This window comes from Nigerium sp. (genome assembly GCF_039811905.1).
Lineage (GTDB): Bacteria > Actinomycetota > Actinomycetes > Propionibacteriales > Propionibacteriaceae > Propioniciclava.
The window spans coordinates 1-56046 of record NZ_JBDHZL010000009.1 but is presented as its reverse complement, the minus strand read 5'-3'; the positions used below and the strand labels follow the sequence as shown (position 1 = coordinate 56046).

48 protein-coding genes and 2 riboswitches are annotated in these 56046 nt (G+C 71.7%); of the genes, 34 read left to right on the top strand and 14 right to left on the bottom strand.

From position 1 onward, the window contains the following. The first annotated feature begins 221 nt into the window (after window positions 1-221). Both WMJ97_RS03700 and WMJ97_RS03695 read left to right on the top strand, forming a co-directional pair. Window positions 222-1061, top strand: coding sequence for a VIT family protein (locus WMJ97_RS03700; RefSeq protein WP_347347612.1), 840 nt, complete (start codon window positions 222-224; stop codon window positions 1059-1061). 115 nt (window positions 1062-1176) lie between these two features. Beyond that, window positions 1177-2067, top strand: a complete 891-nt coding sequence (locus tag WMJ97_RS03695) for a VOC family protein (protein ID WP_347347611.1) — start codon at window positions 1177-1179, stop codon at window positions 2065-2067. 530 nt (window positions 2068-2597) lie between these two features. Here the strand turns inward: WMJ97_RS03695 and thiC are convergent. The 7 genes from thiC to WMJ97_RS03660 form a co-directional block, all read right to left on the bottom strand. Then, window positions 2598-4289 (bottom strand): phosphomethylpyrimidine synthase ThiC, encoded by a 1692-nt coding sequence (gene thiC / locus WMJ97_RS03690; RefSeq protein WP_347347610.1) that lies wholly within the window; start codon window positions 4287-4289, stop codon window positions 2598-2600. Then, a riboswitch (TPP riboswitch) is annotated at window positions 4286-4393 on the bottom strand. It overlaps the preceding gene by 4 nt. Window positions 4394-4551: 158 nt before the next feature. After that, window positions 4552-6540 carry a KUP/HAK/KT family potassium transporter gene (locus WMJ97_RS03685; RefSeq protein WP_347347609.1) on the bottom strand — a complete coding sequence of 663 codons (1989 nt, stop codon included), beginning with the start codon at window positions 6538-6540 and terminating at the stop codon, window positions 4552-4554. 125 nt (window positions 6541-6665) lie between these two features. Next, a complete protein-coding gene (locus WMJ97_RS03680; RefSeq protein WP_347347608.1) occupies window positions 6666-8069 on the bottom strand; it encodes a Y4yA family PLP-dependent enzyme in 1404 nt (467 codons plus the stop codon). Next, window positions 8062-9543, bottom strand: a complete 1482-nt coding sequence (locus WMJ97_RS03675; protein ID WP_347347607.1) for an FAD/NAD(P)-binding protein — start codon at window positions 9541-9543, stop codon at window positions 8062-8064. The genes WMJ97_RS03680 and WMJ97_RS03675 overlap by 8 nt, the downstream gene beginning before the upstream one ends. Continuing rightward, complete coding sequence (locus WMJ97_RS03670) at window positions 9540-10499, bottom strand: pyridoxal-phosphate dependent enzyme (RefSeq protein ID WP_347347606.1); 960 nt, start codon at window positions 10497-10499, stop codon at window positions 9540-9542. The genes WMJ97_RS03675 and WMJ97_RS03670 overlap by 4 nt, the downstream gene beginning before the upstream one ends. 148 nt (window positions 10500-10647) lie before the next feature. After that, window positions 10648-12057: a glycoside hydrolase family 1 protein gene (locus WMJ97_RS03665; protein WP_347347605.1), complete on the bottom strand. Its 1410-nt coding sequence runs from the start codon at window positions 12055-12057 to the stop codon at window positions 10648-10650. A gap of 110 nt (window positions 12058-12167) precedes the next feature. After that, the gene (locus WMJ97_RS03660; protein WP_347347604.1) at window positions 12168-13364 is read right to left on the bottom strand and encodes a nucleotide disphospho-sugar-binding domain-containing protein; all 1197 of its coding nucleotides are present in this window, start codon (window positions 13362-13364) and stop codon (window positions 12168-12170) included. A 166-nt stretch (window positions 13365-13530) separates the two neighbouring features. On the opposite strand from WMJ97_RS03660, the gene WMJ97_RS03655 reads away from it, so the two are divergent. The 6 genes from WMJ97_RS03655 to WMJ97_RS03630 all read left to right on the top strand — a co-directional run bounded on the left by WMJ97_RS03655 (window position 13531) and on the right by WMJ97_RS03630 (window position 19764). Continuing rightward, complete coding sequence (locus WMJ97_RS03655) at window positions 13531-14022, top strand: GNAT family N-acetyltransferase (protein ID WP_347347603.1); 492 nt, start codon at window positions 13531-13533, stop codon at window positions 14020-14022. A gap of 55 nt (window positions 14023-14077) precedes the next feature. After that, a riboswitch (FMN riboswitch) is annotated at window positions 14078-14203 on the top strand. Between the two features lie 91 nt (window positions 14204-14294). Then, window positions 14295-15089, top strand: coding sequence for an ABC transporter permease (locus WMJ97_RS03650; protein ID WP_347347602.1), 795 nt, complete (start codon window positions 14295-14297; stop codon window positions 15087-15089). A gap of 23 nt (window positions 15090-15112) precedes the next feature. Then, window positions 15113-16126, top strand: coding sequence for an ABC transporter substrate-binding protein (locus WMJ97_RS03645; RefSeq protein ID WP_347347601.1), 1014 nt, complete (start codon window positions 15113-15115; stop codon window positions 16124-16126). A 101-nt stretch (window positions 16127-16227) separates the two neighbouring features. After that, a complete protein-coding gene (locus WMJ97_RS03640) occupies window positions 16228-16680 on the top strand; it encodes a deaminase (RefSeq protein ID WP_347347600.1) in 453 nt (150 codons plus the stop codon). A 103-nt stretch (window positions 16681-16783) separates the two neighbouring features. After that, entirely contained in the window at window positions 16784-19102 is a 2319-nt protein-coding gene (locus tag WMJ97_RS03635) for an ATP-binding protein (RefSeq protein WP_347347599.1), read from the top strand. After that, entirely contained in the window at window positions 19099-19764 is a 666-nt protein-coding gene (locus WMJ97_RS03630) for a response regulator transcription factor (protein WP_347347598.1), read from the top strand. The genes WMJ97_RS03635 and WMJ97_RS03630 overlap by 4 nt, the downstream gene beginning before the upstream one ends. 54 nt (window positions 19765-19818) lie before the next feature. Here the strand turns inward: WMJ97_RS03630 and WMJ97_RS03625 are convergent, their stop codons facing one another. Further along, window positions 19819-20073, bottom strand: coding sequence for a PLDc N-terminal domain-containing protein (locus tag WMJ97_RS03625; RefSeq protein ID WP_347347597.1), 255 nt, complete (start codon window positions 20071-20073; stop codon window positions 19819-19821). A gap of 17 nt (window positions 20074-20090) precedes the next feature. Between WMJ97_RS03625 and WMJ97_RS03620 the strand changes: the two genes are divergently transcribed. The 8 genes from WMJ97_RS03620 (at window position 20091) to WMJ97_RS03585 (ending at window position 28121) form a co-directional block, all read left to right on the top strand. Continuing rightward, window positions 20091-21218, top strand: a complete 1128-nt coding sequence (locus tag WMJ97_RS03620) for an AMP-binding protein (RefSeq protein ID WP_347347596.1) — start codon at window positions 20091-20093, stop codon at window positions 21216-21218. Between the two features lie 82 nt (window positions 21219-21300). Beyond that, the gene (locus tag WMJ97_RS03615; protein WP_347347595.1) at window positions 21301-21873 is read left to right on the top strand and encodes a DinB family protein; all 573 of its coding nucleotides are present in this window, start codon (window positions 21301-21303) and stop codon (window positions 21871-21873) included. A 59-nt stretch (window positions 21874-21932) separates the two neighbouring features. Then, window positions 21933-22766: an aldo/keto reductase gene (locus tag WMJ97_RS03610; RefSeq protein WP_347347594.1), complete on the top strand. Its 834-nt coding sequence runs from the start codon at window positions 21933-21935 to the stop codon at window positions 22764-22766. Then, entirely contained in the window at window positions 22766-23134 is a 369-nt protein-coding gene (locus WMJ97_RS03605) for a DUF488 domain-containing protein (protein WP_347347593.1), read from the top strand. The genes WMJ97_RS03610 and WMJ97_RS03605 overlap by 1 nt, the downstream gene beginning before the upstream one ends. Window positions 23135-23205: 71 nt before the next feature. Beyond that, window positions 23206-24081 carry a 1,4-dihydroxy-2-naphthoate polyprenyltransferase gene (locus tag WMJ97_RS03600; RefSeq protein ID WP_347347592.1) on the top strand — a complete coding sequence of 292 codons (876 nt, stop codon included), beginning with the start codon at window positions 23206-23208 and terminating at the stop codon, window positions 24079-24081. A 1-nt stretch (window position 24082) separates the two neighbouring features. Beyond that, a complete protein-coding gene (locus tag WMJ97_RS03595) occupies window positions 24083-25042 on the top strand; it encodes an o-succinylbenzoate synthase (protein ID WP_347347591.1) in 960 nt (319 codons plus the stop codon). Then, complete coding sequence (gene menD / locus WMJ97_RS03590; protein WP_347347590.1) at window positions 25039-26685, top strand: 2-succinyl-5-enolpyruvyl-6-hydroxy-3-cyclohexene-1-carboxylic-acid synthase; 1647 nt, start codon at window positions 25039-25041, stop codon at window positions 26683-26685. The genes WMJ97_RS03595 and menD overlap by 4 nt, the downstream gene beginning before the upstream one ends. 95 nt (window positions 26686-26780) lie before the next feature. Next, entirely contained in the window at window positions 26781-28121 is a 1341-nt protein-coding gene (locus WMJ97_RS03585; protein ID WP_347347589.1) for an Nramp family divalent metal transporter, read from the top strand. 26 nt (window positions 28122-28147) lie between these two features. Here the strand turns inward: WMJ97_RS03585 and WMJ97_RS03580 are convergent, their stop codons facing one another. Both WMJ97_RS03580 and WMJ97_RS03575 read right to left on the bottom strand, forming a co-directional pair. Next, window positions 28148-29884, bottom strand: coding sequence for a TM0106 family RecB-like putative nuclease (locus WMJ97_RS03580; protein ID WP_347347588.1), 1737 nt, complete (start codon window positions 29882-29884; stop codon window positions 28148-28150). 4 nt (window positions 29885-29888) lie between these two features. Then, window positions 29889-30533, bottom strand: coding sequence for a class I SAM-dependent methyltransferase (locus tag WMJ97_RS03575; RefSeq protein ID WP_347347617.1), 645 nt, complete (start codon window positions 30531-30533; stop codon window positions 29889-29891). Between the two features lie 150 nt (window positions 30534-30683). Here WMJ97_RS03575 and WMJ97_RS03570 point away from each other — a divergent pair, with 150 nt between their 5' ends. Beyond that, window positions 30684-31376, top strand: a complete 693-nt coding sequence (locus WMJ97_RS03570; protein WP_347347587.1) for an ABC transporter ATP-binding protein — start codon at window positions 30684-30686, stop codon at window positions 31374-31376. Beyond that, window positions 31373-33115: a DUF6297 family protein gene (locus tag WMJ97_RS03565; protein ID WP_347347586.1), complete on the top strand. Its 1743-nt coding sequence runs from the start codon at window positions 31373-31375 to the stop codon at window positions 33113-33115. The genes WMJ97_RS03570 and WMJ97_RS03565 overlap by 4 nt, the downstream gene beginning before the upstream one ends. A gap of 112 nt (window positions 33116-33227) precedes the next feature. On the opposite strand, the gene WMJ97_RS03560 is transcribed toward WMJ97_RS03565, so the two are convergent. After that, entirely contained in the window at window positions 33228-34478 is a 1251-nt protein-coding gene (locus WMJ97_RS03560) for an isochorismate synthase (protein WP_347347585.1), read from the bottom strand. Window positions 34479-34616: 138 nt separating this feature from the next. On the opposite strand from WMJ97_RS03560, the gene WMJ97_RS03555 reads away from it, so the two are divergent. The 16 genes from WMJ97_RS03555 to WMJ97_RS03480 all read left to right on the top strand — a co-directional run bounded on the left by WMJ97_RS03555 (window position 34617) and on the right by WMJ97_RS03480 (window position 52817). Then, on the top strand, window positions 34617-35903 hold the full coding sequence (locus tag WMJ97_RS03555; RefSeq protein ID WP_347347584.1) for a geranylgeranyl reductase family protein: 1287 nt from the start codon (window positions 34617-34619) through the stop codon (window positions 35901-35903). A gap of 28 nt (window positions 35904-35931) precedes the next feature. Next, window positions 35932-36291, top strand: a complete 360-nt coding sequence (locus WMJ97_RS03550) for an NADH-quinone oxidoreductase subunit A (protein WP_347347583.1) — start codon at window positions 35932-35934, stop codon at window positions 36289-36291. A 13-nt stretch (window positions 36292-36304) separates the two neighbouring features. Next, entirely contained in the window at window positions 36305-36859 is a 555-nt protein-coding gene (locus tag WMJ97_RS03545) for an NADH-quinone oxidoreductase subunit B family protein (RefSeq protein WP_347347582.1), read from the top strand. Next, window positions 36856-37731: an NADH-quinone oxidoreductase subunit C gene (locus WMJ97_RS03540; protein WP_347347581.1), complete on the top strand. Its 876-nt coding sequence runs from the start codon at window positions 36856-36858 to the stop codon at window positions 37729-37731. Before WMJ97_RS03545 ends, WMJ97_RS03540 begins: the two co-directional genes overlap by 4 nt. Before the next feature lie 68 nt (window positions 37732-37799). After that, entirely contained in the window at window positions 37800-39092 is a 1293-nt protein-coding gene (locus tag WMJ97_RS03535; protein WP_347347616.1) for an NADH-quinone oxidoreductase subunit D, read from the top strand. 29 nt (window positions 39093-39121) lie between these two features. After that, entirely contained in the window at window positions 39122-39868 is a 747-nt protein-coding gene (nuoE, locus tag WMJ97_RS03530; protein WP_347347615.1) for an NADH-quinone oxidoreductase subunit NuoE, read from the top strand. Next, on the top strand, window positions 39865-41247 hold the full coding sequence (nuoF, locus tag WMJ97_RS03525; RefSeq protein WP_347347580.1) for an NADH-quinone oxidoreductase subunit NuoF: 1383 nt from the start codon (window positions 39865-39867) through the stop codon (window positions 41245-41247). Before nuoE ends, nuoF begins: the two co-directional genes overlap by 4 nt. Beyond that, a complete protein-coding gene (locus tag WMJ97_RS03520; protein WP_347347579.1) occupies window positions 41244-43688 on the top strand; it encodes an NADH-quinone oxidoreductase subunit G in 2445 nt (814 codons plus the stop codon). The genes nuoF and WMJ97_RS03520 overlap by 4 nt, the downstream gene beginning before the upstream one ends. Further along, the gene (gene nuoH / locus WMJ97_RS03515) at window positions 43685-45052 is read left to right on the top strand and encodes an NADH-quinone oxidoreductase subunit NuoH (protein ID WP_347347578.1); all 1368 of its coding nucleotides are present in this window, start codon (window positions 43685-43687) and stop codon (window positions 45050-45052) included. The genes WMJ97_RS03520 and nuoH overlap by 4 nt, the downstream gene beginning before the upstream one ends. Next, entirely contained in the window at window positions 45052-45609 is a 558-nt protein-coding gene (gene nuoI / locus WMJ97_RS03510; protein ID WP_347347577.1) for an NADH-quinone oxidoreductase subunit NuoI, read from the top strand. Before nuoH ends, nuoI begins: the two co-directional genes overlap by 1 nt. Further along, window positions 45606-46424: an NADH-quinone oxidoreductase subunit J gene (locus WMJ97_RS03505; RefSeq protein WP_347347576.1), complete on the top strand. Its 819-nt coding sequence runs from the start codon at window positions 45606-45608 to the stop codon at window positions 46422-46424. The genes nuoI and WMJ97_RS03505 overlap by 4 nt, the downstream gene beginning before the upstream one ends. 49 nt (window positions 46425-46473) lie before the next feature. Then, a complete protein-coding gene (nuoK, locus tag WMJ97_RS03500) occupies window positions 46474-46773 on the top strand; it encodes an NADH-quinone oxidoreductase subunit NuoK (RefSeq protein WP_347347575.1) in 300 nt (99 codons plus the stop codon). Window positions 46774-46825: 52 nt separating this feature from the next. Beyond that, on the top strand, window positions 46826-48691 hold the full coding sequence (gene nuoL / locus WMJ97_RS03495; RefSeq protein ID WP_347347614.1) for an NADH-quinone oxidoreductase subunit L: 1866 nt from the start codon (window positions 46826-46828) through the stop codon (window positions 48689-48691). A 17-nt stretch (window positions 48692-48708) separates the two neighbouring features. Next, window positions 48709-50220: an NADH-quinone oxidoreductase subunit M gene (locus WMJ97_RS03490; protein WP_347347574.1), complete on the top strand. Its 1512-nt coding sequence runs from the start codon at window positions 48709-48711 to the stop codon at window positions 50218-50220. Beyond that, the gene (nuoN, locus tag WMJ97_RS03485) at window positions 50220-51800 is read left to right on the top strand and encodes an NADH-quinone oxidoreductase subunit NuoN (protein ID WP_347347573.1); all 1581 of its coding nucleotides are present in this window, start codon (window positions 50220-50222) and stop codon (window positions 51798-51800) included. Before WMJ97_RS03490 ends, nuoN begins: the two co-directional genes overlap by 1 nt. A gap of 30 nt (window positions 51801-51830) precedes the next feature. Beyond that, window positions 51831-52817 (top strand): polyprenyl synthetase family protein, encoded by a 987-nt coding sequence (locus tag WMJ97_RS03480; RefSeq protein WP_347347572.1) that lies wholly within the window; start codon window positions 51831-51833, stop codon window positions 52815-52817. A 118-nt stretch (window positions 52818-52935) separates the two neighbouring features. Here WMJ97_RS03480 and WMJ97_RS03475 read toward each other — a convergent pair whose 3' ends face one another. The 3 genes from WMJ97_RS03475 to WMJ97_RS03465 are packed head-to-tail and all read right to left on the bottom strand — an operon-like array spanning window position 52936 to window position 55915. Further along, on the bottom strand, window positions 52936-53835 hold the full coding sequence (locus WMJ97_RS03475) for a chitosanase (RefSeq protein ID WP_347347571.1): 900 nt from the start codon (window positions 53833-53835) through the stop codon (window positions 52936-52938). 17 nt (window positions 53836-53852) lie between these two features. Then, window positions 53853-55043 (bottom strand): acyltransferase, encoded by a 1191-nt coding sequence (locus WMJ97_RS03470; RefSeq protein ID WP_347347570.1) that lies wholly within the window; start codon window positions 55041-55043, stop codon window positions 53853-53855. After that, window positions 55040-55915 (bottom strand): glycosyltransferase family 2 protein, encoded by an 876-nt coding sequence (locus WMJ97_RS03465; RefSeq protein WP_347347613.1) that lies wholly within the window; start codon window positions 55913-55915, stop codon window positions 55040-55042. Before WMJ97_RS03465 ends, WMJ97_RS03470 begins: the two co-directional genes overlap by 4 nt. Window positions 55916-56046 lie beyond the last annotated feature (131 nt).

The window sequence follows — 56046 nt, the reverse complement described above, 5'->3', positions numbered from 1 at the left end:
GCGTCCGTCATCGACTCCGCGCGGGCCGCCGAGCTCGCGCTCGACGACGACGAGCTCGAGCGCCTGAGCGGCGCTCTGCTCCAGCGGTGAGGACGCCGCGGCCGGCGTGTCGGCGAGGGCCGCGTGTGCTGAGGCTTGCCTAAGAAACCCCTTGTCGGGGCCGGGTTAGGCACGCCAAACCTTGCTTGCGGACATCGTTATGCGCGGCGCACAGTGGTGCCATGAGCACCGCCGATCTCACGAGCGCCGACTTCAGCAGCGCCGACGTTCACAGCGCCGACGTTCACAGCGCCGGCCTTCACAGCGCTGGCCTGCGCAGCCCCGACCTCAGCAGCGCCGGCCCGGCGCCGGTTCTCGCGGCGGTCCCCGAGCCGGCCGAGCGCACCGGCGGCCTGGGACGCAAGCTGAACTGGCTGCGCGCGGGCGTCCTGGGGGCGAACGACGGCATCGTCTCGACCGCCGGGCTCGTGATGGGCGTGGCGGGCGCGTCCAGCAACTCGCTCGCCCTGCTCATCGCCGGGCTCGCCGGTGTGGTCGCCGGGGCCCTGTCGATGGCGGGCGGCGAATACGTCTCCGTCAGCAGCCAGAAGGACACCGAGATCGCCGAACTCGACATGGAGCGCCGCGCGCTGGCCGAGCGTCCCGAGGAGGAGCTTCGCGAGCTCGCCGGCATCTACCGCGCCAAGGGCATCTCCGAGGGGCTGGCCCTGCAGGTGGCGCGCGAGCTGACCGCCCACGACGCGCTCGCCGCCCACGCCGAGGCCGAGCTGGGCATCAGCGCCCACGAGCGCACGAGCCCCTGGCAGGCGGCGTGGGCGTCCATGGCCGCCTTCGCGTTGGGCGCGCTGATCCCGCTGCTGACGATGGTGCTGTCGCCCGCGTCCGTGCGCGTGCCGGCGACGGTCGGCGCGGTGCTCGCGGCTCTGATGCTCACCGGGTTCACGAGCGCGCGGCTGGGCGGCGGGTCGCCGGTGCGCCCGATGCTGCGGAACGTCGTCGTCGGGTCGCTGGCCATGGGCCTCACCTACGCCGTCGGGCACCTCGTGGGCGTCTCGCTGTAGCCCTCCGCGACAGCCGCGGGGCTGGGGTGCCACGCGGGCGTCCGGTCTGCGACAGTGAGGCGTCGGCCCGCACGTTCGTCGTGCGCGGCGCCGGCCCGGCCGAGAGAGGATCGCCATGCAACGCATCGTCCCCACCATCTGGTTCGACCACGTCGCCGCCGAGGCGGCCGAGTTCTACGCGTCCGTGTTCCCCGGCGGACGCGTCACCGCCACGCAGCACTACCCGACCGAGGGGCTGCCCGACTTCCAGAAGGAGTACGCGGGGCTGCCCCTGACGGTCGAGTTCGAGATCGCCGGCTACCGGCTGATCGCGATCAACGCCGGACCGGAGTTCCCCGTGAACCAGTCCATCTCGTTCATGCTGAACTTCGACCCGGCCTTCGACCCGCAGGCCCGCGAGCACCTCGACGAGCTGTGGGCGGCGCTGAGCGAGGGCGGCCGCGTCCTGATGCCGTTGGACGCCTACCCCTTCAGCAGCCGGTACGGCTGGGTCGCCGACCGGTACGGGGTGACGTGGCAGTTGATGCTGACGGACCCGGCCGGTGAGCCGCGTCCGTTCGTGATCCCGTCGCTCCTGTTCAGCGGACCCGCCCAGAACCGGGCGCGCGAAGCGCTCGAGTTCTACGCGGGGGTCTTCGGCGGACGCGTCGGCCACCTCGCCCCCTATCCCCAGCAGACCGGGCCCGCGGCACCCGGCGCCCTGATGTTCGGCGAGGCCGAGTTGCTCGGGCAGTGGTTCGCCGCCATGGACTCCGGCGTCGAGGGCATCGACACGTTCACCTGCGGGGTGTCGCTGATGGTCGAGTGCGCGGGGCAGGACGAGCTGGACCGCTCCTGGGAGCAGCTCAGCGTCGACCCGGACGCCGAACAGTGCGGCTGGTGCGCCGACCGGTTCGGGGTGAGTTGGCAGGTCGTCCCGGACAACCTGGACGAGCTCATGACCAAGCCGGGCGCCTACGAGGCGCTGCTGGGCATGAAGAAGATCGAGATCGCGCGGTTCGGGTAGGGCGGCCGGGCGACGGGCGGACGACGGCCCGCTGGACGCCGCGCGGTTGGACGACGGGCGACCGGACGACGGCGCGGCACACCGCCCTCGCCGGGTGCAGCCGCGCACCCCGAGGGGTCGCGGTCTTCACGACCGTGTTGTTTGCCCACGACTGGTGAGCAAACAACAGCGGTCGTGCACCCGGGAGCTGGGGCCCTGGCCGCCGACCGCCGACCGCCGACCGTCGGCCGTCGGCCGTCGGCCGTCGACCCTGACTGGCTCGTTCTGGAAGGCGACCCCTGAGCGGGGCCCCGCTCGACCCGTCGTGGTGAGAACGGGCCGGTCAGGGTGCTGAGGGGAACGGGCCGGTGAAGAGGGGCGACGGGTGACGGGGGAGCAGGCCGGTCAGGGTGTGGGTGGCCGGTCCGGTCAGGGTGCCGGTAACCGATCAGGGTGTGGGTGGCCGGAACGGTCAGGGGTGCCGACCTTGACCGGACAAGCCGGGCGCGTTCGGGGCGAGGGGCGCCCCGGGACGCCCCTCGCGAACGCACTCAGCGGTCGGCGCCCACGGCGTCCTGATCGAGGTAGACGTGGCTGCCCAACTCGATGAACTCGCGCGACTTGGTGGCCATCTGGTCGCGGATGTCCTGGCTGATGCGCATCGAGCAGAACTTCGGGCCGCACATGGAGCAGAAGTGGGCGGTTTTGGCGGGCTCCGCGGGCAGGGTCTCGTCGTGGAAGGCCTCGGCGGTCTCCGGGTCGAGGGAGAGCGCGAACTGGTCGCGCCACCGGAACTCGAACCGGGCCTTGCTGAGGGCGTCGTCGCGCACCTGGGCGCCGGGGTGACCCTTGGCGAGGTCCGCGGCGTGGGCGGCGATCTTGTAGGTAATCACGCCCGTCTTCACGTCGTCGCGGTTCGGCAGGCCGAGGTGCTCCTTCGGCGTCACGTAGCACAGCATCGCCGTCCCGTGCTGAGCGATGACGGCCGCCCCGATCGCCGACGTGATGTGGTCGTAGCCGGGGGCGATGTCGGTGACGAGCGGCCCGAGCGTGTAGAAGGGGGCACCCTTGCACCAGTCCTGTTCGACCTCGACGTTGCCCGGCACGAGGTGCAGCGGGATGTGGCCCGGGCCCTCCACCATCACCTGCACGTCGTAGGCCCAGGCGCGCTCGGTGAGCTCGGCGAGGGTCCGGAGTTCGGCCATCTGCGCCTCGTCGTTGGCGTCCGCGATCGACCCCGGACGCAGGCCGTCCCCCAGCGAGAAGGCGATGTCGTACCGCGCGAAGATCTCGCACAGCTCGTCGAAGTGCTCGTACAGGAACGACTCAGTGTGGTGCGCGAGACACCAGCCCGCCATGATCGAGCCGCCGCGCGACACGATGCCGGTGACGCGCCGGGCCGTCAGGTGGATGTAGCGCAGCAGGACGCCCGCGTGGATCGTCATGTAGTCGACGCCCTGCTCGGCCTGCTCGATGACGGTGTCGCGGAACACCTCCCAGGTGAGGTCCTCGGCGACGCCGTCCACCTTCTCGAGGGCTTGGTACATCGGCACGGTGCCGATCGGGACCGGCGAGTTGCGCAGGATCCACTCCCGCGTGGTGTGGATGTCGTCGCCCGTCGAGAGGTCCATGACCGTGTCGGCGCCCCACCGGGTGGACCACCGCAGCTTCTCGACCTCCTTCTCGATCGAGCTCGTCACGGCCGAGTTGCCGATGTTCGCGTTCACCTTCGTCAGGAACGCGCGCCCGATGATCATCGGCTCGCTCTCGGGGTGGTTCACGTTCGCCGGGATGATCGCGCGACCCGCGGCGACCTCCGCCCGGACGAGCTCGACGTCCACGTTCTCGCGCAGCGCGACGAACCGCATCTCGGGGGTGATCTCGCCTCGCCGGGCGTAGTGCATCTGCGTGACCGTCCTGCCGTCGGCCGACCGCCGCACGGGGTTGCGGCGGCCGTGCCACCGCTGGGACGCCTCCCCGCGGCGGACCGCGCCGCGGCCGTCGTCGAGGAGATTCCGGGTGCGGCCGTCGTAGGTTTCGACGTCGCCGCGCGCCAGGATCCAGTCCTCCCGGAGCGGCGGCAGGCCGACGGTCGGGTCGGCGTCCGGGCCGCTGGTGCGGTAGACGCGGACGTCCTCGTTGGGGCCGTCGGGTGAATCCGCGAGCGAGATCGCGGTCACGGGGACGCGGACGTCGCCGTCGGTCACGTAGTCGAGACGGTGCTGAGGGTGAACGGAAGTCATGAAGGATCCTCTCTTCCTTCGCCGGCATGATCCGGACAGGTTCGGACGGTCCAGGCGGCCTCAGCCTGATCTCAGCCCCTGCCGGGACTCCCGCGAGATAACGGGCACCACAGTACCCACCGATGTCCCCCGGTGGGGACGTTTCCATCAGGACGCCCCCGGCGCCGGCCGGCGCCGGGGGCGTCCGCGCATGGGCGGGAGAGGCGTCCTCGAACGACGGACGCCGGGCCAGAGCCCGGACGCAGCGTCCGGGCGCCGGCCGCTACATCTCCAGGTTGCCGCCGATGACGATCGTGCGTTCGGCGGGCAGGTGGAAGTCCTGGGTGCGCTGGGCCGCGTTCCGGGAGAGCCACAGGAAGATCTGGCGTCGCCAGCGTGGCCGCAGCGTCGGCACGTCGCGCGGCTGCAGGCGCAGCGACGACAGGAAGTAGCGGGCTTCGCTCGGGTCGAGGTCCATCTCGGGGGTCTTGCCCTGCGCCCACGCCAGCGCCTTCGGCACGAACTGGCTGTCGTTGAAGCCCACCCGGTACGAGATGTGCACGATGCCGTCGTCGGCGTACCCGAGGTCGTTCACGAGGGCGCGGTCGACGTGACGGATGTGCGGCACGTTCTCGTTGATGATCGTGACGATCGCGACATGCTCGTGCAGGACGTGGTTGAACTCCAAATTCTGCCGCAGGGCGAGCGGGACCGTCTTGGCGTCCGGGTGCGGGAAGACCGCGAGGCCGGGCACGCGCCGGACGTGGCCCTCGCGCACCAGGTCGATGAACTCCGCCAGCGGGCCCTCGATGATGGCCCGCCGCTCGGCGACCTCGCTGCTGCCGCGGCGCCAGGTCATCATGATCGTCACGATCGTGCCGGCGATCAGCAGCGGCAGCCAGCCGCCGTGGAGGATCTTCGCCACGTTGGCCAGGAAGAACACGAGCTCGATGCCGACGATCAGCACGAGCGCGATGCCGATCTTCACCGGGTGCACGCGCCACACGAAGTGGGCCAGCATGAGGAAGATCGTGATCTCCAGCAGCAGCGTGCCGGTCACGGCCAGCCCGTACGCGCTCGCCAGCGCGTACGACGACTGGAAGACGCCGATCAAAAGCAGGACGCCCATGAACAGGATCCAGTTGATCGAGCCGATATAGATCTGCCCGCCCTCCTGCTTGGAGGTGTGCTTCACGTTCAGCCGGGGCAGCAGCCCGGCGCGGACGGCCTGCCGCGACACCGAGAACGCCCCCGAGATCACCGCCTGGGAGGCGATGACCGTCGCCAGCGTGGCGAGCACGACGAGCGGGATGCGGGCCCAGTCGGGCGCCAGATGGAAGAAGGGGTTGTCGATCGTCCGGGGGTCGCTCAGGATCATCGCCCCCATCCCCATGTACGCGATGACCAGCGACGGGAACACCAGGCAGAACCACGCGAGCCGGATGGGCTTCGGCCCGAAGTGACCCATGTCGGCGTACAGGGCCTCGACGCCGGTGACCGTCAGGACGACCGCGCCCATCGCGATGAACGCCACCCCCGGACGCGCGATCGCGAACGCCAGCGCGTGGTGCGGCGAGATCGCCCCCAGGATCTCGGGCCGCGACAGCAGGTGCGGCAGCCCCAGGGCGGCCAGCGTGACGAACCACAGACACATGACGGGGCCGAAGAGGCGTCCGACGGCGGCCGTCCCGAAGCGCTGGGCCGAGAACAGCACGGTCAGCACGATCAGCGACAGCGGCAGCACGAGGCTCTGGAAGCTCGGGTCGACGACCGCGAGGCCCTCGATCGCCGACATCACCGAGATGGCCGGCGTGATGACCGAGTCGCCGTAGAACAGGGACGCCCCGAGGATGCCCATCGTCAGCGCGATGCCGACCAGCTTCGGCCGGGACGCCAGCGTGCGCCGCAGCATCGCGACCAGCGACAGGATGCCGCCCTCGCCCTCGTTGTCGGCCTTCATCATCAGGTAGCAGTAGCAGTACGAGACGACGATCGTGATCGCCCAGAACACCATGGAGACGACGCCGAACACGTCCTCGCGGGTGGGGGCGACGGCGTTGTGTTCGGCGCTGAACACCGTCTGCAGTGAGTACAGCGGGCTCGTGCCGATGTCGCCGAACACGACGCCGAGGGCCGTAAGCGCCAGGCCGCCGACGGCCCCGTGGCCGTGGCCGACCGCGGGCAGGGAGATCGTCTGATCCCAATCGGCCAGCTCGGAGGGGCCGGCCGGGCGGCGTCCGCGGGGCGCCCGCGCCGGATCGGGTGAGCTCATCTCATTCTCCTTCGTCGCCTGCCCAGTCAGGACAGCACGGCAAAACAATCGCGCGCGCAGAACGCCGTTCGCAAGCGTTTCGAAAAACTGCGGGGACGGGGAGCGTCCTGGCCGCGGGGCGGTGCTCACCGATCGATCGGGTCGAGTTCCCCGGAGCCGTCGCGCCACACCACGTTGCGGGCGAGCGGCAGTTGGTGGGACGCGCTCTCCAGGATGTGCATGAAGTAGCCGCCCGTGTTCACGAACGCGACCAGGTCGCCGACCTCCACGGACGCCGCCGCGAGGCGCCGCAGCAGGATCAGCTCGTCCTCGATGCAGTAGGCCCCCACCAAAAAGTCGGACGCCGGGGCGTCCGGGTGGGCGGCGTGTGCGCGGTGGGGACGCCCGGGCGCGCGCACGAGCACTGGGTCGGCGAGGAAGTCGTCGGCGGTGGTCCGGCACTGCGTCCGGTTCATCTCGAGGCCGATCAGCCCCACCCCGTCGCTGCGCTGCTTGCGGAAGGCGACCCGCGCCAGCGTCGCCCCGCAACCGTCCACGAGGCTGCGGCCCGGTTCCAGCCGGAGCGCCAGCCCCCGGCTCGCCAGGGCCTCGGACGCCGTCGGCGCCCCCGGGACGCCGGGCTCGCCGGGCCGGGCGCCGAGCCGCTCGCCGAGCAGTCCGGCCAGCCACGCGCCGCGGACGGGGGACTGCCACGACGGGTACACCCGGCCCAGCCGGTGCCCCTTCCACGTCGGCAGGGACGCCTCGTCGCTCCCGGCGTCCATGACCGCCCAGAAGCGTTCCCACTGGGCGCGATCGTCGAGGTAGCTCATCGGGACTCCGCCGCCGATGTCCACGAACGCCGGCCGGTGTCCCCGCTCGGCGAGGGCGTCCACGAGCGCGAGGGCCGCGTCGAGGCCGACGAGCCGGTCGGCGGCCGCGTACCCGTGCAGGTGGAAGTGGACGCCGGCGACCTCGACGCCGCCGAGGTCCGTCGCGAGCCAGACCTCGGCCAGCTCGCCGAACCGCGTCGGCGGCAGGCCTGCGTCCGGGGGCAGCGCCAGGCGCAGGGCGACGCGCGGGCGGCGTCCGGCGGCGAGGGAACGCACGCGGTCGAGCTCGGCGAGATGGTCGAGCGAGACCGTCGCGCCGGCATCGAGCGCGAGCGCGAGCAGGGCGTCCGTCTTGACCGCGGCGGTGACCATCGTGCGCTCGCCCGGGACGCCGGCCTCGAGACACTGCCGCAGCTCGCGCTCGCTGGCCACGTCGACCCCGTGACCCCCGGACGCCGCCGTCGTCGCCAGCGAGACCGCCTTGTTCGCCTTGCGCGCGAAGTACACCTCCGCCCGGACGCCCGCCGCGCGGGCGGCGTCCACGAGCTCGGCGGCGTTGCGCAGCAGGGGCGCGGGGTGGAGGACGTTGACCGGCGAGCCGAACTCGGCGACGAGGGCGGCGCAGGCGTCCGGGTCGGCGAGCAGCCGGCGCAGCCACGGCTCGACGCGGGGCGTCAGCGGCGGATCCCCGGCGAGGAACTCCAGGTCGTCAGGCATCGCGCACCACCCGGCGGGCCCAGCGGGGGATCGCGTCGTGGAGCGTCCGCGAGAGGGTGTCGTTGCCGATCACGACGTCCTCGGTGACGCGTCCGACGGCCGCCAGGCCGCGGTGCGGACGCCCGCCGGGCCCCACCACGGCGGCGTCCCCGGTCACGCGCAGGCCGCGGCGTCCGGGAGAGCACGCGGCGATCCCGCGGTCGACGAGGGACGCCGCGAGCGACCCCGGGACGACGCCCGGGGGCGCGAGCACCGCGTCGACGTGGCGGGCGGCGGGCGGGCAGGCGGAGGCCGGAGCGGCCACGACGCCGGCGTCCACGAGGGCGAGCAGCTTGCCGGCGTTCACCGGCGGCGGCCCGAACGCGACGCGCTCGAGCCGACGGGCCAGGCGCGCGAAGGCGGGCCACCGGGCGGCGGGGCAGCGCTCGTAGCCGACGGCGTCCACGATGGCGGGGTAGAGGTCCTGCCAGGCCTGCCCCACCGCCCAGGCGGCGTGCGGACGTGCGTCGCCCGTCGCGACCGCGTACGAGCGGCGGAGGTCGGCCACCGGGTCGCCGGCGTCGCGCCCGGCCAGCACGGCGTCCACGTCGCCGCGGCCGTGCGCGGCCCGGAGGAACCCCTCGGCGGTGGCGGCGACCGCGCGGGCGACGGCGTCCGGGTCGCCGCGGCTCTCGGCCAGGGCGACGGCCCCCCGCATCCGGGCCGAGGTGAGGTCGAGGCCGGCGAGGGGGCCGCCGGGTTGCGGCTTGCATTCGAGGAACCGGCCGCCCCGGCCGAACGGGAGCAGCCGGGGCTCCCGCCCGGAGGGCTGGTAGCCGTCCGCGGCGAACGTGCCGCCGCGTCCCTCGGTCAGGGCGAGCGCGGCGTCGATGAACGTGAGCGCGGCGCCGCGGACCGCGACCCGCGCGCCCGCGGGTACGGCCGCGTCGGTCAGGCCGGACACGGGCAGCGCCGGGAGCGCGTCCGGCTGGGTGGCCCGCCAGGCGTCCGGCCAGGCCGTCTCGTGCCCGGTGGCGAGCAGCACGTGGTCGTAGCGGCCCTCGTGTTCCGCCGGTGCGCCCTCCGGCCCCGGGCGGTAGGCGACGAGCCACGCGGATCCGCTCGGCTCGACCCGGGTGACGCGGGCGGCGATCCGGCGCGGGGCGCAGCGGCCCGCCGTCCGCTCGGCGGCGTCCCAGCTCTCGCTGAGGAACCGGCCCACCAGCGACCGCGCGGGGAACGGATCGAGCGGACGCCGCTCGCCACGGTCGGCGCGCCAGCCGTCGAGGGAGCCCAGCCCCGTCCGGATGATGGCCGAGTTCACGTTGAGCCGCAAATAGTCCGGCTGGCCGGACGCGTAGGCGGAGCCGCGCCCGTCCGGGTGGGGGTCGAAGACGTCGATCGCGCAGGCGTGCCCGCCCTCGCGGACCGCCTGCAGCACGCTCTCGAGCGCCCACAGGGCGCGGGGGCCGCCCCCGACGACGGCGATCCTCATGGCAGGCCGCCCAGATGCTCGGCGACCCAGGCGTCGTCGTAGACGGTGTCCAGGTACGGGACGCCTCCGTCGTGGCAGATCAGCACGACGTCGGCCCCGGCGTCCGTCGCATCCAGGTCCGCCAGGAACGCGCTCACCACCGCTCCCGTGGACCCCCCCGCCAGCACGCCCTCCGTGGCGACGAGCCGCCGGCACCCGCGGACGGCGTCCAGGGCGCTCACCCGGACGACCGCGTCCGGCGTCAGCCCCTCGGCCAGCGGGGGCACCATGCCCGCCCCGTAGCCCGACAGCGGACGTTCGCCCCGCTCGCCGCCGAAGAGGACGCTGCCCTGGGCGTCGACGGCGACCACGCGGGTGGCCAGGCCGCGCTCGCGCACATACGCCAGGCAACCCCCGATCGTCCCGGTCGTGGAGGTCGCGGTGTACAGCGTCGTGGGCGGGCGGCCGAGCTGCTCGACGATCTCCGTCATCGTCCCGTCGGCGTGGGCGCGCGGGGCGGCCGGGTTGCTGTACTGGTCGAGGCAGACGGCGTCCGGAAGGGTGGCGAGCAGCTCGCGCACCTTCGCCCGCCGCGCGACCAGCCAGTCGCCCGTCTCGGGGTCCGGCTCGGTGAGGGCGTGGATGTGGGCGCCAAGCGCGCGCATCGTCGCGACGGTGACGCGGTTCGCGCGCGGATCCACCACGCAGTGGAAACCGACGCCGTGCAGCAGGCACAGGCGCGCGGCCGCGACGCCGAAGTTGCCGGAGCTGGACTCGACCAGCGTCGACCGCGGCGTGATCGCGCCGCGCTCGACCGCGTCGGTGAACAGGGCGAGGGCGGTGCGGTCCTTGGCGCTCCCGCCGGGGTTGGCGCTCTCGAGCTTCAGCCACGCCCGGACGTCCTCGCGCCCGTGCAGGCGCTGCAGCCGCACCAGCGGCGTGCCACCGATCGTGCTGAGGACGCCCGCCCTCGTCACCGCCCTGACCGCCTCGTCATGCGCTGAACCTAACGCTCAGGGGACGGCGACGCCCACACCCCGTCAGGTGGCCCGGGTACACCCGGGTGGGTGTCCGTCCACATCCCAGCACGGGTCTGGTCCTCTCAGGACGCGCCGTCCTCGAGATTCAGGCCAGGCTCGCGCCGTTGGACTCGATGACCGCCCGATAGAAGTCGAACGACTTCTTCTTGTGGCGCTCCAGCGTGCCGGAGCCGTCGTCGTTGCGGTCGACGTAGATGAACCCGTACCGCTTGCTCATCTGCGCGCTCGACGCGCTGACGACGTCGATGGGCCCCCACCACGTGTAGCCCAGCAACTCGACGCCGTCCTCGACGGCCTCGCGCGCCTGCACGAGGTGGTCGTTCAGGTACTCGATGCGGTAGTCGTCCTCGACCGTCGGGACGCCGTCGCGCTCGACCAGCACGTCTTTGGCCCCCAGGCCGTTCTCGACGATGAACAGCGGCTTCTGCCAGCGGTCCCAGAATTGGTTGAGGATCCACCGCAGGCCGATCGGGTCGATCTGCCAGCCCCACTCCGACGCCTGCAGGGTCGGGTTGGGGACGCCGCCCATGATGTTGCCCTGGCCCTTGATCTTCTTGGCCGGGTCGGCCGTCTCGCACACGCTCATGTAGTAGCTGAACGACACGAAGTCGACGGTGTGGGTCAGGGTCTCGCGGTCGGCGTCCGTGATGTCCAGCTCGATGCCCTTCTCGCGCAGGGTGCGCAGGAAGTAGCCGGGGTAGCGGCCGCGCACGTGGACGTCGCTGAAGGCGAGATTGCTGTGGTCGGTCTCGGTCGCCGCCCACACGTCCCGCGGGTCGGGCGTCAGCGGGTAGGTGGGCATGGCGATGACCATGCAGCCGACCTGGATGTCGGGGTTGATCTCGTGCGCGATCTTCGTCACGGACGCCGACGCGACGAGCTCGTGGTGGATCGCCTGGTACTTGTCCTGGTCGGACAGCTTGTCTTTCGGCGTCCAGATCCCGCCCGACAGCAGCGGCTCGTGCATGACGGCGTTGATCTCGTTGAACGTCAGCCAGTACTTGACCCGGTGCCCGTACCGCTCGAACAGCACGCGCGCGTACCGCTCGTAGAAGCCGATCAGGTCGCGGCTGACCCAGCCGTCGTACTTCTTCGCCAGGTGCAGCGGCGTCTCGTAGTGGCTGATCGTGATCATGGCCTGGATGCCGTGCTTGTCGAGCTCGTCGAGCACGCGGTCGTAGTAGGCGAGACCCTCCTCGTTCGGCTCGAGCTCGTCGCCGTTCGGGAAGATGCGGCTCCAGGCGACCGAGAAGCGGAAGATCTTGAAGCCCATCTCGGCGAAGAGCGCGATGTCGTCGGCGTACCGATGGTAGAAGTCGATGCCCTCGAGCTTGAGGTTGTCGGGCGTCGGCTCGTCGGTGGCCGGGCCGAGGATGCCCTGCGGCATCACGTCTTGGATCGAGGGCAGCTTGCCGTCGGTGAGGTACGCGCCCTCGTACTGGTTGGCGGCGACGGCGCCGCCCCACAGGAATCCGTCGGGGAAAGTGGTGTCCATTGCTCCATCCTTGTCTATCCGCGTGGGTGAGGGGGAGGGGCGGACGCCGCCGAGCCGGGGGCGGTGACTGCGTCGGCGTCCGTGGGGCGCACCGCGTCACCAAGCCGGGCTCAGGGCAGCGTGGGGCTCCGCCCGGCGATGACCTCCTCGATCGCGGTGACCGCCGCGGCCGGGCCGGGGGCGTCCAGGAACGAGCGCCGCAGACGCGGCAGCCCCGCGGGCGGCGTCTGGAGCACTTCGTCGGCCAGCCGGCGCGCGTTCGCGGGGGTGAAGTCGCGTTTCGGCAGGACGCGGCCGGCGTCCAACTCTTGGATGCGGTAGGCGTTGAAGAACTGGTCGGCGCCCATCGGCGTGAAGATCGCGGGGACGCCCATCGCGACCGTGTCGGTCGCGCTGCCGAACCCGCCGTGGGTGAAGCACAGGTCGGCGTGCCGCAGCACGTCGGTCTGCGGGACGAAGTCGGAGACGATCACGTTGGCGGGCATCGGCCCCACCTCGCGCAGGCGGCGCGCGTTGCCGGTGGTCAGCACGAGCAGGGCGTTGGAGCCGGCGAAGGCGGCGGCGAGCGTCCGGAAGAACGGCGTCCAGCTGTTGAAGACCGTGCCGAGCGTGCCGTAGATCACCGGCCCGTCGTGGTCGCGGAGCCGGTCGATCGGGAACGAGTCGTCGGACGCCGCGAGCGTCGGCGTCGGGCCGGCGAACAGGCATCGGTCGCCGAACAGGTGGTCGCAGGGCTGGTAGTACCGGCTCGCCGGCGAGATGTTCAGCGTGGACGACCGCGGCCCCATCATCGCGACGACGTCGAAGTCGCGGCCCCAGCCCATCGCGGCCCCCACCACGCCCATCACCGGACGCCGCAGGCGCCGGTCGGCGAACACGCGGCGGGCCGGCGCCGGGAGGGCGTCGGCCAGCCCGGCGAGGTGCCGGATCACCTGGTCGTGCTGGAAGAAGACGGGCGAGAGGAAGATCACCGGCCGGTCGAGGGCGTGCTCCAGCTCGGGGATGCGCGGGTTCATGCCGCCCGCCACGACGGCGTCGTAGTCGCGGCCGCGGGCCAGCAGCTCGGCGTCCTGGTCGCGGAAGAGCCGGCGCCCGTGCCGGACGAGCTGGTCGGGGCGCACGATCGGGCCGTCGAGGTAGTCGGCGTAGGGGAGGTGGGTGGCGCCGGTTCTCTCGACCGCCCGGCGGAACGACGACGGGATGAGGTAGTCGACGTGATGCCCGGCCGCCACGAGCGCCCGCGCGAACGGGAACGTCGGGTTGGCCAGGCCGTACGCCGGCACGCAGGACATCAGGATGCGGGCCATGGCGGCCTCCTTTTCTTCCGCCCACAGCCTATGCCGGGCGCCATGACAACCAGTTGCCATCACCTTTTCGCTATCTGACGTTGTCAGGACCGGGTTGTAGGAAACCCTGCGCGCCCAGGCCCGGACGCCGCCGTCGGCCGAACCGCGCGGCGTTAGCATGCGCAGCATGATCCTGACGATCCGTGACGCCCGTCCCGACGAACTCGTCGAGGTCGGCCGGGTCGTCAGCGAGGCCTACGTCGCCGACGGCGCGCTGAGCTACGACGACCCGCACTACCGCACGCTGGAACGGGCGCCGCTGGAGGCGTCCGGGTCGCAGTTCATCATCGCGGAGCTCGACGGACGCCTCGTCGGCTCGGTCACCTGGTGCCCGCCGGGGTCGTCCCAGCGGGAGATCGCCCTGCCCGACGAGGGCGAGTTCCGGCAGCTCGGCGTGCTGCCCGACTCGCGCGGCTTCGGCATCGCGCGCCAGCTCGTGGAGGCGTGCCTCGGGCGCGCGAAAGACATCGGGCTGTCGGCCGTCGTGATCTCGTCGGCCCCCTGGATGACCACGGCGCACGCGCTGTATGAGGATCTGGGCTTCGTCGCCCTGCCCGAGCGCGACTGGAGCCCGCGGCCCGAGGTCGAGCTGACCACGTTCCGCCACGATCTGTCCTGAGCAGGCACGATCTGTCCTGAGCCCCACCCCCGTCCGCGCTAGGATCGGGCTGCAAACGTGCCCCGGGGTCGGTGCAAGTCCGAACCGGCGGTGAGAGCCCGCGACCCGGCACCTTCCGGTGCCGGCCGATCCGGTGGAAGTCCGGAGCCGACGGTGAGAGTCCGGAGGGGAGGAGGCACGGGGCGCTGCCGCGTCCGTCGGGCTTGGCCCGGCGCGCCGAGGCGTCCTGCTTCGTTCGAAGCGTGGCCCGGGGCGCACCCGACCGGAGGGCCATGAGCGACAGACGCACTCGTGAGCAGGCGATCGGCCTGCGCGCGGCGCCGTGGCTGCTCGGCGCGCTGCTGCTCGTCGGCTGGCAGGTCACGATCTGGGCGACCGACCCGCCCGCCTACCTGCTGCCCAGCCCCGGGGCCGTGTTCACCCGGCTCGTCGCGCTGCTCGGCGGCTCCGGCGTGTGGGGGGCGATCGGTGCGACCCTCCTGGAGGCGCTCGGCGGCTGCGCGCTCGGCTCGGCCGTCGCGCTGCCGCTGGCCGTGCTGATCCACCGCAGCCGCTGGTTCAACTCGGCCGTCTTGCCGTTTCTGGGGGCGACGCAGGCGATCCCCGCGATCGCGCTCGCCCCGCTGCTCGTGCTGTGGGTCGGCTACGGGCTCGTGCCGATCGTCCTGCTGTGCGCGCTGCTCGTGTTCTTCCCGATCCTGGTCGCGTCGGTGGTCGGGCTCCGTCACGTGGACGCCCGCGTCGTGGACGCCGCCCGCATCGACGGGGCGGGCTCGCGGGCGCTGCTCACCGAGGTGGAGCTGCCGCTGGCCCTGCCGAGCATCCTGGGCGGCCTGCGCAACGGGTTCACGCTGTCGGTCACGGGCGCCGTCGTCGGCGAGATGGTCATGGGCGGCGCCGGCCTGGGCGAGCTGCTGACCATGCAGCGGGACTCGCTCGACACCGCCGGCATGTTCGCGACGATCCTGATCCTGTGCGCGATCGCGTCCCTGCTGTACTCCCTCATCTACCTGGTCGAGCGGCGCTCCCGCGTCGTCTCGTCGCTGCGCGGATCGTCCGCGTCGTGAGCGCCCTCGAAAGGATCACCACCGTGCGTCGTCTCCTCGCCCTCGTCGTCGGTCTCGCCTTGTCCTTGTCCGCCTGCGCTTCGCCCGCGGCGTCCCCGTCGGCGGCCAGCCCGACGACCGCGGCGCCCGCGAAGGTGACGATGGGGCTCACCTACATCCCGAACATCCAGTTCGCGCCGTACTACGTCGCGGCCGGCCAAGGGCTGTTCGCGGACGCCGGCGCCGACGTCACCCTGCGCCACCACGGCGCGAACGAGGGGCTGTTCACCGCGCTGGCGGCCGGCCAGGAGGACGTCGTGGTGGCCGGCGGCGACGAGCTGCTGCAGGCCCGCGCCGAGGGCATGGACCTCGTCGCCATCGCCCAGTACTACCGGACGTACCCCGTCGTCGTGATCGTGCCGCAGGCGTCCGCGATCACGAAGCTGAGCGACCTGAAGGGCCGCACGATCGGCGTCCCGGGGAGGTACGGCGAGACGTGGTTCGGGCTGCAGGTCGCGCTCAAGAGCGCGGGGCTGGCCGAATCGGACGTCAAGATCAACGAGATCGGGTACACCCAGCAGGCGGCGCTGACGACCGGCAAGGTCGACGCGATCGTCGGCTTCTCCAACAACGACCAGGTCCAGTTCCGGCAGGCCGGCTTCGCCACGCGGACCATCCCGCTGGCCCCGGAGGGCCAGAATCCGCTCGTCAGCATCAGCCTGATCACCACCCGCTCCTGGCTGGACGCCCACCCGGACGCCGCCCGCGCGGTCGCGCGGGCGACCGTCGCCGGCGTCCAGCGGACCGTGGCCGACCCGGACGCCGCGCTGACGACGTCGCGGACGTACATCCCGCAGCTCGCCAACGACACCGCCGCCCAGGCGCGCGCCAAGGCGACCCTGGAGGCGACGCTGCCCTTGTGGAAGGGCACAAGCACGATCGACGGACGCCTCGACGAGGCCCGCTGGGCGGCCATGGCGTCCTTCATGGCCGAACAGGGGTTGACCAGCAAGCCGGTGGACGCCGCCCAGGCCATCTCCACGCAGCCGCTCGCCTGAGCACCTCGCCTGCGGGCGTCGCGCCCGGCTGAGAACCGGTCCTCGGCCCGGCGTGACCCCGTTATGATGAGGCGCCCGCACCCCAGGAGGCCCTCCCACCCATGTCCGGCATCGCATCGCCGCGCGTCGTCCCCGATTGGGACGACTACTTTCTCGGCATCGCCGACGCCGTCGCCCGGCGAGCCAAGTGCACCCGGCGGGCTGTCGGGGCCGTGCTCGTCCACGACCGGCGCATCATCGCGACCGGGTACAACGGGGCGGCGCCCGGGCGTCCGGATTGCCTGGAGGGCGCGTGCCCGCGCGGGCAACTCGGCTACGACGTCGTCCCGGGGCTCGGCGACTACGACCGGCCGGGGACGGCCGGGTTCTGCATCGCGATCCACGCCGAGGTGAACGCGCTGCTGTTCGCGACGCGCGACACGAAGGGCGCGACCGCGTACATCACCGACCCGCCGTGCCCGGGCTGCCGCAAGGCGCTGGCGGCGGCGGGCATCGTCCGTGCCGTGTGGCCGGACGGGGAACTGGACGGTCAGGGGCTCGTCACGTGGGCATGAATCGATCGCGACACGGGGTCGGCAAGAACGACGGCAACTTGTCACCCGCGCGGGGGCGTCAAAGGGGCGTGTCGCCTAGACTGTCGGGGGCTGAGTGATCGTCATGCCCGAACGGAGAATGGTGAGCGTCGAACGAACAGGCACCGGTGCCGAGTCCGACGACGCCCTGGAGCCGACGTCCTTGCTGCCGGCCGTTGACGTCACCACCACGGGTTTCTCGCGCTGGATCGACAGCGCGGTCGCGTTCTTCTGCATCGGCACGGTCGTGCCGGGCATCTCGTCGGCGAGCGAGCAGTTGTCGTCTCTGCATTCGGTCTGGCTGTCCACGATCGGCGGCGGATTGCTGGCGGCGTCCTTCCTGATGCCGGTGTACGCGTGGTCGCACCGCGGCGTCCGGCCGATCGCGGCCCTGTACGCCGCGTTCGTGCTGCTCGGGCTCGTCACCTGGCCGCTGGCCTGGCAGCCGGGCGCCCCGAGCGCCGGGACGCCGTGGCTGTGGCTCTGCCTCGGCCTGGGCACGATCTGCGCGGCGCTCGCCACGACGATCCGCATCGCGGTGATCTACGGGTCGGTCGTCACGCTGGCGTTCTTCCTGCTCAGGCTGACGCCGAGCGGCGGCTCGGCCGGGCTGGTGCTCGCGGCGCAGGACGCGCTGATGCTCGGCGTCCAGCCGGGCGCGCTGCTGCTCGTGCTGCACCTGCTGCGCCGGGCGACCCGCGCGCTCGACAACTCGCTGGTGCGCGCTCAGGCCGAGCGGGTTCAGGCGGCCGTGAGCCAGGCGCTGGTCGACGAACGTCGGCGCCTCGACGCGCTCGTCCACGACGAGGTCATGACCACGCTGGTCGCCGCGGCGAAGAGCGGCCCGGGGCACGATCCGGCGCTGGCCGCGCAGGCGCAGTCCACGATCGCGAGCCTCGAAAGCGCCGACGTCGGGGCGGAATCGACGGCCGACGTGCCGGCCGAGCAGGTCGTCCAGCTGATCGCCGACGTGATCGCCAGCGTCTGCCCGCGGGCCGTCGTGCACGGCCAGATCCCCGAGCTTCCGGTCGCGGTGCCGCACCGCAGCGTCCGCGTCCTCACCCAGGCGGCCCGCGAGGCGGCGCTGAACGCGGAGAAGCACGCGCGGGCGTCCGAGGTGACGGTCGAGCTCGTGGTGTCGACGTCCGTGCGGCGCGTGAACGTCATGATCGACGTGTCCGACGACGGCATCGGATTCGACCTCGACCAGGTGCCGGCCGAGCGGCTCGGCATCCGGGTGTCGCTGCACGAGCGCATGAAGACCATCGGGGGGTCGGCGTCCGTGCGCTCGACCGTGGGCGAAGGCACCTCGGTGCGGCTCACCTGGTCGGGCGAGCGGCCCAAGCCGGTGGTGACGCAGCGCTACAACTCGGTCGAGCACCCCGACGATCACCCGCTGCTCTCGCGCCTGCAGGCGCGCCCGTTCACCCTCCTCGCGCTGGGGTTGCTCTCGCTGTACCTGCTGGTGGGCGTGGGGTCGCTGAGCGCGCTCGAGCAGCCGATGCTGGGCGGGGTCGCGCTGGTCCTGACGGTCGTGTCGGTCGCGCTCGGCCTCGCGGGGTTCGGACGCCGCGAGCTGCCCGCCTGGCAGGCCTGGGCCGTGGTCGGGGGCACGCTGGCCATCACCGTGCTGAGCCTGCTGGCCATGCCGCGCGGCGCGTGGCCCGGGCACACCACCTGGTTCGCCGGAGCCGTGATGCTCCTGCTCGTGATGCTGATGATCCGCGGCTACCGCGTCCACGCGTGGGCAGGGGCGGGCGAGTTCGCGCTCGTCGTGCTGGTGGCCGCCCTGGTCGGGCGCCCGCCCTTGTCGCAGGCGCTGACGGTCGGGCTCATGCCCGTCGCCTGGCTGGCCTTGCTGACGTTCCTGTTCTGGTGGTTCGACTCGATCGCGACGCAGATCGAGACCGCGCAGCAGGCGTCCGGGGAAGCGGCGTCCGCGAACGCCGCGGTGTTCAGCAAGCTCGTGTTGCGCGAGGTCTGGCTGACCGATCTGCAGGGGCAGGTCGGTGCGATGTTGCGCAAGATCGGCGACGTCCGGGCCGACCTGACGGACGCCGACCGCGAGGAGTGCCTGCTGATGGAGGGCACACTGCGCGACGGAATTCGGGCGTCGAACCTCAAATCACCCTCGCTGGCTACGGCGATCGCGCAGGCGCGCCTGCGCGGCGTCGAGGTCACGCTGGTCGACAACCGGGGCTCGCGGCTGCCCGACGGGGTGCGCCAGCACACGCTCGATCGTCTCGAAGAAGTGGTAAAGGATGCGACAGGTGGTCGCGTAGTGGCGCGTACAGCGCCCGAAGGATACGACGACGTTGTTACTATCCTGCGTGTCGACCCGGCAGGGGAGACTCAGTTGACCACCATCGATACCCACGGAACGATCGCGACGAGTACTCCATGACTGAGAAAAATCCCCCCATCAAAACAGCCATCATCGACGATCACGAGGCCATCCGCGTCGGCATGGCCGCGGCCCTGGCCGCGAAGCCCGACGATCGCGTGACCCTCATCGGCACGGCGGAGAACGTCGTGGACTTCCTCTCCGGGCCGACGGACGCCGAGGTCGTGCTGCTCGACCTCCAACTGGCCGACGACTCCGATCCGAAAGACAACGCCGAGGCCCTGCGCGCCGAGGGGTACAAGGTGCTGGTGTACTCCATCGCCGACAACACCCGGCTGCTGCGCCGCGCGCTCGCGGGCGGGGCGGAAGGCGTGTGCCGCAAGGCCGAGCCCATCGCCCAGACCATCGACGCCATCGTCGCGGTCGCGGGTGGGCAGCACGTGATCAGCCAGGAGATCCTGGCCGCGATCGAGGGCGACAAAGACTACGTCGCCGCCAGCCTCGGCGCCCGCGAGCGGCAGGTGCTGAGCCTGTACGCGGCCGGCCTCGAGATCCCCGAGGTGGCGCGCAAGCTCTACATCACCGAGAACTCGGTCAAGGAGTACCTGAAGCGCATCCGCGCCAAGTACACCCAGGTCGACCGGCCGGCGGCGTCCAAACTGGAGCTGTTCCGCCGGGCGATCGAGGACGGCATCGTGCCGCCCGTCGAGCCGATGCAGTAGCCGGGCGGCCAGGGCTGACGCCGGCGAACGGCCGGAGCGTCGGGGCGGCCGGAGCTACAGGCCGCGCAGGAAGTCGGGGTCGTCGTCGGGCGCCCGCGGACGCCCCGGCGGCACCTGGGGGCCGGACTGCTCCGGACGCCCCAGCAACAGCCACGCCAGCGCTCCCGCCGCGGGCAGGCACACGATCGCGGCCACCCACAGCCACCGCGGCATCAGCCGGCTCTGCCCACGCTCGCGCGTCTGCGCCAGGTCGACCAGCGCGTAGATCATCAAGGCGATGACAAGCACGATCAACAGGACGCGGGGCATGCTTCTACGATACCTGCATGGCAAAGTCAGGGCCCGCGAACCAGCGTGTGGAGGCGGTGCCGCCCGACGCGCTGTGGGGGCGCCTCGGCGCCGCCCTGGCCGGTGACGCCGTCGTCGCGCCCGTGCGCCCCGGGGACGCCCGGACGCTCGCGATGCTCCGCCCGGACGTCCCCGTGGCCGAGCCGGACGCCGCGTTCATCGTCGCGACGTCGGGCTCGACGGGGGAGCCGAAGGGGGTCGTGTTGTCGGCGGGGTCGCTGCGGGCATCCGCCGACGCCACCCATCGCCGCCTCGGCGGCCCCGGAACCTGGACCTGCGCGCTGCCGACCCACTACGTCGCGGGCGTGATGACCCTGGTGCGCGCCTGGTTCGCCGGGACGGCCCCGCGCTTCGCCCCCGGCGACTTGGCGGGCCTCGCCGCCGAGGGGGCGGGCCGGCACTACCTGTCCCTCGTGCCCACCCAGTTGTTCCGGGCGCTGGACGACCCGGGCCTGGCGCGGCGGCTGGCCGCCTTCGACGCGATCCTCGTCGGCGGGGCGCGCCTCGACGAGGGGCTCGCGCGGGCCGCCGCGGCGTCCGGCCTCAACGTCGTGCAGACCTACGGTATGAGCGAGACCTGCGGCGGCTGCGTCTACGACGGCGTCCCGCTCGACGGCGTCGGGGTGTCGCTCGACGAGCGCGGCACCGTCGGGATCGCCGGCGAGTGCGTGTTCTCGGGCTACCGGCTGCGCCCCGACCTGACCGCGCCGGTGCTGGGCGAGGAGGCGGGCGTCCGGAGGTTCCGCACCTCCGACCGCGCCACCTGGAGCGACGGACGCCTGCGGGTGCTGGGCCGGGTAGACGACGTCGTGATCTCGGGCGGCGTGAACGTCGACCTGGCCGCGGCCCAGCGGGCGGCCGACGCCGTGCTCGGCCCCCCGGACGCCGGCGGGCTCGTGCTGCTCGGCGTCCCCGATTCCGAATGGGGGACGCGCGTCGTCGCGGCCGGCACCGGGCGGCGCACGACCGAGGACGCCCGCGCGGCCCTGCGCTCGGCGCTCGAGCCGGCGGCCCTGCCCCGCGAGGTACGCACGGTGGACGCGCTGCCGCTCACGGCGTCCGGCAAGATCGACCGCCGCGCGCTGCGCGCGTGGTGGGTGGGCTGACAACCGCCGCGGCACGCCCCCTTGCAGGAAGAATCGAACGTGTGTATTGTTCCACGCAGGGCGCGGGCGTGAGGAGTGGGCGGTGAACCGGTTGGATGTCACGGGCGAGTTGGTGGAGCAGATCGATTGGCACTGGCGGTCGCAGTTGCGGCCGCGTCTGGAGGGGCTGAGCGATGAGGAGTACTTCTGGGAGCCGGTGGCCGGGGCGTGGAACGTGCGTCCGCGGACGTGCTCGAGCGCCGAGACGCTGTGGGGCACGGGGGAGTGGACGATCGACTTCGTCTACCCGCCACCCGAGCCGGCTCCGGTGACCACGATCGCGTGGCGGCTGTCGCACGTGCTGGTGGGCGTCCTCGGCGCGCGCATCGCGGGCCACTTCGGCGGTGAGCCGTGCGACTACGGGTCTTACGACTATCCGGGCACGGCCGGCGAGGCGCTGCGGCGGCTCGACGCGCTGTACGAGCGCTGGCTGGAGGGCGTCCGATCATGGCGGGGCGACGCGCTGGCGGCCCCGGTGGGCGACGCCGAGCCGCCGCAGTACGCCGACGCGCCGCGGGCCACGCTGGTGCTGCACATCAACCGCGAGTTGATCCACCACGGCGCCGAGATCGCGCTGCTGCGCGATCTGTACGCGCACCGGCCCCTGGTGGGGTGACGCCGGCGGCATCCGGGGTGCGGAGTAGCCTCGGCAGCGAATCGAACGGAAGGATCGGAATGATTCCGACACGAACCGCCCGCGACGGGTTGCGTCTGCCCGTGCTGGGTTTCGGCACCTACCAGCTCAACGGCGCCGAGGGGGCGGACGCGATCGCGCGCGCGATCGAGAAGGGCTACACGCTGATCGACTCGGCGTTCAACTACGAGAACGAGGGGGCGGTCGGCAAGGCTGTGCGCGCGTCGGGCCGCGATCGATCGGAGCTGATCGTGACCTCGAAGCTGCCGGGCCGCCACCACGACCCGGCCGAGGCGCGCGTCACGATCGAAGAGAGCGTCTACCGCACTGGGCTCGACTACCTCGACCTGTACCTCATCCACTGGCCGAACCCGATCACCGACCGGTACGTCGAGGCGTGGACCGCGCTGATCGAGGCTCAGCAGAGGGGCCTGGTCCGCTCCATCGGCGTCTGCAACTTCCTCCCCGAGCACCTCGACCGGCTGCAGCGGGAGACGGGCGTGCTGCCGGCCGTCAACCAGGTCGAGCTGCACCCCTACTTCCCCCAGGCGGAGCAACTGGCCTACGACGCCGGGCACGGCATCCTCACCGAGTCGTGGAGCCCGCTGGGCCGCGGCAACGACCTGCTGAACAATCCCACGGTGGTGAGGGTCGCGGAGACGGTCGGGGCGACTCCCGGCCAGGTGGTGCTGGCGTGGCACCTCGCCCGCGGCGCGGTGCCGGTGCCGAAGGCCGCCTCCGACGCGCGGCAGATCGAGAACCTGGGCGCGCTCGACGTCACGCTGACGCCGGGCGATGTCGAGGCGATCACCGCGCTGGGGCGTCCCGATGGGCGCCTCCATGGGCTCGATCCGGCGACGTACGAGGAGTTCTGATGACGCTGCAAGTGAAGCGGGTCTACGAGGACGCCGCCCCGGGCGACGGCTTTCGGGTGCTGGTCGACCGGCTGTGGCCGCGCGGCGTCCGGAAGGCCGACGCGCACGTGGACCTGTGGGAGAAGCAGGTGGCCCCCTCCACCGAGTTGCGCACGTGGTTCCACCACGACCCCGAGCGCATGGAGGAGTTCCAGGCCCGCTATCGGGCCGAGCTCGACGAGAACCCGGCGGTCGACGACCTGCGCCGGGTCGTCGCCGAGCACGACACGGTGACGCTGCTCTTCGGCGCGAAGGACACCGAGCACAACGAGGCCGTCGTCCTGCGCGACTATCTGACGGGCGACGAAGGTGGGCCCCGACGGGCGTGATCCGGCGGTTTCGGTGGGGCGGGCGGCCCGGAGGTGAAAGGATCGTCCGGGATTCGGGAGAGGGGGCGTTCGTGGCGACGGTGGCGGAGTGGGTCGAGGGTGCGCGTCCGCGCACGCTGCCAGCGGCGTTCGCGCCTGTCGTCGCGGGGTCGGCGATCGCGCTGCACCTCGGGCGGCTCGACCTCGGGCGGGCCGCGCTCGCCCTCGTCGTCGCGCTGGCCCTGCAGATCGGCGTGAACTACGCGAACGACTACTCCGACGGCATCCGCGGTACTGACGACGACCGGGTGGGGCCGTTCCGGCTCGTCGGCGCGGGGTCGGCCAGGCCCACGGTCGTCCGGGGGGCGGCGTTCGGCTGCTTCGGCGTGGCCGCGGTCGCCGGTCTCGCCCTGGTCTGGCTGACACAGACCTGGTGGCTGCTGGGCGTCGGCGTCCTGGCGATTGCCGCCGCCTGGTTCTACACCGGCGGCCACCACCCCTACGGCTACGCCGGGCTCGGCGAGTTGTTCGTGTTCGTCTTCTTCGGGCTGGTCGCCGTCTGCGGCACCACGTACGTGCAGGCGCTGAGGGTGCCGGAGGCGTCCGTCTGGGCGGCCGTCGCCATCGGGGCGCTCGCCTGCGCGATCCTCGTCGCCAACAACCTGCGCGACCTCGATTCGGACGCCGTCTCCGGCAAGCGGACCCTCGCCGTCCGCCTCGGGGACCGCCGGACGCGGTGGCTGTTCGTCGTCCTCGTCGCGGTGGCCGTGTTCGCCGTCGTTCAGGTGGCCCTCACCACGACGCGCTGGGCCCTGCTCGGCCTGACGATGTTCGTCCTGCTCGCCGGCCCGGTGCGGATGGTGCTGGGCGGGGCGTCCGGGCGCGACCTCATCCGGGTGCTGAAGCTCGTCGGGCTGGCCGAGCTGCTGGGGGCCGTGGGGCTGCTCGTGGGCGTCGCGGTGGGCTGACATGCGCCTGCTTCCGTACGACGTCGGGCTCGTCACCCGTTTTCGCGGGCTGACGCGCCGGCGCGGCGTCCTCGTGCGCGGTCCGGCGGGCTGGGCCGAGTGGAGCCCGTTCGCCGAGTACGTCGCCCCCGAGATCAACCCCTGGTGGGCGGCCGCCGTCGAGGCGGCCGCGGTCGGGTTTCCGCCGCTGGTTCGGGACGCCGTCGGCGTCAATTGCACGGTGCCCGCGCTCGGCCCCGAGGACGCCCACGCGCGAGCCGCGGCGTCCGGGTGCCGGACCGCGAAGATCAAGGTCGCGGACGCCGGGCAGACCTTCGCCGACGACGTGGCCCGCGTCGAGGCGGTGCGGGACGCCCTCGGCCCCGAGGGCCGCGTCCGGGTGGACGTGAACGGCCGCTGGAGCGTCGAGGAGGCGTTCGTCCGGCTGCGCGAGCTGGCCCGCTTCGGGCTGGAGTACGCCGAGCAGCCCTGCGCGACCGCCGAGGAGCTCGCCGACCTGCGGCTGCGCCTCGCGCGGGCCGGCGTCGACGTGCCGATCGCGGCCGACGAGTCGATCCGGCGCTCGGGGGATCCGGAGCGGGTCGTCGCGCTCGGCGCCGCCGACGTGGCGGTGCTGAAGGTGCAGCCGCTGGGCGGCGTCCGGGCGTGCCTGCGGCTGGCGGAGACGCTCGGGCTGCCGGTGGTCGTGTCGTCCGCGCTGGAGACGTCCGTGGGCCTGCGCGCCGGCCTCGCCCTGGCCGCCGCGCTGCCCGACCTGCCCTACGACTGCGGGCTCAACACCGCGACCCTGCTCGCCGACGACGTGGTGGCCGAGCCGCTCGTGGCGGAGGGCGGGCGCATCGTGGTGCGCGACGTCCTGGTGCGTCCGGAGGGCGACTGGCTGGACGCCGAGGCCGAGGCGTCCTGGCGCGAGCGCTGGGCCACGATGGGCGTCGCCGAGCCGGAGGAGGGGTGGCGATGAGCGAGGCGTCCGCGGCGCAGCGCTGCGCGAACGTCCTGGTCGGGCAGTTGATCGCCCAGGGCGTGACCGACGTCGTGCTGTGCCCGGGCTCGCGCAGCGCCCCGCTCGCGCTCGCGGCCCACGCGGCGGACGCGGCCGGCGCGCTGCGGCTGCACGTGCGCATCGACGAACGGTCGGCGGCGTTCTGCGCGCTCGGGCTGGGGAAGGCGTCCGGGCGGGCGGCGGCGGTCGTCACGACGTCGGGAACCGCCGCCGGCAACCTGCTGCCCGCCGTCATGGAGGCGGGCCACGCGGGCGTCCCGCTGCTGGTCGTCACCGCCGACCGGCCGGCCGCGCTCGTCGGGTTCGGCGCGAACCAGACCACCGACCAGGTCGGCCTCTTCGGCGGGTTCGTCGCCTGGGCGGCCCGGGTGAGCGACCGGGCGCCCGAGGCGTCCTGGCACGCGCAGGCGGCCAGGGCGGGCCTGCTGGCGGCCGGCGCGCCGGGGCCGGTGCACCTGAACGTGGAGTTGTCCGAGCCGCTCGTGGGCGGCGCCCCGGGGCCGGCCGCGGCGTCGGCGGTGGTCGACGGGCGCGGGCCCGAGGGCGCCGGCGCGGGCGACCTCGCGGCACTCGACCCCGGCCCGCCGACGGTCGTCGTCGCCGGGGACGCCGCGCCCGCGCTCGCCGCGGCCTGGGCCGGCCTGGCCGCCGCGGCCGGCGTCCCGCTGGTGGCGGAGCCGTCCAGCAACGCCCGGCGGGGCGATGCGGCCCTCGCCTGCGGACGCCTCCTGCTCGCCTCCCCGCTGGCCGACGAGATCGAGCGCGTGGTGGTCGTCGGGCATCCGACCTTGTCGCGGCCCGTTTCGCGGCTGCTGGCGCGTCCCGACGTCGAGGTGGTGGCGATCGCCGCCTCCGACCGCTGGCCCGACCCAGGCTGGCGAGTGACCCGGGTCCTCCGCGACGCGGAGCTCCCGCCCGCCGACCCCGCCTGGCTGCCGCGCTGGCGCGAGGCGGACGCCGCGGCCTCCGCCCGTGTCGCCCGCCTCACGGCCGGGGACGCCTCCGGCTGGGCCCTCGCGCGGGCGGTCTGGGCGTCCTGCTGCGGCGACACCGAGTCCGGCCGGACGCCTCAGGTGCTGGTGGCCGGGGCGTCCCAGGGCGTCCGCGACCTCGACCTGACGCCGATCGCCGGCGAGCCGCCCGAGGTCTACGCCAACCGCGGCCTCGCGGGCATCGACGGCACGGTCTCGACCGCGGCCGGGGTCGCGCTCGGCGCGGGCCGGCCCACGACGCTGCTGTGCGGCGACCTGACGTTCCTGCACGACTCCCACGGCCTCGCGCTCGGGCCGGACGAGCCCGTCCCCGACCTCCGGGTCGTCGTGGCCGACGATTCCGGGGGCGCGATCTTCGCGACGCTCGAGTACGGGTCGCCCTCGTTCGCGGACGCCTTCGAGCGCGCCTTCGCCACGCCGGCCGGCGTCGACCTGGCGGCGCTCGCGGCGTCCTATGGGGTGCGGGCAAGCAGGATCGCGCTCGCGGACGTCCCGGACGCCCTGGCCCGTCCGCCGCGCGGCGTCGAGGTGCTGGTCGTCCCGATCGATCGCGACACCCGCCGGTCCATCAATGAGCGGCTGGCCGCGCCACCCGACGCTGCCGGCTAACCGACGCCGCCGAGGCCGACGGGCGACGCCCGTCGGTGCGATACGTTGCCTCCACCGCCACCGCCGGCGGGACGACGACCCAACGAGGTGATCGCATGACGAATCCAGCAGCCACCCCGCCCTCTGACGGCAGCAAGCTCGGCCACGCCGACCGGGTCGACGACGACGGCGGGCGCCCCGCCAAGTGGAAGCTCGTCGGCCCCGGCCTCGTCGTCGCCGCCACCGGCGTCGGCGCGCCCGACATGGTCGCGACCCTGACCGCCGGCTCCCGCTACGGCTACCTGCTCTTCTGGGCCGTGCTGGTCGGCGTCATCATGAAGATCGTCCTGGTCGAGGGCGCGGGCCGCTACACGCTCGCGACCGGCTACACGATCTTCGAGGGCTGGCGCAGCCTCGGCCGTTGGACGACGTGGTACTTCGCCCCCTACATCGTCATCTGGGGATTCCTCTACGGCGCGTCGGCCATGTCGTCGTCGGCGCTGCCGCTCGCGGCGCTGTTCCCGGGCGTGCCGCTGACGGTGTGGGCGGTGATCATGGGCCTGCTCGGGTTCGTGCTCGTGTGGTTCAACCACTACGCGGTCTTCGAGAAGATCACCGCCGCCCTCGTGGGCATCATGTTCGTCGTCGTCGTGATCCTGGCCGCGATCGCGCTGCCGAACGTGCCCGAGATGATCAACGGCCTCGTCCCGCGCATCCCCGAGGGCGGCATGTTCTACACGCTCGCGATCGCGGGCGGCGTCGGCGGCACGATCACGCTCGCGGCGTACGGCTACTGGCTGCGCGAGAAGGGCTGGTACACGCCGAAGTGGATGCGGGTCATGAAGCTCGACAACACGATGGCCTACGTCATGACCGGCATCTTCGTGATCTCGATGCTCATCGTCGGCGCCGAGGTCGTCCGGGCGGCCGGCGTCACGCTCGGGGCGAACGACGAGGGGCTGCTCGACCTCGGCGGCGTCCTGGAGGCGCGCTACGGGGCGGTCATCGGCAAGGCGTTCCTCGTCGGGTTCTGGGCCGCGGCGTTCAGCTCGCTCATCGGCGTCTGGAACGGCGTCTCCCTGATGTTCGCCGACTTCGTCGGCAACATGAAGGGCCTCGACAGCGACCACCCCGACACGCGCGTCGGCGGCCGCTACTTCAAGTGGTACATCCTGTGGCTCACGTTCCCGCCGATGGTCTTCCTCGTCGTGCAGAACATGCTGGGCTTCTCGACGCCGATCCTGCTGATCCTGCTCTACGGCGTCCTCGGGTCGCTGTTCATGCCGTTCATGGCCCTCACCAACCTGGGCCTGCTGAACGGCCGCCGCATCCCGACCCGCTGGCGCAACAACGTGATCCAGAACATCCTGCTCGGCATCTGCACCGTGCTGTTCGTGGTGCTGGGCGGCTACCAGGTGTGGCAGGCGATCATGTCGGCGCTCAAGCAGCTCAGGTGAGCGAACGGCTCACGTGAGCGAACAGCTCAGGTGAGCGTCCGCAGCCACGCGCGCAGGTGCCAGGTCGCCCGGACGTCGTCCTCGTTGTAGTCCAGCAGCCGCCGCCTGGCGGCCTCCCGGACGCCGTCGTCGCCGGCGTGCACCGCCTCGTGGAACCACGACTGGGAGTTGAGGCCCGACGGGTCCTCGTCGCGCCAGGCGAACGACGTCATCGCGGTCACGACGACCTTCAGGCCCAGCCCGTTGGCGCCGAAGAAGTTGCGCTTGACCACGGTGAACAGGTCCACGAACGCCTCGGCGGCGAAGTCGCGGCCCCAGGCCAGCGCCTTCCCGGACGCCGTCCTCGGGTCCGACCCGTGCCCGCGGCCGGCGTTGGCGAGCCGCGTCAGCCGGACGACCTCGTAGTCGGAGTAGTGGTACACCGCCGCGTCGCGCCCGGCGACAAGGTTGCGCAGCCACGTCATCGCCTCGGCGGCCAGCGCCCGCTCGGCGGCGCGGTCGAGGTCCGTGAACGCCGAGAAGTGCTGGTAGTAGCGTCGGCCCGTGTCGTGGTCGTCGACGAAGAAGCCCCACAGGTAGACCCGGTCGTCGGCGGACGTCTCGATGTCGAGGTCGATCTCGAGCGCGTGCCGCGGCAGGCCGATCGGCCCGGACGTCTGCCGCTCCAACTCCACGCCCTCCACGATCAGCCGGGCGCGGTGCTGCGCGAGGCGGAGGCGCTGCTCTCCGCCCAGCCGGTGGCTGACGCGGGGGAGGTAGGCGTCCTTGATGGCGTCGATATCCGCCTTCGCGAGGTCGCCGACGCTCGTGACGCCGAGCTCGCGCAGCACGGCGACCTCGTAGACGTCCAGGGGAGCCTTGCTGATGCGCAGGCTGAGATCGTCGGCGTCCAGTTGGCTCACGCAGTAGGGCTGCCACACGCAGTAGGCGCATTCGCGGTTCACGATGGGCGTGAGCAGGGCCTTCGGCCCGGTCGCGGCCAGCGACGACGTCGCCAGCCGGACGCGGAACGCATGCTCCTCGTCGTACCGCTCCAACGTCGAGATGCGCGGCGCCGCCTCCGGCTCGGGGACGGTCGCCGGGTTCGGCGCGACCACCGGCAGCCCGAGGTCGAGCCAGGTGATCACCGGCTCGGGCTGCCCGTGCGGCCCGTCGGCCTCCGGCAGCTGCTCCAGGCCGACCAGCCCGCCCCACGGCTGGGCCGCCGCCTGCCCGGACGCCTCCAGCAGCCGCCAGTAGTGCGCGAGTTGCAGCGCGGCCTTCACGCGCTGCCCCCAGCGGAAGCTGCGCCCGGGGCGCTCGTGGACGGTCCGCGGGTCGCCGAGCCTGGAGTAGCGCAGGGTGGCGTCCTCGACCGGCCGCGTCTCCATCACCTTGTGGAACTTGATCTGCACCGGCCAGTACCCCGACCCGTCGGGGGCCAGCAGCAGGGCCGACGGGCGTCCGCTGCGATGGGACGCCCAGTCGCGCGGCAGCAACGCACCGATCACCAGCGGACGCCGCGCCCGCAGCGCGGCGAGGGTCGCGGCCTCCTGCTCGGCGACCGGATCGTCGCTCAGGACGCGCAGATCGACCGCGTCCGGGGTGGACGCCAGCAGCCGCGAGCAGATCTCCGCTTCGATGCCGTCGGCGTCGTGGAAGAACGGGGGCGGCGCGCTCTCGGGGCGGGGCGGCGTGCCGAGGGTGGGGTTGAACGCGTTGACCGTCTTCAGCGGGCAGCTTCGGGCGGCGTAGGCGTCCAGAACAAACAGGCGTTCCGGCATCGGCTCAGGCGATCCCCCGGTGCAGCGCGACCATGCCGCCGCTGAGGTTCTTCCATTCCACGTGACGCCAGCCCGCCTCGACCATCAGGTCGGCGAGCCGCCGCTGGTCGGGCCACGCGAGCGTCGATTCCGCCAGGTAGTCGTAGGCGCCCGGGTTCGACGACAGCAGGTCCGACATCGTCGGCAGTGCCGGCACGATGACGCGGCGGTACAGCGCCCGGAACGGCCCCCACGTGGGCGTGGAGACCTCGTTGATGACGACGCGCCCGCCCGGACGCGTCACCCGGCGCATCTCGGCCAGCGCGGCCAGGGTGTCTTCGACGTTGCGCAGCCCGTAGCTGATCGTGACCGCGTCGAAGGCCCCGTCGGCGAAGGGGAGGTGGAGGGCGTCCGCGTTGACGAAATGCAGGTCCGGCGCCCGGCGCCGGCCCTCCTGCAGCATGCCGAGCGACAGGTCGGCCGACACGACGAGCGCGCCCGCGCGCTCGAACGGACGCGACGACGCGCCGGTGCCCGCCGCGAGGTCGAGGATGCGCTCGCCGGGCCGCGGATCGATCGCCCGGAGCGCCTCGTGCCGCCACCACCGCATGACCCCGCCCGTCATGACGTCGTTCATGAGGTCGTAGCGGGGGGCCACGCCGTCGAACATCGCCGCGACATCGGCGCGGCGTTTGGCGAGGGTGGCGCGGGCATCCTTCTTCGTCACCCGGTCATCTTTCCACGAGTCAGCGGGCATTTTCAGCGTCCCGCCCGGGCGGCGCGTGAGCCGCGCAGGCGGCGTCCTTGATCGTGGGGGAGAATGAGCATCATGGCCAAACGCACACCGGTGCTCACCGCGTCCAAGATCCGTAAGTCCTTCGGGCCGGTCACGATCGTCGACAACTTCAGCCTCGAGGTCTTCCCCGGGGAGGCGATCGCGCTCACCGGGCGCAACGGCGCCGGCAAGTCGACCATCCTGCGCATGCTGATCGGCGCCGACCGTCCCGACGAGGGGCGCGTCGAGTTCGAGGGCATCCGCATGAGCGAGTCGAACCCCGAGATCCGGGCGGGCATCGCGACCGTCATCGACGATCTCGACTTCTTCCCCGACCTCTCCGTCGTCGAGCACCTCGACCTGCTGGCCCGCGCGCACGGCATCCCCGACCCCGAGAGGGCGGTCGACGAGGTGCTCGAGGAGGTCCAGCTCGTCCCGCAGTCGGGGCAGCTGCCGGGCACGCTGAGCTCCGGCCAGCGGCGGCGCCTCGCGCTGGCCACGGCGTTCGTCCGGCCGCGCAAGCTGCTGGTGCTCGACGAGCCCGAGCAGCGTCTCGACGTGGAGGGCGTCGCCTGGCTCGCGGAGCGTCTCAAGGCCGAGCGGCAGCGGGGCCTGTCGATCGTGATGGCGAGCCACGAGCCGCACCTGGTCGAGACGGTCGCGACGCGCACCGTGCGCCTGGTCGGCCCGAGCCGGCCCGCCGACGAGGCCGAACTCGAGGCTGAGGACGCCGAATGAGCAAGAAGTCCCGCAAGCTGATCCGCCAGCAGGGGGCCACGGCGGCCCCCGAGGCGACGCCGGCGGCGCAGGCGTCCGGGGGCGACGCGCAGGGTCCGTACGCCGAGTACGCCGACCGCGACTGGAACTTCCACTTCCTGCCCGACGCCGACACCGACCCGGCCGACGAGCGCGCCCTGCACCGGCTGATGCAGGCCTGGCGTCACGGCCGCGCCTCCCGGACGATCGGGCAGGTCCTCGGCGACGCCTACTTCATGATCTTCAGCCTGGCCGTGATCGGCGCGATGGTCGTGAACCTCGTCCTGACGAGCCAGCGCGGCGCCGCCGGATGCACGACCGTCGCCTGCCAGTCGAGCCGCGGCCTCCTGCCGTGGGCGCTGCTGTTCGCGGTCGGCACGCTGACGCTCGTGGTGGCGCGCATCTTCGGCCCGGTGCTCGCGTCCGCGGCCGAGGGCTTCTGGCTCATGGACGCCCCCGTCTCGCGCAGCCGTCTTCTCGGCGGACGCCTCCGTGCGGCCGTCCTGCTGGCCTTCCTCCTGCCCGCGCCCATCGCCGTGCTCATCACGATGCTGTCGGGGCTGCCGGCGTCCGGGGTCGTCGCGTGGACGCTGGCCACGGCGGCGTTCTCCGCCGCCCTGATGGCCTACGCCGCGTTCGAGCAGACCGCCGAGCGCACCTGGTCGGTCCAGGTCGTGCAGTGGATCGTCGCGGCGCTCGCGACCGCGGTGGTCGTCTGGCTCGTGCTGGTCTCCGCGGGGGTGGCCGCGCTCGCGCTGCCCGGGTGGGCCGAGCAGGCGCCTTGGGCGGTCGCGGCAGCCGGCGTGGTCGTGACCCTGGCGTTCGTCGTCCTCACGTTCCGGCGGCTCAACCTGATCCGACGCGCCCGCCTGCTGAGCGGCGGCTCGCTGGTGAGCGGCATGCAGGGCGCGATGTTCGCGCTCGACCTCGGCCTCGCCCGCGACATCCTCGTCGAGCGCGAGGCGGTGGCGCGCGGGCACGTGAAGCCGACGTCCGGCAAGGGCCTCGGTGCGACGGCGCTGATCTGGCGCGACGCCCAGCGGCTCGTCCGCTTCCCGAAGCCCTTCCTGGGGCTGGCCGCCTCCGCGCTCGTCCCGTACACCGCGGACGCCCTCGGCCTCGGCTTCTTCATGCCGTTCCTCGCGGCGTTGGCCCTGGTCGCGGCCCTGATCCCGTTCCTGGGCAGCCTGCGCGTCCTGAGCCGCACCGGCGGCCTGGCCCGCACGTTCCCGTTCTCCACGGCGCAGATCCGCAACGCGACCATCGTCGTGCCGGGGCTGATCGCGTGGGTGTGGGCGGTCGCGGTGTTCCCGGCCGTGCTCGGGCTCACCGGCGGCCCCACCCGCACGGTCCCGGACGCCCTGATGGTCACCATCGCCATGGGCGCCGCCGGGCTGCTGGGCGCCGTGCGCTGGCAGACGGCGAAGCAGGTCGACTACAACCGCCCGATGATGGCGACGAACGCCGGCGGCGTCCAGCCCAGCCTGATCTTCAACCTGTTCCGGGGCCTGGACGTCGTCGCGGCCGTCACCGCGCCGCTGATCCTCGGCGCCCCGCTGTGGGTGTCGCTGGCGATCGCCCTGGTCATCTACTTCTTGCTGCGCTCCGGCGCCAACATGGAGGAGATGCAGGAGCAGGCGAAAGAAGAGCGCGAGGCCCTCGAGCGCGAGAAGGCCCAGCGGGCGGGAGAGAAGATCAAGGTCCGCCGGCCGACCCGCTGAGCGCGGATCCCCCGATCACGAGGACGCCGCCCGCGGGCGGCGTCCGGGCGCCGGGCCGGGTCGCCGAGGGCAGCGCCCCCGTCCGGGGCGTACGGGAAGGACGGGCCGCGGCTCAGGCGTCCCCGAGCGCCTCGCGCATGGGCTGGAGCTTGGCGTCGGTCTCGGAAAGCTCCCGCTCAGGCACCGAGCCGGCGACGATGCCGCAGCCGGCGAACAGCGTGATGTCGTGGGGATCGGCGCCGATCTGGCCGCACCGCAGCGCGATGGCCCACTCTCCCTCGCCGTTGGTGTCGACCCAGCCGACCGGTCCGGCGTAGCGGCCCCGGTCGAGGCCCTCCAGCTCGGAGATGGTGGCGCGCGCCGCGTCCCGCGGCGTCCCGCAGACCGCCGCGCTGGGGTGGAGGCGGCCGATGAGGTCGAGCGCGGTCACGCCCGGCAGCGTCGCCGCCGTGATGTCGGACGCCAGGTGCATCACGTTCGGCAGACGCAGGACGAACGGCTGCTCGGGGACGTTGATGCCCGAGCTGACCGGCGCGAGGGCGTCCGCGACCGATTTCACGGCGATCTCGTGCTCGACGACGTCCTTCGCCGACTCGGTCAGCGCGACCGCGAGCAGGTCGTCGGCCTCCTCGTGGTGCCGCTCGACCGTGCCGGCCAGCACGCGCGACAAGGCGAGGCCGCCCCGCGAGCGCACCAGCAGCTCGGGGGAGGCCCCCACCAGGCCGTCGACGTGGTACGTCCAGCACGACGGGTAGCTGGACGCCAGCCGCCCGACCAGCCAGCGCGGGTCGACGGGCTCGGCCGCACGCGCGGCCACCGCCCGTGCCAGCACGACCTTGTCGAGCGCCTCGCCCTGGGCGAGTTGCTCGACGGCGCGGGCGACGCGCTCGAGCCAGGCGGCGCGTTCGGCCTGATCGGGCGGGTACGAGATCGCGCCCGGGGCGCTGGGTGCGGGGGCCGGCCGGGGCAACGGCGGGGGAGCGCTGTCGGCGGGCGCGAGGGTCGTCGCCCAGCAGAGGTCGCCGCGGCGTCCGATGATGACGCGCGGGGCGATCGCGACCGAGCGGGCGCCGGGCGCCGCGGGGTCGAAGGCGAACGACGCGAACGCGAGCGGCCCGACCCCCCACTCGCCGACGAGCTCGGTCTCGTGCTCGATGGACTCACTGAACTCGCTCCACCACGCCTGAGCCCCCGCGGGATCGCCGACGGAGACCTGGTCGGCCACCCCGAGGCCCACGACGCCGTCACCCTGGCGCAGCCAGGCGACGTCGGCGGCGTCCGAGAGGTAGCGATCCAACGCGCCGGGGTCGTCGATCACGACGGTGCGGGCGTGCCAGGCGCGCCCTGGGAACAGCTTGGTCACGGGTCGAGAGCCTAGTCCTGCGCCGTCCTTCCGCAGGAATCGCGCCGGGCTTGGAAAGAGAGGAAACTCGCGCGCTTTTTCCCTAGACTGACCCCGCATCCACCCGTGGTGGGCGGATCCGCAACCGGAAGGAGCGCGATGACCGACGCCCAGGCTGGACGGCCGGGACCGGTCACCGAGTCCGACGTCATCGTGGTAGGGGCGGGTCCGGGCGGCTCGACGGCCGCTCGCTACTTGGCCAACCGGGGTTTGGCGGTCTCGCTCCTCGAAAAGGCGTCCTTCCCCCGAGACAAGATCTGTGGCGACGGCCTCACGCCGCGCGTCACGAAGCAGCTGATCCGACTGGGCATCGACACGTCGGAGGCCGCCGGGTGGCATCACAATCACGGTCTGCGCGTCCACGGCGGCCCCACGGGGGAACTCATCCTCCCGTGGCCCGAGCTGGCCGAGTTCCCGTCCTACGGGCTCGCCCGCGCGCGCACCGAGTTCGACGAGTTGTTGGCCCGACACGCCGAGGCGGGCGGCGTCCGGCTGTACGAGCAGGCCAACGTGACCGATCCGATCATCGACCGCCACAGCGACCGCATCGTCGGCGTCCGGTGCAAGGACGGGCGCGAGTTCCGCGCCCCCTTCGTCGTCGCCGCCGACGGCAACAGCTCCCGGCTCGGGCTGGCGATGGGCCTGACCAAGCGCGACGACCGTCCGATGGGCGTCGCCGTGCGCACTTACGTCGAGAGCCCCCGCGACCGCGAGCCCTACCTCGACTCGTGGCTGGAACTGTGGGATGGCAAGCCCAAAGAATCGAACCTCATGCCCGGCTACGGGTGGGCGTTCCCGCTCGGCAACGGGCTGGTGAACGTCGGGCTCGGCACCGTCGCCACGAGCGCGACGGCCCTCGGCAAGGTCGACTACCGCGACATGCTGCGCCGGTGGCTGGGCGCGACGCCGCCCGAGTGGGGGTTCCGCACCCCCGTCGGGCCTGTGCGCGGGGCGGCGCTGCCGATGTGCTTCAACAGGCAGCCCCTCTACACGCGCGGCCTGCTGCTGGTGGGGGATTCGGGGGGCATGATCTCCCCGTTCAACGGCGAGGGAATCGCCTACGCGATGGAGTCGGCCGAACTGGCCGCGGACGCCGTGGCCGAGGCCCACTTCCGCGGGCCGGGGAGCCCGTCGGCCGAGAAGGCGCTTCAGCATTACCCCGTCGCGCTGAAGGACACGCTGGGGGGATACTTCCGTCTGGGAACGATCTTCGTGAAGCTGATCAACAACCCCCGCGTGATGCACGTCTGTACGGAGTACGGGCTCCCGAGGCCCACGCTCATGAAGTTCACGATGAAACTGCTCGCTCACCTCTACGACACCCAGAATGGTGATTGGATGGACCGGGTGATTACGGCTGCGACGAAGGTGGTTCCTGCAGCATGATGTGTGCTCACCAGAAGGGATGGACGCGATGAGCCCCTACGTTCCGATCCTCGGAGTGCTCGCCTTCTCAGCGGTCCTGCTGGGGGTGATGGTGGTCGCCTCGCTCTTCATCGGGCCGAAGCGCCACAACAACACGAAGTACCTGCCGTACGAGTGCGGCATCGACCCGACGCCGCGGCCGGTGGGCGGCGGGCGCGTGCCGGTGAAGTACTACATCACCGCGATGATGTTCATCATCTTCGACATCGAGATCGCGTTCCTGTACCCGTGGGCGGTCGCGTTCGACCGGCTGCCGCTGTTCACGGTGCTCGCGATGGTGTTCTTCCTGCTCCTGCTGTGCATCGCGTACTTCTACGAGTACCGCCGCGGCGGCATGACCTGGGACTGAGAGGGGTAGACAGATGGGTCTCGAAGACAAGGTGCCCGAGGGCGTCCTGCTGACGACGGTCGAGGCCGTCGCGGGCTGGATGCGGCGCACGTCGTTCTGGCCGGCCACCTTCGGCATCGCGTGCTGCGCGATCGAGATGATGGCCTTCGGCACGCCGCGCTTCGACGCCGGCCGCTGGGGGCAGGAGGTCTTCCGCGCGTCGCCGCGTCAGGCCGACCTCATGATCATCTCGGGCCGCGTGAGCCAGAAGTTCGCGCCGGTGATGCGGCAGGTCTACGACCAGATGCCGAACCCCAAGTGGGTCATGGCGATGGGCGTGTGCGCCAGCTCCGGCGGCATGTTCAACAACTACGCGATCGTGCAGGGCGGCGACCACATCGTGCCGGTCGACATCTACGTCCCGGGGTGCCCGCCGCGGCCCGACATGCTGATCGACGGCATGTTCAAGCTGCGTGAGATGGTCCTGAAGGATCCGATGGGCAAGCACCGCGACAAGCTGCGCGAGCAGGCCGAGGCCGACGCGCTCGTCGCGCCGTCGACCCTCGAGATGAAGGGGCTCATGCGATGAGCGAAGCCAAGCCGGGCATCGGGGGCGACCCCCAGGCCGCGAAGGACGAGGCGCAGGCCGCCCCGGGCCGTCCGGGCGCCAAGCCCGATTTCGCGGGCGACGAGAAGCCCAAGCCGGTCGACACCGCCCCGCCCGAGAAGTCGGAGGAGACGGGCTCGGCGCCCGCGGCGGGCGTCGAGCGGGAGGACGCGCAGGCCGACGACTCCACCGCGGCCCAGTTGGCCCGCCAGGAGGGGCCGCAGGTCATCACGACGCGTCGGGGCATGTGGTCCGACGGGTCGCCCGACACGTCGGGCTACGGCGAGATCGTGCGGACGGTCGAGTTCCCCGTCGGCGAGCCGCTGCCGTCGGGCTCGTGGCAGGAGGCGGTGCGCGACCGGCTGGAGAAGCTGGTGCCGAACCCGTTCGACCGCGTCGTCCTCGACCGGGGCGAGCTGACGTTCTTCGTGCCGCGGGAGAAGCTGCTCGAGGCGATGCAGGCCCTCCGCGACGACGCCCACCTGCGCTTCGAGCTGTGCGCGAGCGTCTCGGGCGTCCACTACCCGCACGAGGCCGGCTCCGAGCTGCACGTCGTGTACCACCTGCAGTCGATGACGCACAACCGGCGGCTCCGCGTCGAGACGTCGGCGCCCGACGGCGACGCGCACGTCCCGTCGGTCGTCGGGGTCTACCCGGCCGCCGACTGGCACGAGCGGGAGACGTGGGACATGTTCGGCGTCATCTTCGACGGTCACCCGAACCTCACCCGCATCCTGATGCCCGACGACTGGTACGGGCACCCCCAGCGGAAGGATTACCCGCTGGGCGGCATTCCCGTCGAGTACAAGGGCGCGGTCGTCCCGCCCCCCGACCAGCGGAGGAACTACCGATGAGCGCCACGGAGCACGACTTCTACGCAGCACCCGGCGAGGAGCAGGTCGCCGACCGTGTCTACACCGCCATGGGCGGCGACTGGGACGAGATCGCGCGCGAGCAGGCCGACCGTGAGGACGAGACGCTCGTCATCAACATGGGACCGCAGCACCCGTCGACGCACGGCGTCATGCGTCTGATCCTCGAATGTGACGGCGAGACGGTGAAGTCGATCCGCCCGGGCATCGGCTTCCTGCACACCGGCATCGAGAAGAACATGGAGTACCGGACGTGGGTGCAGGGCACCACGTTCGTGACCCGCATGGACTACGTGGCGCCCCTGTTCAACGAGGCCGCCTACTGCATGAGCGTCGAGCGCCTCCTCGGCATCGAGGATCAGATTCCCGAGCGGGCCCAGACCATCCGCGTCCTGATGATGGAGCTGTGTCGCATCGCGTCGCACCTGGTCGCGATCGGGACCGGCGGCATGGAGATCGGCGCCCTGACGGTCATGACGATCGGCTTCCGCGAGCGCGAGGTCATCCTCGACTTCTTCGAGGCCGTGACCGGGCTGCGCATGAACCACGCCTACATCCGGCCCGGCGGCGTCGCGAACGATCTGCCCGAGACCGGCCTGACGCAGTTGCGCTCGGTCATCGACTGGCTCGAGAAGCACCTCCCGGAGTACGCGGCGTTCTGCAACGAGAACCCCATCTTCAAGGTCCGCATGATGGGCGTCGGCTACCAGAGCCTGGCCGCCTGCCTGGCGATGGGCGTCACGGGGCCGGTGCTCCGCTCGACCGGTTTCAACTGGGACCTCCGCAAGCAGCAGCCTTACTGCGGGTACGAGACCTACGACTTCGAGTCGATCGCGTGGAAGCCGGAAGACGGTTGGGCCTCCAGCGACGGCTACGCGCGGTTCCGCGTCCGGCTCGAGGAGATGTGGCAGTCGCTGCACATCGTCAAGCAGTGCGCCGACCGGCTGGAGGCGTCCGTGGGGCAGCCGACGCGGGTCGACGACCCGAAGATCGCCTGGCCCGCCGACCTGGCCATCGGGCCCGACGGCCAGGGCAACAGCCACGAGCACATCAAGCACATCATGGGCGAGTCCATGGAGGCGCTGATCCACCACTTCAAGACCGTCACCGAGGGCTTCCGGGTGCCGGCCGGTCAGGCCTACGTACCGATCGAGTCGCCCAAGGGCGAACTCGGTTGCCACGTCGTCTCCGACGGGGGGACGCGGCCCTACCGCGCGCACATGCGCGACCCAGGCTTCAACAACCTCCAGTCCGTTCCGATCCAGTGCGAGGGCGGGATGATCTCCGATGTGGTGGTCGCCGTCGGCTCGCTCGACCCCGTCATGGGAGGTGTTGACCGGTGAGCCATCCCGACAACAGCGCTCACGGCCCGATGGGCCACGAGTTCGAGTCGTTCTTCCCCGAATCGGGGGGCGTCGATTACAGCGACACCGAGACGAGCATCGACGAGACGACGTACGACGAGATGCGCCAGCTGGCGGCGCGCTACCCGAACGGCCGCTCGGCGCTGCTCCCGATGCTGCACCTGCTGCAGAGCGTGGACGGCCGCATCTCGCCGAAGGGCATCGAGGCGTGCGCCGAGGTGCTCGGCATCACGACCGCCCAGGTGGCGGGCGTCGCGACGTTCTACACCATGTACAAGAGGCGTCCGGCCGGCCGGCACCACGTCGGCGTCTGCACCACGGCGCTGTGCGCCGTGATGGGCGGCGACTACCTGCTGCAGCAGGTGGAGGAGAAGCTCGGCATCCACGAAGGCGAGACGACGCCCGACGGCGAGTTCTCCCTGGAGCGGCTCGAGTGCAACGCCGCCTGCGACTTCGCCCCGGTGATGATGGTCAACTGGGAGTTCATGGACAACATGACCCCCGAGAAGGCCGACCAACTGCTGGACGATCTGGCGTCCGGCCAGGAGGTGCACGCCACCCGCGGCGCGACCATCACGTCGTGGCGCGAGGCCGAGCGCGTGCTCGCCGGGTTCCCCGACGGCCGCGCCGACGAGGGTCCGACCGCAGGGGAGGCGTCCCTGCTGGGCCTGGAGATCGCGCGTTCCCGGGGCTGGAAGGCCCCTGACATCCCGCCGCCGGTGACGGCGGACGAGCCTCAGGATGGTGCGAAGTGACCGACGTGTTGACCCCCGTCCTCAGCGCGAACTGGGGCGACGAGCGGGCCTGGAAGATCGCCAACTACGAGCGGCGCGGCGGCTACCGCGCGCTGCGTAAGGCGCTGGCCCAGCCGGCGGCCGACGTGCTGGGCACGGTGAAGGATTCCGGCCTCCGCGGACGCGGCGGCGCGGGCTTCCCGACGGGCATGAAGTGGAGCTTCGTCCCGAAGGACAACCCGAACCCGAAGTACCTCGTGGTCAACGCCGACGAGTCGGAGCCGGGCACGTGCAAGGACATGCCGCTGCTGATGGCGTCCCCGCACACGCTGGTCGAGGGCGTCATCATCTCCAGCTACGCGATCGGCTGCCGCTACGCGTTCATCTACGTGCGCGGCGAGGTGCTGCACGTGATCCGACGGCTGCAGCAGGCGGTGCGCGAGGCGTACTCGGCGGGCTACATCGGCAAGAACATCCTGGGCTCGGGCTACGACCTGGAGGTCGTCGTCCACGCGGGCGCCGGGGCGTACATCTGTGGCGAGGAGACGGCGCTGCTCGATTCGCTCGAAGGACGCCGCGGCCAGCCGCGCCTGCGTCCTCCGTTCCCGGCTGTCGCGGGCCTCTACGCGTGCCCCACGGTGATCAACAACGTCGAGTCGATCTCGTCGGTGCCGGCCATCATCGACCACGGTGCGGCCTGGTTCCAGAGCATGGGCACCGAGAAGAGCAAGGGCTTCACGATCTACTCGCTGTCGGGCCACGTCGTCCGGCCGGGCCAGTTCGAGGCGCCGCTCGGCGTCACGCTCCGCGAGCTGCTGGAACTGGCCGGCGGCGTCCGCAACGGTCATCGGTTGAAGTTCTGGACGCCGGGGGGAAGCTCGACGCCGATCCTGACGGGCGACGACCTCGACCTTCCTCTCGACTACGAGGGCATGGCGGGCGCGGGCACGATGCTGGGCACCAAGGCCCTGCAGATCTTCGACGAGACCGTCTCGGTCGTCCGGACCACGTTGCGGTGGGTCGAGTTCTACAAGCACGAGAGTTGCGGCAAGTGCACGCCGTGCCGCGAGGGCTCGTGGTGGCTCGTGCAGCTGCTGAAGAAGTTCGAGGCGGGCGAGGCCGTCGAGGGCGACGTCGACAAGCTGCTCGACATCTGCACCAGCATCGGCGGCCGCTCGTTCTGCGCGCTCGCCGACGGCGCGGTCGCCTGCGTCACCTCGGCGGTCAAACACTTCCGTGAGGAGTTCGAGCAGGGGTACGGCACGCCCGCCTGGGAGCTGTTCCCCTACGAGAAGAGCGCCCTGTTCACCCCGCGGACCCCGCCCGCCGAGTACCCCGAACGGGACTCGAACCCGGGCGACGGCGCCGCTGAGCCCGTGCACGAAGGAGGCCTGGCATGAGCGTCGACACGAAGGCGGAGGCCGGCGTCAAGAAGCCCGACCTGATCAGCGTCTTCATCGACGGGATCGAGGTGCAGGTGCCCAAGGGCACGCTGGCCATCCGCGCCGCGGAGATGATCGGCGTCGCGATCCCGCGCTTCTGCGACCACCCGCTGCTCGACCCGGTCGGCGCCTGCCGCCAGTGCCTGGTCGAGGTTCCCGACGCCGGCAACGGCCGAGGCATGCCGAAGCCGCAGGCGTCCTGCACGCTGGAATGCGCGCCGAACATGCACATCAAGACCCAGCTCTCCTCCGATGTCGCCAAGCGTGCGCAGGAGGGGATGCTGGAGCTGCTGCTCATCAACCACCCTCTCGACTGCCCGATCTGCGACAAGGGCGGCGAGTGCCCGCTGCAGAACCAGTCGATGTCGCACGGGTGGGGCGAGAGCCGTTACCTCGGCGTCAAGCGGACCTACCCGAAGCCGGTCTCGCTGTCGGCCCAGGTGCTGCTCGACCGTGAGCGCTGCGTGCTGTGCGCGCGATGCACCCGGTTCTCCGAGCAGATCTCCGGCGACCCGTTCATCGCGCTCGTCGAGCGCGGTGCCCTGCAGCAGGTGGGCTTCTACGAGGACCATCCGTACGACTCCTACTTCTCGGGCAACGTCATCCAGATCTGCCCGGTGGGCGCGCTGACCAGCGCCGACTACCGCTTCCAGAGCCGCCCGTTCGACCTGGTGTCGACGACGACGACCTGCGAGCACTGCGCGGCCGGCTGCGAGCTGCGCACCGATCACCGGCACTACAAGGTGCGGCGCCGCCTCGGCGGCGACCGGCCCGAGGTCAACGAGGAGTGGAACTGCGACCGCGGCCGCTTCGCCTTCTACTACGGGCGCGGCGACGACCGGATCACCCGGCCGCTGGTGCGCGAGGGCGGCGAGTTGCGCGTCGCGTCGTGGCCCGAGGCCATCGACGCGGCCGTCGCCGGCCTGAAGGCGGCGGGCAGCGCGGCGGGCGTCCTGACGGGCGGACGCCTCACGCTCGAGAACGCCTACGGCTACTCAAAGTTCGCCCGGGCGGTGCTCGGGACGAACAACATCGACTTCCGCTCGCGCGTCCACAGCGTCGAGGAGGCCGACTTCCTGGCGCATGCCGTCGCGGGCAAGCAGGTCGGCGACGGGGTCACCTACACCGAGCTCGGCGGCGCGAAGAAGGTCGTCTGCGTCGCGTTCGAGCCCGAGGAGGAGAGCCCGATCGTCTTCCTGCGGCTGCGCAAGGGCGTCCGCAAGAGCGGGACGAAGGTCACCACCATCGCTCCCTACCTGTCCAACGGCGCGCGCAAGCTGGGCGCCGAGCTGATCGCGAGCGTCCCGGGCCGCGAGACCGACGCCCTCGCCGGGCTGGAGCTGGACGCCGAGACCGTCCTCCTCGTGGGGGAGCGGGCCGCCGCGGTCCCCGGGCTGCTGCTGGCCGCCCTGGACGCCGCCGAGCGCTCCGGCGCGCGGCTCGCCTGGATCCCGCGGCGCGCGGGCGACCGCGGCGCGATCGAGGCCGGGTGCCTGCCGAACCTGCTGCCGGGCGGGCGTCCGGTCGCCGACACGGCGGCGCGGATCGACGTGCAGGCCGCGTGGGGGATCGACGGGCTGCCCGTCGCCACGGGGCTGGACGCCGACGGCATGCTCGCCGCGGCGGCGTCCGGGGAGTTGAAGGCGCTGGTCGTGGCCGGCGTCCAGCCGACCGACTTCGCCGACGCGCAGGCTGCGCGTCAGGGGCTGGAGAAGGCCGGGTTCGTCGTGTCGATCGAGCAGCGCGCCAGCGAGGTGACCGAGCGGGCCGACGTGGTCTTCCCGGCGGCGTTGGTCGAGGAGCAGGCCGGCACCTTCCTGAACTGGGAGCATCGGGCGGGCCGCGTGAACCGGGTCGTCAAGCAGGGCGTGTCCCCGATGACCGACCTGCGGGTGCTCGCGGCGCTCGCGGACGCGCTGGGCGTCGACCTGGGCGTCCGGCTGGCCAAGCAGGCCCGGGCGGAGTTCGGCGAGCTGACCGGCTGGGACGGCGCGGCTGCGCCCCGCCCGTCGGTGGCCTCCCCGGATGCCCTGCGGCACGGCTTCGGCTGGAAGAAGGCCGGGTCGCCGGCCCCGTCCGCCGAGGGCCTGGTCGTGGCGAGCTGGCGTCAGCTCATCGACGGCTCGGCGGGCAACGACGGCGCCCCGGCGCTGCGGGCGACGGCCAAGCCGGCGGTCGCGCGGGTGAGCCCGGCGACGGCCGAGAGGCTCGGCCTGGTGGCCGGCGAGGACGTGACGGTCTCGTCGTCGCGCCGCGCCGCGGCGCTGCCGCTCGTGATCGAGGAGGGCATGGTCGACGACACCGTGTGGCTCCCCGGCAACATCTGGTCCGGCGGACTTGGCGAGCTCGCCGTCCTGCCTGGTGATTCCGTGACGGTGACACCTGGAGGTGTGGCATGAACAACACGGTTCCCCTCGTCATGAACGACCCGTGGTGGATTGTTCTGATCAAGGTCATCGGGGTGGTCGTCCTGCTGCTGACCTGGACGATCTTCAACGTGTGGTACGAGCGACGCCTCGTCGGCAAGATGCAGCATCGCCTCGGCCCGATCATGAACCCGACGTGGCTGGGCGGCCTGGGCCAGGCCCTCGGCGACGGCCTCAAGTTGATGTTCAAAGAGGACTTCGCGCCGGGCATGGTCGACAAGTTCCTGTTCTCGATCGCCCCGCTCATCGCCGGCGTCGCGGCATTCACCGCCTGGTCGGTGATCCCGCTGGCGGGTGAGGTGAACATGTTCGGCGTCCAGACCCGGCTGCAGGTCACCGACCTGCCGGTGTCGGCGCTGGTCCTGCTCGCCGCGGCGTCCGTCGCCGTGTACGGCTTCGTGCTGGCCGGTTGGTCGTCGAATTCGCCGTACTCGCTGCTCGGCGCGCTGCGCAGCTCGGCGCAGATGATCAGCTACGAGATCTCGATGGGCCTCAGCTACGTCGCGGTGATCCTCTACTCGGGGTCGATGTCGACGTCGGAGATCGTCGAGGCCCAGGGCCGGGCGCTCCCGTTCGTCGGGGCCATCGGGCTGAACGGCTGGTACTTTTTCCTGCTGCTGCCCTCGTGCGTGATCTACCTGATCTCGATGGTCGGCGAGACGAACCGCGCCCCGTTCGACCTGCCCGAGTGCGAGTCGGAGCTGGTCTCCGGTCACCTGACCGAGTACACGGGCTTCCGGTACGCGATCTTCTTCCTGGCCGAGTACATCAACATGGCCACCGTCTCCGCGATCGCGACCACGCTGTTCTTCGGCGGCTACCACGCGATCTGGCCGTTCGAGCCGCTGGCCAACCTGCTCGGCTTCTCGGTCGACTTCGGGTACTGGGGCCTGCTGTGGTTCGTCATCAAGGTGCAGTTGCTGATCTCGGTGTTCGTGTGGCTGCGCGGCACGCTGCCCCGCCTCCGCTACGACCAGTTCATGGATCTCGGCTGGAAGTGGATGATCCCGATCTCCCTGCTGTGGGTGATCATGATCTCGATCGTCCGCGGCCTCACCAACGCGGGCCTGATGAGCCCGATGGTGATGATCGGGTTGCTGGCGGTGCTGGGCCTGATCGTGGTCGCGGTCTGGTTCCTGGGGGCGGAGGAGCCACCCGAGGCCGAGGTGGAATCGCTCCACTTCGACGCCTTCGCCGGCGGCTACCCGGTGCCGCCCATGCCGGGGCAGGTGCTGCCGGAGTTCGCCGACGTCGTGCCGAGCTCGGCCGACGAGGCGTCCGAGGAAACCGACCCTGACCGGCCCCGCCGGGCGGTCGTCACGGAGGAGGAGCGATAGTGGGAATCTTCGATGCCTGGGCCGGGTTCGGCGTCACGCTGCGAACCATCTTCCGGCCCACCTTCACCCAGGGCTACCCCGAGAAGGGCAAGGAGAAGGTCACGGCGCCCCGCTTCCACGGCCGCCACCAGCTGAACCGCTGGCCGGACGGCTTGGAGAAGTGCGTCGGCTGCGAGTTGTGCGCGTGGGCGTGCCCCGCGGACGCGATCTACGTCGAGGGCGCCGACAACACCGAGGAGGATCGCTACTCCCCGGGCGAGCGCTACGGCCGCGTCTACCAGATCAACTACCTGCGCTGCATCCTGTGCGGCCTGTGCATCGAGGCGTGCCCGACGCGCGCCCTGACGATGACCAACGACTTCAAGCTGGCCGACGTGACCCGCGAGAAGATGATCTACACGAAGGACCGGCTGCTGGCGCCCCTGCTGCCCGGCATGGAGGAGCCCCCGCACGCGCGCCGACTCGGCAACGACGAGCGCGAGTACTTCCTGGGGCTGCCCACGACGGGCACGGCCGACACCCGCACGGGCACCGTCGACGAGGGAGCGAAGAAATGAACCCCGCACTCATCCCGCTCGTGACCGGGACGGAGGTGACCTTCTGGATCTGCGCGCCGCTCATGGTGCTGGGCGCGCTCGGGCTCGTCCTCTTCCGCAAGGCCGTGCACTCCGTGTTGTCGATGGTCGTCGTGATGATCAACCTGGCCGTGCTGTACGCGGCGCTCGACGGTCCGTTCCTGTTCGTCGTGCAGATCATCGTCTACACCGGCGCGATCATGATGCTGTTCCTGTTCGTGCTGATGCTGGTCGGCGTCGACAAGCCCGACTCGGCGGTCGAGACCATCCACGGCCAGCGCATCCTGGGCATCATCATCGCCGTGGCGCTGGCCGCCCTGCTCATCTACGCGATCGGCGGGGCCGTCACGCAGCCTCCGGTGGGCATGGACGCGGCGAACGCCGCCGAGGGCGGCAACGTGCCGTCGCTCGCGGGTGTCCTGTTCGTCCGGTACATGTTCGTCTTCGAGCTCACCGCCGCCCTGCTGATCACCGCGGCCGTCGGCGCGATGGTGCTGGCCCACCACACGCGGGTCACCCCGAAGGCCGGCCAGCGCGTCCTCTCGGACGAGCGCATGCGCGCCTACGCCGAGCGCGGCGAGCACCCGGGAACGCTGCCGAGCTCGGGCGTCTTCGCGACCAACAACTCGATCGGCGCCCCGGCGCTCCTGCCGGACGGCTCGGTGGCCGAGAGGTCGGTCAGCCGGACGCTGGTCATCCGCGGCGCGGCGTTGGACGCCGCCGACCTCGCCGGCGCGGAGGAGAACTTCCGGGCCATCGAGGCGCAGCGCGACATCGACAAGGAGGACGACGAATGAGCAGCCTTCGGACGGCGCGGAGCCGTCGTACGGGCGAGGGGAGCGCGCGGTGAACCCCGAGAACTTCCTGATCCTCGCCGCGATCCTCTTCTCGATCGGCTCGGTCGGCGTGCTGACCCGGCGCAACGCCCTGATCGCGTTCATGTGCGTCGAGTTGATGCTGAACTCGGCGAACCTCGCGTTCGCGGCGTTCGCCCAGATGCACGGCAACCTGGACGGCCAGGTGGCCGCCTTCTTCGTCATGGTCGTGGCGGCGGCCGAGGTCGTGGTCGGCCTCGCGATCATCGTCATGGTCTACAAGACGCGCCGGACGACCTCGGTCGACGACGCCAACCTGCTGAAGCTCTGAGGGGGCGGGCGTGTTTCTTCTCGAGACGATCCATCCGGTGGCTGGCACCGGGATGTTCGCCAACGCCTGGTGGATGATCGCGGCCCCGCTCCTCGTCGCCGCGATCCTGCTGATCGGCGGGCGCATGCTGGACGCCTGGGGCCACTACCTGGCCGTCGCGGCCATCTGGTTCTCCTTCGCGGTCGGCGCGTGCCTCTTCGCGGAGATGTGGGGGCGTCCTGTCACCGAGCGCGTGGTCGAGTCGCACCTGTACGACTGGTTCTCGGTGGGTGCGTGGAGCTTCCCGGTCGGCCTCCTGGTCGACCCGCTGTCGATCGTGTTCGTCCTGCTGATCACCGGCGTGGGCGGCCTGATCCACATCTACTCGATCGGCTACATGGCGCACGACCCGCGCCGGCGCCGGTTCTTCGCCTACCTGAACCTGTTCGTCGCCGCGATGCTGACGCTCATCCTCGCGGACAGCTACCTGATCCTCTTCGTCGGCTGGGAGGGCGTGGGCCTGGCGTCCTACCTGCTCATCAGCTTCTGGCAGGAGCGTCCGTCCGCGGCCGCCGCCGGCGTGAAGGCCTTCGTGATGAACCGCATCGGCGACGTCGGCATGGTGCTGGCGATCTCGTCGATGCTGGCGATGTTCGGCTCGGTCCGGTTCGTCGACGTGGCCGCCGGGGCGGCCGCGCTGGAGCCCATGTGGGCCACCCTGATCGGCATCTTCTTGCTGGTGGGGGCGTGCGGTAAGTCCGCGCAGGTGCCCCTGCAGGCATGGCTGTTGGACGCCATGGAGGGCCCGACGCCCGTGTCGGCCCTCATCCACGCGGCGACGATGGTCACGGCGGGCGTCTACCTGGTCGTCCGGAGCCACGCGATCTTCGAGGCCAGCCCGGTCGCGCAGATGGCCGTGGTGATCGTCGGAACGGTCACGCTGCTGTTCGGCGCGTGGATCGGGTGCAGCAAGGACGACATCAAGAAGGTGCTGGCCGGCTCCACCATGAGCCAGATCGGCTACATGATGCTGGCCGCGGGCATCGGCCCGGCCGGGTACGCGTTCGCGATCTTCCACCTGCTGACCCACGGCGCGTTCAAGGCGAACATGTTCCTCGGCGCCGGCTCGGTCATGCACGGCATGAACGACGACGTGAACATGCGCCACTACGGAGCGCTGCGCAAGGCGATGCCGTACACCTTCTACACGTTCCTGATGGGCTACCTGGCGATCATCGGCATCCCGCCGCTCGCCGGCTACTTCAGCAAGGACCACATCATCGAGGCGGCCTTCCACGCCAACCTCATCGCGGGCGTCTGCGCGTTGCTCGGCGCGGGCGTGACGGCGTTCTACATGACGCGCCTCATGTTCATGACCTTCTTCGGGCAGGAGCGCTGGGAGCCCGGCGTCCATCCGCACGAGTCGCCGAAGGTCATGACGGTGCCGCTGATCGTCCTCGCACTCCTGTCGATCATCGCCGGCGCGGTGATGAACGGCTGGATCCAGGGTTGGCTCGAGCCCGCGGCGGGCAATCACCCGCACGAGGTCTCGTGGATCCCGACGCCCATCGGGCTGCTCACGATCGTCGTCGTGCTCGCGGGCGTGGCCCTGGGCTGGGCGCTCTTCGGACGCCGCAGCGTCCCGACGACCGCCCCGGCCAGTTCGAACCCGATCACGATCACGGGACGCAACGACCTCTTCGCGGACGCCATCAACGACATCTTCGTCGTCCAGCCGACCGGGGCGGTCGCCCGGGGCGTCGCGACGTTCGACCACAACGGCCTGGACAAGGCGGTCGACTCGTCGGCGTACGCGTTCGGCGGTCTCTCGACGCAGGTGCGGAAGCTTCAGACCGGCTTCGCTCGCACGTACGCGCTCACCATGGTCGCCGGCGTCGTCCTGGTCGGCGTCGTCCTGATCCTCACCCACCTGGCCTGAGTTAGGAGCTTTTCGCCATGACATTCCCCTGGCTCACCGTCCTTGGGCTCGTGCCCCTCGTCGGAGGCCTTCTGCTCCTGCTGCCGATGAGGGAGGCGTCCAAGTGGCTGGGCATGGGCTTCGCCCTGCTCACGCTCGGCCTGGGCGCCGGCATCGCCGGCATGTACTCCGCGGGGGTCGACCTCGCCGTGCAGGTGCCGTGGGTGCGCTCCTTCGGCGCCTCGTGGGCCCTCGGCCTGGACGGCATGGGCCTCGCGATGGTGCTGCTCACCGTGATCCTGACCCCGGTTGTGCTGCTGGTCGAATGGAAGTCGTCCGGCATCGTCGGCCAGTGGACGTCGCAGGCCTTCTTCGCGCTCGTCCTGATCCTCGAGGGCCTGTCGCTGTTCGTGTTCACGGCCGATGACGTGTTGCTGTTCTACCTCTTCTTCGAGGCGACGCTGATCCCGATGTACTTCCTCATCGTCGGGTACGGCGGCCCGCGGCGCGGCTACGCGGCACTGAAGTTCCTGCTGTTCAGCCTCGCCGGCGGCCTCGTGATGCTGGCGTCGGTGATCGGCCTGTACGTGGTCTCGGCGAGCGCGGGGCGTCCGTCGTACCTGCTGTCGGACCTCGCCGCCCTCAACATCGGCGGGGAAGCCGGCCACTGGCTGATGCTGGGCTTCCTGATCGCGTTCATCATCAAGGCGCCGATGGTCCCGCTGCACACGTGGCTGCCGGACGCCGCCGAGCAGTCCACGCCCGGCTCGGCCACGATGCTGGTCGGCGTGCTGGACAAGATCGGCACGTTCGGCATGATCAAGTTCTGCCTCGTGATCTTCCCCGAGGCGAGCCGCTGGGCCGCCCCGGTCATGGTGATCCTCGCGCTGATCTCGATCATCTACGGCGCCCTCGGCGCGATCGGCTCGCGCAACCTCATGCGCCTGGTGGCCTACACCTCGATCAGCCACTTCGGCTTCATGGTGCTCGGCATCTACTCGTTCACCACGCAGAGCATGTCGGGGTCGATCTTCTACATGCTCAACCACGGGTTCAGCACCGCGGCGCTCTTCCTGGCCGTCGGGTACCTGATCTCGCGGCGGGGCAGCGCGGACATCAATGCCTTCGGCGGCGTCCAGAAGCTCGCGCCGGTCGCGTCCGGCGTCCTGCTGCTCGCGGCCCTCTCGGCGCTGTCGCTGCCCGGCATGTCGACGTTCGTCTCGGAGATCATGGTTGTCACCGGCACGTTCGGTAGGGCGCCGTGGGCGACCGCCGTCGCGACGGTCGGCATGGTGCTCGCCGCCGTCTACGCCTTGCGGCTCTACCGCAAGCCGATGACCGGCCCCGTGACGGACGACGCCGCGCAGCACTTCACCGGCCGCGACCTGAACGAGGTCGAACGTCTGGTGATGGTGCCGGTGATCGGCGCGATCCTCTTGCTCGGTTTCTATCCTCAGCCTGCCGTGAAGCTGGTTGAGCCGACGGCCCAAGCGGCCATGCAGCGGGTGCAGCTCGTTGATCCCGCTCCGGTCGTGGAGGGAGAACAGTGATGACGATGATGCTGCCGCTCGAGATCACGGCGCCGACGATCGAGTTCCGGCAGTTGGCGCCGATCCTGATCCTGTTCGGGGCCGCGTGCGCGGGCGTCCTGGTGGACGCCCTCATGCTCGGTCGGTCCCGGCGCTGGCGGGGTGAGGTGCAGATCGGCCTCGTCGTCGGCGGCGTCCTCGCCGCGCTGGCCTACACGGTCGCGAACCTGCGGCTGGGGCCTGTGGGGGCGGTCGGGATGGGCTCGATCATGCTGGACGGGCCGACCGCCGTCATGTGGGTCCTGCTGCTCGTGTTCGGCCTGCTGGCCGTCATGGTCTTCAAGGAGGAGCGGCTGGCCGGCGTCCCGGTGTTCGCCTCGTCGGCGGCCACCGTGCCCGGCAGCCGGGAGGAGGCCGAGGCCGACCGGTTCCGCCTGGAGCAGACCGAGGTCTTCCCGCTCGCCCTGTTCTCGCTGACCGGCATGCTCGTGTTCGTCTCGGCGAACGACCTGCTGACCCTGTTCGTGGGGCTCGAGGTCTTCTCGCTGCCGCTGTACCTCATGTGCGGCATGGCGCGGAAGCGTCGCCTGCTGTCGCAGGAGGCCGCGCTGAAGTACTTCCTGCTGGGCGCGTTCAGCTCGGGCTTCTTCCTGTTCGGCATCGCGATGCTGTACGGCTTCTCGGGCTCGTTCGACCTGGGCACGATCGCCGCCGCCGTGACCGCCCCCGCCTATGGACGCGGGCTGCTCTATGCGGGCCTCGCGCTCGTCGCGGTCGGCCTGCTGTTCAAGATCGGCATCGTCCCGTTCGCGAACTGGATCCCGGACGTCTACATGGGCGCCCCGACGCCGCTCACCGGCTTCATGGCCATCTGCACGAAGATGGCGGCGGTCGGCGCGACGCTGCGCGTGTTCTACGTGGCGCTGGGCGCCGAGCGCTGGACGTGGCAGCCGGTGTTCGCCGTGCTGGCGATCATCACGATGATCGCGGGCACCGTCGCCGCCCTGACGCAGCGCGACGTGAAGCGACTGCTGGCGTACAGCTCCATCGCTCACGCGGGGTTCATCTTCACCGCCGTGACCGGGGCCAGCCAGGACGTGGGGGCGGGCCAGCCCACCTCGGTGTCGGCGATCCTGTTCTACCTCGCGGCCTACGGCTTCGCGACGGTCGGCGCCTTCGCGATCGTGACGCTCGTCCGCAACCCGGCGAGCGAGGAGAACGACCTCGACGGCTGGGCCGGGCTCGCGGCCAAGCGTCCGTGGGTGGCGGGCCTCATGTCTCTGTTCCTGCTCAGCTTCGCCGGCATCCCGCCGACGGCCGGGCTCATGGGCAAGTGGGCGGTCTTCGCGGCGGCCTGGCGCGGCGGCTACTGGTGGCTCGTCGTGATCGCGGTGCTGACCAGCCTCGTGGCGGCGTACATCTACCTGAAGGTCATCGTCATCATGTTCGCGCGGCCGCCCGCCCCCAACACGTACGTGGGGGAGGCGTCCCTGTGGACGTGGATCCCGATCGTCGTCGGGGCCGTCGCGACCCTCGTTCTGGGCATCGCGCCCGACCTGCTGCTCGGGCCGGCTTCGTTGCTGGGGACCTTCCTCAGGTAACGTTGCTTTCCCCAGTACAGAAGGAGCGTTGTGGCTGCGAGTGAGACGGCGAGAATCGATACCGAGTTCCAGTCGTTGGTGACGTCGCGGCTCGACGCGATCGAGAAGCTGCTGCTCGAATCAGCGCAGGCCGACACCCCGTTCGTGAGCGAGGCAGCCAGCCACATCGTCCGGGCGGGGGGCAAGCGGTTCCGCCCCCTGCTCGTGGTGCTGGCGTCGCAACTGCTGGCGGGGGCGGACGCCGACCGCATCGACCGCGCGGCGATCGTGATGGAGCTCACCCACGTGGCGAGCCTGTACCACGACGACGTCATGGACGATGCGGAGGTGCGCCGCGGCGTCCCCAGCGCCAACCGGCGGTGGGACAACTCGGTGGCGATCCTGGTCGGCGACTACCTGTTCTCGCGGGCGTCCTCGACCGTCGCGACGCTCGGTACCGACTATGTGAAGCTGCAGGCCGACACGTTCGCCCGGCTCGTGCAGGGTCAGATCGCCGAGACCCGGGGCCCGGCCGAGGGCGCCGACCGGCTGCAGCACTACCTCGACGTGGTCGCCGACAAGACGGGTTCGCTGATCGCGGCGTCCGCGGTGTTCGGCGGCATGGTGTGCGGGGCGTCGCGGGAGGCGCTGGACGCGCTGGGCCGCTACGGCGAAGAGATCGGCGTGGTCTTCCAACTCTCCGACGACATCATCGACATCGCGTCGACGTCGTCCGGCAAGACGCCGGGCACCGACCTGCGCGAAGGCGTCCCGACGCTGCCGACGTTGATGGTGATGGCGTCCACCGACCCGTCGGACGCCCGCCTGCGCGACCTCGTGTCGCGCCCGCTGGATGACGAGGGCGAGGTCTCCGAGGCCCTCGACCTCCTGCGCGCCCACCCGCTGCTGGACGCCGCCCGCGCCGAGGTGGCGCGCCGGGCCGAAGTCGCCCGCGGCTACCTGGCGCCCCTGCCCGAGGGGCCCGCCCGCGACGCCCTGGACGCCCTGTGCGACCAGGTGGTCACGCGGTCGTCGTAGGGGGGATGCACCGAACTCGAACGGCATCGAAGGCCGCGCCTGGGGAGCGCGGCCTTCGACGTTTCCGGGGACCCGCAGGGAGTTCCTGCGGGGGACAGTGGGGGCCGGGGTGCCGGCCCTACCGCGCCGGGCAGCGGTTGCCCGGCGGGACGATCGCGTAGGCGTCCCCGTACACCGACCAGCGCAGCGGCAGTCGCAGCGCGAGGTTGCGCGCGTCCAGGAACCGCCGTTGCTGGTCGTCGACGCGGGAGGTGTCCGCGTGGGCGGTCTCGCTGCGCATGGACGCCTTCCGCTCCGTCAGGAACGCCCGCAGGTAGGCGGTCTCGTCGCCGCCGGCGGCGGGCGGTCGTGCGCGTTGCGCCGCCCGCTCGCGGGTCGCGGTGAACGAGTCGTACCCGCCGTCCACGCCGTGCATCACGGCCGAGTCAGCGTAGGCGAACTGGCCGAGCGGGCCGAGGCCGTCCCGGACGGCGTGGCTGATCGCGGGGTCGTAGTACCAGGCGTCCGCCTTGGCGACCTGCGCGTCGACGAACGCCGGGTCGCGCGCGGCCTGCCGCCACGCCCGGACGAACCCGTCGCCCAGCCCGGACGCCGACGGCGAGCCCTCGGCCCGCCGCAGGGCCGGCAGGTACGTCGCGAGCGGGTTGCGCGGGTGGGCCACCGTGTACGCCTCGGCGAGCTTCAGCAGGTCGCCGGCGCGGGTGGTGAACCCGACGATGCCCGCCGTGTAGCCGCGGTTGTCGCGCGGGTTTCCCTCGACGTTGTACTCGATGTAGGACGCCTGCGCCCGCCAGTCGAGGCTGGAGTTCTCCGACGTCGACATCAGGACCCGCATGATCTCGCGGAGACGGGCGTCCCCGAGCCCCCCGGTGGCCGACGGGCCGGGGAGGGCGACGCAGGGGACGCCCGCGGCGTCCCCCGTGCCGCGCTCCCACGGCAGCCGCCAGCCGCCGGCGTCCGGGCCGGAGGCGACGCACCCAGAGGTCACCATCGCGACGATCACGACTCCCGCGGCCAACGCCCGCAGCCGGCCGGTCAGGCCGTCGCCAGGCGGGCGCGGGGGCGTCCGGCGGGCGTGGAGAACCGGGGCACCAGGCGCGGCCGGCGTCCGGCTGCCACGTCCTCGATCCAGCCGACCGCCAGCACGATCGCCGTCAGGACGACGAACGTGCCGCCGTAGATCCACCAGTCGCTGGCCGGCCCCTGCACGAGGGGCTGCGTCACCGACCACTGATCGAGCAGGAGCTCCGAGCCGTAGATCGCCGCGTTTCCCCACAGATAGATCGTAAGGGCGCGGGAACTCACGGCCCGGACGAGCCACGCGAGCGGCGGAACACGGTGCATCCACGCGAAATTCAGGTAACAGCGGAGGACCAGCAGCACGGCCCCCAGGCTGAACAGCGCGGACGCGACCGGGATGTCGGAGACGTTCGCGCCCGACTCCACGTTCGGGAACGCGTAGGCCCACGCGATGCCGGCGGCGGCCAGCATGGCGGCGCCCGTCAGCGCCTTCCACAGCGGGATGCGCTTCAGCAGGCCGTCGTGGTGCGCGAAGCCGAGCATCCAGCAGGCGGCGTACGTCACGACGTCGAGCGCGATGTCGCCGAACGGGCCCGACAGGTCGATGATCGTGCCGGCCTGCAGGAACACGAGGGCCAGCGGCGCCGTGATCATCGTCTTCGGCCAGCGCCGGAACAGCCACAACAGCGCGGGGGAGAGCAGGACGAACCACAGGTACGCCGCGACGTACCACAGCGGCAGCACCCAGTCGTCGAACTGGACGCTGTTCGGCGGCATGCCCAGCGGCACGATCCAGCGCAGGGCGCTCTCGACCGTCAGCGGCTCGCCGAGGTCTTCGGTCACCTGCCAGCCCCGCGACAGCATCACGCCCACGGCGACCGCCGCGAACGCCCAGAACGGGATCAGGATGCGCTTGAAGCGCCTCTTGATGAGCCCGCCCAGGCTGCCGCCGCGGTCGAGCGACGACGCCATGAGCGAGCCGCCCAGGGCGAACATGATGCCCATCGACGGGTACACCATCGGCAGCCAGGCCCACCCGAACGTGTGATACGTCAGCACGCGGAGCAGGGCGACGCCGCGCAGGGTGTCGATGTACAGGTCCCGGGACGCCGCGGCGCGCTGGGCGCCGGGCGCCGGGGACGCCGTGGTCGGGCCGGCCGCGATCGCGTCCGGCGTGGAATCGATCCGGTTCATGAGCGCCGTCATGCCGTCGCCCCCTTCGTGCCGCGGGCGAACAGCCGCGAGTCGTGGGCGGCGTCCATGGAGCCGGTGCGGGCGAGCTTGTTCCAGCCCATCGTGCCGCCCTTGATCGCGAGCACGACGGACTTGTACAGCAGGTACGCCCGCAGCGGGTCGTTCACGAGGCGGTAGAAGGGCACCATCTTCAGGTGGCTCCAGTCCTCGCGCATGAGCCCGATGCTGGCGGCCGCCAGACCCAGGTGGATCAGGCAGAACATGACCCAGTAGGCGGCCAGGATGAGCAGCCCGCCGCCGGCGGCCGTCTGGAACGTGATCACCGCGACGAACGGCAGGAACACGAGCGGGATCGCGACCGACAGCAGGAAGTTCGGCATCACGTACCAGCCGAGCGCCCCGAAGCGGCGGTTGAACATCATCCGGCGGTGCTTGTGCATCGCCTGCAGCGTGCCGTAGGTCCAGCGCTCGCGCTGCTTCAGCAGGGCGTCGAGCGTCTCCGGGACCTCGGTGTAGGCGTACGCGTCGTCGTCCTGAGTGATGCGCCAGCCGAGCTGGTGCAGCGTCAGGGCGAGGTCGCAGTCCTCGGCGAGGGTGTCGGTGGAGTAGCCGCCGGCCTCGACGATCGCCTCGCGCCGCCACGCGGCGCACGCGCCGGGGACGATGTTGATCGCACCGAGGGCGTCCTGCGAGGAGCGCTCGAGACCGATCATCGTGAGGTACTCCAGCGCCTGCCAGCGGGTCATGAGGTTCTTCGTCCGGTTGCCGACCGCGACGACGCCCGCGACGGCGCCCAGGCGTTCGGCGCCGGGTACGGCGAAGTGCCGCACCAGGTTGGTGATGGAGTCGGGCGTCAGGATCGTGTCGGCGTCCAGGGTGACGATGACGTCGTCGCGGCGCCATCGCCTTGTCAGTTCGTGACGTTACGCCCCCAAAGGTGCATGCGTCTCGTCTTTGAACATGCCTCTGACGGCCGGAAATGCCTCTGGTTGGCGACACGTCCCCGTGCGGGGGA

What these genes read in the sequence shown, in the direction of transcription:
- WMJ97_RS03700 (WP_347347612.1), top strand. Translation starts at nt 222, where the DNA reads ATGAGCACCGCCGATCTCACGAGCGCCGACTTCAGCAGCGCCGACGTT.
- WMJ97_RS03695 (WP_347347611.1), top strand. Translation starts at nt 1,177, where the DNA reads ATGCAACGCATCGTCCCCACCATCTGGTTCGACCACGTCGCCGCCGAG.
- thiC (WP_347347610.1), bottom strand. Translation starts at nt 4,289, where the DNA reads ATGACTTCCGTTCACCCTCAGCACCGTCTCGACTACGTGACCGACGGC.
- WMJ97_RS03685 (WP_347347609.1), bottom strand. Translation starts at nt 6,540, where the DNA reads ATGAGCTCACCCGATCCGGCGCGGGCGCCCCGCGGACGCCGCCCGGCC.
- WMJ97_RS03680 (WP_347347608.1), bottom strand. Translation starts at nt 8,069, where the DNA reads ATGCCTGACGACCTGGAGTTCCTCGCCGGGGATCCGCCGCTGACGCCC.
- WMJ97_RS03675 (WP_347347607.1), bottom strand. Translation starts at nt 9,543, where the DNA reads ATGAGGATCGCCGTCGTCGGGGGCGGCCCCCGCGCCCTGTGGGCGCTC.
- WMJ97_RS03665 (WP_347347605.1), bottom strand. Translation starts at nt 12,057, where the DNA reads ATGGACACCACTTTCCCCGACGGATTCCTGTGGGGCGGCGCCGTCGCC.
- WMJ97_RS03660 (WP_347347604.1), bottom strand. Translation starts at nt 13,364, where the DNA reads ATGGCCCGCATCCTGATGTCCTGCGTGCCGGCGTACGGCCTGGCCAAC.
- WMJ97_RS03655 (WP_347347603.1), top strand. Translation starts at nt 13,531, where the DNA reads ATGATCCTGACGATCCGTGACGCCCGTCCCGACGAACTCGTCGAGGTC.
- WMJ97_RS03650 (WP_347347602.1), top strand. Translation starts at nt 14,295, where the DNA reads ATGAGCGACAGACGCACTCGTGAGCAGGCGATCGGCCTGCGCGCGGCG.
- WMJ97_RS03640 (WP_347347600.1), top strand. Translation starts at nt 16,228, where the DNA reads ATGTCCGGCATCGCATCGCCGCGCGTCGTCCCCGATTGGGACGACTAC.
- WMJ97_RS03635 (WP_347347599.1), top strand. Translation starts at nt 16,784, where the DNA reads ATGCCCGAACGGAGAATGGTGAGCGTCGAACGAACAGGCACCGGTGCC.
- WMJ97_RS03630 (WP_347347598.1), top strand. Translation starts at nt 19,099, where the DNA reads ATGACTGAGAAAAATCCCCCCATCAAAACAGCCATCATCGACGATCAC.
- WMJ97_RS03625 (WP_347347597.1), bottom strand. Translation starts at nt 20,073, where the DNA reads ATGCCCCGCGTCCTGTTGATCGTGCTTGTCATCGCCTTGATGATCTAC.
- WMJ97_RS03620 (WP_347347596.1), top strand. Translation starts at nt 20,091, where the DNA reads ATGGCAAAGTCAGGGCCCGCGAACCAGCGTGTGGAGGCGGTGCCGCCC.
- WMJ97_RS03610 (WP_347347594.1), top strand. Translation starts at nt 21,933, where the DNA reads ATGATTCCGACACGAACCGCCCGCGACGGGTTGCGTCTGCCCGTGCTG.
- WMJ97_RS03605 (WP_347347593.1), top strand. Translation starts at nt 22,766, where the DNA reads ATGACGCTGCAAGTGAAGCGGGTCTACGAGGACGCCGCCCCGGGCGAC.
- WMJ97_RS03595 (WP_347347591.1), top strand. Translation starts at nt 24,083, where the DNA reads ATGCGCCTGCTTCCGTACGACGTCGGGCTCGTCACCCGTTTTCGCGGG.
- menD (WP_347347590.1), top strand. Translation starts at nt 25,039, where the DNA reads ATGAGCGAGGCGTCCGCGGCGCAGCGCTGCGCGAACGTCCTGGTCGGG.
- WMJ97_RS03585 (WP_347347589.1), top strand. Translation starts at nt 26,781, where the DNA reads ATGACGAATCCAGCAGCCACCCCGCCCTCTGACGGCAGCAAGCTCGGC.
- WMJ97_RS03580 (WP_347347588.1), bottom strand. Translation starts at nt 29,884, where the DNA reads ATGCCGGAACGCCTGTTTGTTCTGGACGCCTACGCCGCCCGAAGCTGC.
- WMJ97_RS03575 (WP_347347617.1), bottom strand. Translation starts at nt 30,533, where the DNA reads ATGTTCGACGGCGTGGCCCCCCGCTACGACCTCATGAACGACGTCATG.
- WMJ97_RS03570 (WP_347347587.1), top strand. Translation starts at nt 30,684, where the DNA reads ATGAGCATCATGGCCAAACGCACACCGGTGCTCACCGCGTCCAAGATC.
- WMJ97_RS03565 (WP_347347586.1), top strand. Translation starts at nt 31,373, where the DNA reads ATGAGCAAGAAGTCCCGCAAGCTGATCCGCCAGCAGGGGGCCACGGCG.
- WMJ97_RS03555 (WP_347347584.1), top strand. Translation starts at nt 34,617, where the DNA reads ATGACCGACGCCCAGGCTGGACGGCCGGGACCGGTCACCGAGTCCGAC.
- WMJ97_RS03550 (WP_347347583.1), top strand. Translation starts at nt 35,932, where the DNA reads ATGAGCCCCTACGTTCCGATCCTCGGAGTGCTCGCCTTCTCAGCGGTC.
- WMJ97_RS03545 (WP_347347582.1), top strand. Translation starts at nt 36,305, where the DNA reads ATGGGTCTCGAAGACAAGGTGCCCGAGGGCGTCCTGCTGACGACGGTC.
- WMJ97_RS03540 (WP_347347581.1), top strand. Translation starts at nt 36,856, where the DNA reads ATGAGCGAAGCCAAGCCGGGCATCGGGGGCGACCCCCAGGCCGCGAAG.
- WMJ97_RS03535 (WP_347347616.1), top strand. Translation starts at nt 37,800, where the DNA reads ATGGGCGGCGACTGGGACGAGATCGCGCGCGAGCAGGCCGACCGTGAG.
- nuoE (WP_347347615.1), top strand. Translation starts at nt 39,122, where the DNA reads ATGGGCCACGAGTTCGAGTCGTTCTTCCCCGAATCGGGGGGCGTCGAT.
- WMJ97_RS03520 (WP_347347579.1), top strand. Translation starts at nt 41,244, where the DNA reads ATGAGCGTCGACACGAAGGCGGAGGCCGGCGTCAAGAAGCCCGACCTG.
- nuoH (WP_347347578.1), top strand. Translation starts at nt 43,685, where the DNA reads ATGAACAACACGGTTCCCCTCGTCATGAACGACCCGTGGTGGATTGTT.
- WMJ97_RS03505 (WP_347347576.1), top strand. Translation starts at nt 45,606, where the DNA reads ATGAACCCCGCACTCATCCCGCTCGTGACCGGGACGGAGGTGACCTTC.
- nuoL (WP_347347614.1), top strand. Translation starts at nt 46,826, where the DNA reads ATGTTCGCCAACGCCTGGTGGATGATCGCGGCCCCGCTCCTCGTCGCC.
- WMJ97_RS03490 (WP_347347574.1), top strand. Translation starts at nt 48,709, where the DNA reads ATGACATTCCCCTGGCTCACCGTCCTTGGGCTCGTGCCCCTCGTCGGA.
- nuoN (WP_347347573.1), top strand. Translation starts at nt 50,220, where the DNA reads ATGACGATGATGCTGCCGCTCGAGATCACGGCGCCGACGATCGAGTTC.
- WMJ97_RS03470 (WP_347347570.1), bottom strand. Translation starts at nt 55,043, where the DNA reads ATGACGGCGCTCATGAACCGGATCGATTCCACGCCGGACGCGATCGCG.